This window comes from Streptomyces sp. NPDC047974 (genome assembly GCF_040653375.1).
GTDB lineage: Bacteria > Actinomycetota > Actinomycetes > Streptomycetales > Streptomycetaceae > Streptomyces.
This window is the reverse complement of sequence record NZ_JBEZNU010000004.1, coordinates 67452-125122: the sequence shown is the minus strand read 5'-3', so window position 1 is coordinate 125122 and position 57671 is coordinate 67452. Positions and strand designations below refer to the sequence as shown.

The window sequence follows — 57671 nt, the reverse complement described above, 5'->3', positions numbered from 1 at the left end:
GAGCCGACGAGGATCACACAGCCGGTCTTCGGGATGTCCTCCAGCGGGAAGGGCAGACCGCGGTCGAGCCCGAAGGCCCGCTGGTGGGCGGCGGCCGCCGAGGACATGCAGAAGCGGCCGTTGTAGTCGATCTGCGAGGTGGCGAGCACCAGCCGGGCGAACTTCCCCAGCGTGTACGCCTTCTCGTTGGTGAGTCCGCCGCCGCCGAAGACCCCCACGGCGTCGGGGCCGTGGTCGGCGCGGGTCCGGCGAAGCCCCTCGGCGACGGCGGAGAGTGCCTCCTCCCAGGAGGCCGGTTCGAGCGCCCCGGAGTCAGGGCGGCGGACCAGGGGCTCGGTGAGCCTGACCCGGGAGGAGAGTACGGAGGGGGCGGTGCGGCCCTTGCCGCACAGCGCGCCCCGGTTGACCGGGAAGTCGGTCCGCTCGACCACCTCGGCGGGCAGCTCCGCCGTGCCGGTCGGGCGGAGCTTCATGCCGCACTGCAGGGCGCAGTAGGGGCAGTGGGTGGGGACCGCGGTGGCGTCGGACATGCCGTCCAGGGTGCGTCGGGCGTGTTACGGGCGGCGGCGCCCCGTATTACGGGCGCGGTGCTCTCCGCTCAGGTCACGGGGTGGTGCGGGGTGAGGCGAGGGCCTCCGCCACCCCGGGCTCCCGGGGGCCGAGGAAGTGCGGGTCGGGGCGGACGGCGGCGTCGAGGGCGGCCTTCCCGGCGGCGAGGAGCTCGCGGGTGGTGCCGTAGTACCAGGTGGTGTCGTGCGGTTCGGCCACACCGACGCCGTACGAGGCCACCCCGGCCCGCTCGCAGAGGGCGACGGCCCGCTTGACGTGGAAGTCCTGGGTGACGAGGACGGCCCGGTCGACGCCGAAGACCTTCCGGGCCCGGACGCAGCTGTCCCAGGTGTCGAAGCCCGCGTAGTCGCTGACGACCTTCTCGTCCGGGACGCCCCGGGCCGTCAGGTAGGCGCGCATGGCGCTCGGTTCGTCGTATGCGGTCCGGCTGTTGTCGCCGGTGACGAGGAGGACCCGCACCTTGCCGGTGCGGTAGAGCTCGGCGGCCGTGTCGAGCCGGTGGGCGAGGTACGGCGTCGGGCGGCCGTTCCACAGTCCGGCGCCGAAGACCACGGCGACGTCCCGGGCGGGCACGTCGGCGGTGGTCCGCAGCTTGCCGGCGGCGGCGGTGTGCATCCAGGTCGCGGGGGCGAGGGCCAGGACGGCGGCGGCCATCACGGCCTGGACGGTGCGGCGGCGGGCCCGGACGGTGCGGGGGAACCGGACCTGCATCGGCTGTGCCTCCAGGGCGGGGAGAGGGCGGGAAGGGGACGGGGCGTCACCCGGTCCGACGCGCGGGAGCCTGCCGCGGTTCGGTCCCGCCGCCGTCTGTTCCGTACAGCACACTCGCCAGCCCCATCCCGAGCAGCATCCCGAGGAGCTGGGCGGCGGCGTAGGCGGGCACAGAGGCGGGGGCGATGCCGGTGAAGGAGTCGGTCAGGGAGCGGCCGACGGTGGCCGCCGGGTTGGCGAAGGAGCCGGAGGAGGTGAACCAGATGGCGGCGCCGATGTACCCGGCGACGGCGACCGGGGCCAGCTGGGGGCGGCCGATGTGCCGCAGGCCCTGGACGACGAGGACGAGCCCGGCGGTGGCGACGGCCTCGCCGAGCAGCAGGTGGAGCGCGGCGCGCGGCTCGGTGGACCAGGAGCCGGGCGCCCGGCCGAACATCGCCTCGGCGAGCAGGGCGCCGGCGACCGCGCCGGCGACCTGGGCGGTGACGTAGGCGAGGACCTCGCGGCCCTCCTGCTCGCGGCGGCGGCCCCACCACTCGGAGAGGGTGACGACGGGGTTGAAGTGGGCGCCGGAGAGCGGCCCGAGGAGCGCGATCAGCAGCCCGAGGCCGAGGGCGGAGGCGGTGGCGTTGGCGAGCAGCCGGACCCCGATGTCCTGGCTGAGGGAGTCGGCGCGGAGGCCGGAGCCGACGATCACGGCGACGAGGGCGGCGGTGCCGGTGAACTCGGCGGTGACGCGCCGGGGGAGCGACGCGGGGGACATTCTCATAATGGAAAAGATATTCCGTGATTCGGAATGAAAAAAGAGGGGAGGAGAGGGGCGGGGCTTCCGTACGATCCGGCGGTGATCAACGACGAGCTGCTGACCGCCGCCGTGCGGAACAACGCCGAGTGGTGCGGGAGCATGTGCCGGGCCCACGGCCTCACCACCGCCACCGGCCCCCGCGCCTGGACCAGCCCCCACCGCACCCCGCTGTACTACCCCGACGCCGTGTCCCTCGCCGCGGACGCGACCGCCGCCGACGTCGTCACGGGCATCGACCTGACCGGGCCCGGCGCCTCCGTCAAGGACTCCTACGCGCGCCTCGACCTCGCCCCCGAGGGCTTCCGGCCGCTCTTCGACGCCACCTGGATCGGCCGCCCGGCCGGCGCCCCGGCCGTCCCGGCCCCCTCCTGGACCCGCGCCGGCACCCCCGAGGCCCTCGCCGCCTGGGCGCACGCCTGGAGCGGCGGCGACGCCGACGAGGCCGCCCTCTTCCGCCCGGCCCTCCTCGGCGACCCGGCCGTCACCGTCCTCGCCGTCCCCGGAGCCGACGGCCGGATCGTCGGCGGGGCCGTCCTCTCCACCGGAGCCGGCGCCACCGGCGTCTCCAACCTCTTCACCGCCGACGGCACCGACCCGGTCGCCGTCTGGGCCGCCGCCCTCGCCGCCGCCGACCCCGCCGTGCCCGTCGTCGGCTACGAGTCCGGCGACGACCTGGCCCCGGCCCTCGCCGCCGGCTTCACGGAGCTCGGCCCCCTCCGCGTCTGGCTCGCCGCCTGACAGCGGCCCCCGCGCGCGCGTGAGCCCGGTGAAACACCCGTGTGCGGTCCTGGAAAAGAGCCGTGACCGGCGCGCAACGGGCAGGCAACGTGCCGGGGCCAGGATCGGTCCATGACGGAGCCGGACAGCACGTTCGCGGACGCCGCCTCCCTTCTGGGGCGGGTCGCGCAGCAGCTCGGACTCCAGCTCCGCCGGGTGCGTCCCTACGGCGCCCCGGCGGCGAAGCCCGAGCAGGAGGTACGCCGCCCATGCAGCCGTTCGCACAGCTCCCCGGCACCGCCCCCGGCCCCCGGCCCGGCGCCCGTTCCCGATCCGGCACCGACACCCGGCCGTCCGGCACCGGCACCGACCCCCGGCCGGCCACCGGCCCCCGGCCCGGCGCCGCCACCGTCACCCGGTCCGGCGCCGGTGCGCCGGTCGGAGCGGTCGGGCGCCCGGCTCCCGTGCTCGTCGCCGTAGGCCACGGCAGCCGGGACCCGCGCGCGCGGGCCGCGCTCGCGCGGCTCCTCGGGCGGGTCCGTGAGCTGCGTCCCGGGCTCGACGTGCGGCTCGCCCACATCGAGCTCGACGCGCCGCTCCTCGACGACACCCTCGCGGGCCTCGCCGCCGAGGGGCGCGAGGCGGTGCTCGTCCCGCTCCTCCTCGCCCCCGGGTACCACGTCACCCACGACCTGCCCGCCGCCCTCGCCGCCGTCCCCGGCCTCCGGGCCCGCGTCGCCGGACCCCTCGGCCCGCACCCGCTGCTCGTCGAGGCGCTCGCCGACCGGCTCGCCGAGGCCGGCTGGATGCCCGCCGACTCCGCCTCCCGCACCACCGGCGTCGTCCTCGCCTCCGCCGGCTCCCGCGACCCCCGCTCCGCCGCGACCCTCCGCCGGATCGCCGCCGACCTCGGCGAACGCCTCGGCGGGACGCCGGTCGTCGCCGCGTACGCCTCCGCCGCCGCCCCCACCGTCCCCGAGGCCGTCGCCGCGCTCACCGCCCGCGGCCGCCACCGGATCGCCGTCGCCTCCTGCTTCACCGCCCCCGGCCTCTTCGCCGCCCGCGCCGCCGCCCACGCCCCTTGGATCGCCGCCGATCCGCTCGGCGCCCACCCGGCCCTCGCCCGGCTGGTCCTGCATCGCTACGACGGTGCCGCCCGGGCCCGCACCGGGCGCCCCGCCGCCCCCGCCACTCCCTCGCGGGAACTCGCCGCCATCTGAACCCTTTTGTCGGTCCCGCCGGTTACCGTCGAGGCATGGCAGGCTACGACGGCACCAGCGAGACCCCCGGGTACGACCCGACCGCCACCGAGCGCTGGGCGGCCGAGCCCGACAAGCGCCCCGGCCGTACCGCCTTCCAGCGCGACCGCGCCCGCGTGCTGCACTCCGCCGCCCTGCGCAGGCTCGCCGGGAAGACCCAGGTCGTCACCCCCGGCACGCGCGGGTACGCGTGGGACGCCAGCCCCCGCACCCGGCTCACCCACTCCCTGGAGTGCGCCCAGGTCGGCCGCGAGCTCGGCGCCGCCCTCGGCTGCGACCCCGACCTCGTCGAAGCCGCCTGCCTCTCCCACGACATGGGCCACCCGCCCTTCGGGCACAACGGCGAACAGGCGCTCAACGACGTCGCCAAGGACTGCGGCGGCTTCGAGGGCAACGCCCAGTCGCTCCGCCTCCTCACCCGCATCGAGCCCAAGCGCTTCGTCCCCGGCCCCGACGGCGAGCCCGTCTCCGTCGGCCTCAACCTCACCCGCGCCGCCCTCGACGCCGCCACCAAGTACCCCTGGCCGCGCGGCGACCACCCCACCGACCCCGGCTCGTCCAAGTTCGGCGTGTACGAGGACGACCTGCCCGTCTTCGAGTGGATCCGGCGCGGCGCCCCCGACCAGCGCAAGTGCTTCGAGGCCGAGGTCATGGACTGGTCCGACGACGTCGCCTACTCCGTCCACGACTTCGAGGACGGCCTGCACGCCGGCCACATCGACCCCAACCTCCTCTACGCCGAGCCCGAGCGCGCCGACGTCTTCGCCGTCGCCCTCGGCCGCTACGTCCCCGACGACACCGACCCCGCCGAACTCGCCGAAGCCCTCGACCGGCTCCTCGACCAGAACTGGTGGCCGCACGGCTACGACGGCTCCGCCGCCGCCCAGGCCCGCCTCAAGGACGCCACCAGCCAGCTCATCGGCCGCTTCTGCCTCGCCGCCGAGGGCGCCACCCGGCAGGCGTACGGCACCGGCCGCCTCACCCGCTACGGCGCCGAACTCGTCGTCCCCCGCGCCACCCGCAACGAGTGCGCCGTCCTCAAGGCCGTCGCCGACCGGTACGTGATGCAGCGCGCCGAGCAGGAGGCGCTCCGCGCCGACCAGCGGATCGTCGTCGCCGAACTCGCCGAGGCGCTCGTCGCCCGCGCCCCCGACGGCCTCGAACCGCAGTTCCGCGCCCTCTTCGCCGCCGCGCCCGACGACCGTTCCCGCAAGCGGGTGATCGTCGACCAGATCGCCAACCTCACCGACGCCTCCGCCCGCGCCCTGCACGCCCGCCTCCGAACCCCGCGTCCGTAGGGGCCGTTCGCCCTCTTTCGCCTTCCGGCGCCGTGCGGGACCCTCGCATGCACGTCCCGGGGCGGTGCGACCGGGGCCGGGCCCGGGGGCGTAGCGTAGAGAATCGGTCGCAACGAGGAGGAATCAACGTGGTCGACGCAGATCAGACCTTTGTCATCGTCGGCGGGGGCCTGGCCGGCGCCAAGGCGGCGGAGACGCTCCGCGCCGAGGGCTTCAACGGCCGGGTGATCCTCATCGGCGACGAACGCGACCACCCCTACGAACGCCCCCCGCTCTCCAAGGGCTACCTCCTCGGCAAGAAGGACCGGGACTCCACCCTCGTCCACGAACCCGCCTGGTACGCCGCCCACGACGTCGAACTCCACCTCGGCCAGAGCGTCACCGCCGTCGACCGGGACGCCCACACCGTCCGCCTCGGCGACGGCACGGTCATCCGCTACGACAAGCTGCTCCTCGCCACCGGCTCCGAGCCCCGCCGCCTCGACATCCCCGGCACCGACCTCGCCGGCGTCCACCACCTGCGCCGGCTCTCCCACTCCGAGCGCCTCCGCGACGAGCTGAAGGCCCTCGGCCGGGACAACGGCCACCTCGTCATCGCCGGCGCCGGCTGGATCGGCCTGGAGGTCGCGGCCGCCGCCCGCACCTACGGCGCCGAGGTCACCGTCGTCGAGTACGAGCCGACCGCGCTCCACCGGGTCCTCGGCCCCGAGCTCGGCCAGCTCTTCGCCGACCTCCACGCCGAGCACGGCGTCCGCTTCCACTTCGGCGCCCGCATCACCGAGATCACCGGCCAGGACGGCATGGTCCTCGCCGTCCGCACCGACGACGGCGAGGAGCACCCCGCCCACGCCGTCCTCGTCGCCGTCGGCGCCGCCCCCCGGGCCGCCCTCGCCGAGAACGCCGGCCTCGCCCTCGTCGACCGCGCCGACGGCGGCGGCATCGCCGTCGACTCCTCCCTGCGCACCACCGACCCCGACATCCACGCCGCCGGCGACGTCGCCGCCTTCGAGCACCCCTTCCTCCACCACCGCATCCGCGTCGAGCACTGGGCCAACGCCCTCAACGGCGGCCCCGCCGCCGCCCGCGCCATGCTCGGCCAGGAGGTCTCCTACGACCGGATCCCGTACTTCTTCACCGACCAGTACGACCTCGGCATGGAGTACTCCGGCTGGGCGCCCCCGGGCTCGTACGACCAGGTCGTGGTCCGGGGCGACACCGGCAAGCGCGAGTTCATCGCCTTCTGGCTGAACGAGGGCCGGGTGATCGCCGGGATGAACGTGAACGTGTGGGACGTCACAGAGCCGATCCAGAAGCTCATCCGCTCCCGCGCCACCGTGGACCCGGACGCCCTCTGCGACCCGTCGGTACCCCTGGAGAGCCTCTCCTGACCCCGGCGGAGGCATCCCTGGGGGGCGACCCCCGGACCCCCGTACACTTTCCTGCGTGGCAGGCAGGATCAACGATGACGACGTGAAGGCGGTCCGGGACGCGGTCCCGATCGACTCCGTGGTGTCCGAGTACCTCCAGCTCCGCAACGCCGGCGGCGGGAACCTCAAGGGACTCTGCCCCTTCCACGACGAGAAGTCGCCCTCCTTCCAGGTCAGCCCCAGCAAGGGACTCTTCCACTGCTTCGGCTGCCAGGAGGGCGGCGACACCATCGCCTTCGTGATGAAGATCGACCACCTCTCCTTCTCGGAGACGGTCGAGCGCCTCGCCGCCAAGGCGGGCATCACCCTCCGCTACGAGGAGGGCGGCTACAACCCCGGCCACCAGCGCGGCGAGCGCATCCGCCTGATCGAGGCCCACAAGGTCGCCGCCGAGTTCTACGTCGCCCAACTCGCCTCGCCCGAGGCTGAGATCGGCCGGAAGTTCCTCGCCGAGCGCGGCTTCGACCAGGCCGCCGCCGAGCACTTCGGCGTCGGCTACTCCCCGGCCGGCTGGGACCACCTCACCCGCTTCCTGCGCGGCAAGGGCTTCTCCGACAAGGAACTGATCGTCTCCGGCCTCTCCCAGGAAGGCCGCAGGGGCCCCATCGACCGCTTTCGCGGCCGCCTGATGTGGCCCATCCGGGACGTCGGCGGCGAGATCGTCGGCTTCGGCGCCCGCCGTCTGCGCGAGGACGACAACGGCCCCAAGTACCTCAACACCCCCGAGACCCCGGTCTACAAGAAGTCCCAGGTGCTCTACGGCGTCGACCTCGCCAAGAAGGAGATCGCCAAGACCAGCCGGGCCGTCGTCGTCGAGGGCTACACCGACGTCATGGCCTGCCACCTGGCCGGCGTCACCACCGCCATCGCCACCTGCGGCACCGCCTTCGGCGGCGAGCACATCAAGATCCTCCGCCGGCTCCTCATGGACAACGGCTCGGCCCGCGTGATCTTCACCTTCGACGGCGACGCCGCCGGCCAGAAGGCCGCCCTGCGCGCCTTCGAGGACGACCAGAAGTTCGCCGCCGAGACGTACATCGCCATCGCCCCCGACGGCATGGACCCCTGCGAGCTGCGCCTCGCCAAGGGCGACGACGCCGTCGCCGACCTGGTCGAGCCCCGCACCCCGCTCTTCGAGTTCGCCCTCCGCCAGATCGTGAACCGCTACGACCTGGACACCCCGGCGGGGCAGGCTGCCGCCTTGGACGAAGCGGCTCCGATCGTCGCGAAGCTGAAGGACCTGTCGGTACGCCAGCGGGTCGCGGTCAAGCTCGCGGGCCTGCTCGGCATCATGGAGGACCAGTTCGTCGTACGGCGGATCAGTCAGATCGCCCAGTGGCAGCGCGGCAAGGGTGGCCCTTCGCAGCCCGCGGCGCGGCGGCAGCGTTCGTACGACGACGTGCAGGCCCCCACAGCGCCTGCCGGGCCCGCGCTCAACCTGCGCAGTGCCGCCCACCGTACCGAGCGGGAACTCCTCAAGCTCGCGCTGCAACGGCCCGAACTGGTCTCCCCCTTCTTCGACGCGTACGGGGTGGACGAGTTCACCGCACCGCCGTACGCCGCCGTACGGCAGTGCATCCAGGACGCGGGCGGTGCCGACGGTGCCCCCGCCGACTATGTGGACGCCGTCCTCGAAGCCGCACCCGACGACACGGTCCGCGCCCTCGTGCGCGAGCTCGTCGTGGAGGGGATCCTCGTGGCCAAGGGGGTGGACGAGGTCTACGCGTCCACCCAGCTGGTCATGGTCCGGCTCCGTGCGGTGGAGCGCCGCATCGAGCAGCTCAACGCCGCGTTGAAGCGACTGGGGCACACGAGCCCGGAGCAGGTGGCCGCCGCATCGCAGGAGCTCTTCGTCCTCCAGCAGTACAGAGCGGCGCTGCAAGCGCACGGCGCCGCCGCGCTCTGAGGCACGTTCGGTCACGGACCGGACTCAAAAAGTCACCGCACGCCCCTCGTGGCGGCGATGTGTCGTACCCCACACTGGGCCGGGTGACGGAGCCGTTCCGCCCCTCCTGGAGGTCGCCCGCCGTGCAGACCGAGATCCAGACCACCGAACCGGACGAACTGCCCCCGCTCCCCGAGGTCCCGGCCCAGCGGCGCCGCGCCACCGACCCCGGCGGCAACGGCCCCTCCGCCGACCTCTTCCGCCAGTACCTCCGCGAGATCGGCCGCATCCCCCTCCTCACCGCCGAGGAGGAGGTGGACCTGGCCCGCCGCGTCGAGGCCGGCCTCTTCGCCGAGGAGAAACTGGCCCGCACCCCCGACCTCGACTCGCAGCTCGCCTACGACCTCGACCGGCTCGTCGTCCTCGGCCGGATCGCCAAGCGGAAGCTGATCGAGGCGAACCTGCGGCTCGTCGTCTCCGTCGCCAAGCGGTACGTGGGCCGCGGCCTGACCATGCTCGACCTCGTCCAGGAGGGCAACCTCGGCCTCATCCGGGCCGTCGAGAAGTTCGACTACGCCCGCGGCTACAAGTTCTCCACCTACGCCACCTGGTGGATCCGCCAGGCGATGTCCCGGGCCCTCGCCGACCAGGCCCGGACCATCCGCGTCCCCGTCCACGTCGTCGAGCTCATCAACCGGGTCATCCGCGTCCAGCGCCACCTCCTCCAGGAACGCGGCACCGAGCCCACCGCCGAGGAGGTCGCCGCCCACCTCGACCTCACCCCGGGGCGGGTCGTCGAGGTCCTCCGCCTCGCCCAGGAACCCGTCTCCCTGCACACGCCCGTCGGCGAGGAGGAGGACGTCGACCTCGGCGACCTCATCGAGGACGGCGACGCCGCCTCGCCCGTCGAGTCCGCCGCCTTCCTGCTGCTCCGCCGCCACCTGGAGGACGTCCTGTCCACCCTCGGCGAGCGCGAGCGCAAGGTCGTCCAGCTCCGCTACGGCCTCGACGACGGCCGCCCCCGCACCCTGGAGGAGATCGGGCAGCTCTTCGGCGTCACCCGCGAACGGATCCGCCAGATCGAGTCCAAGACCCTCTCCAAGCTGCGGGACCACACCTACGCGGACCAGCTGCGCGGCTACCTGGACTGAGGACGCGCGAAGGGCCCGCGCCGCCTCCGGCACGAGCCCTCCACGGAGCGGACGGCCACCCGGTCAGTCGACCTCGGCGACCGCCTCCGCGAACTGTGCCGCGTACAGGCGGGCGTAGGCGCCGCCCGCCGCGAGCAGCTCCCCGTGGGTGCCCTGCTCCACGATCGAGCCGTTCTCCATCACCAGGATCACGTCCGCGTCCCGGATGGTGGAGAGCCGGTGCGCGATCACGAAGGAGGTACGGCCCTGGGCCAGCCGGGCCATCGCCTTCTGGATCAGCACCTCGGTACGGGTGTCCACCGAGCTCGTCGCCTCGTCGAGGACGAGGATCACCGGGTCCGACAGGAACGCCCGGGCGATGGTGATCAGCTGCTTCTCGCCCGCGCTGACACCCGCGCCCTCGTCGTCGACGACCGTGTCGTAGCCCTCCGGCAGGGTGCGGACGAAGCGGTCGGCGTGGGCCGCCCGCGCGGCCTCCTCGACCTCCGCCCGGGTCACCTCGCGGGTGGCGCCGTACGCGATGTTGTCGGCGATCGTCCCGCCGAAGAGCCAGGTGTCCTGGAGGACCATGCCGATCCCGGCCCGCAGCTCCTCCCGGGTCATCGCGGCGATGTCCGTGCCGTCCAGCGTGATCCGGCCGCCGGTCACCTCGTAGAACCGCATCAGGAGGTTGACCAGCGTGGTCTTGCCGGCGCCCGTGGGGCCGACGATCGCGACCGTCTGCCCGGGCTCCACGGTGAGCGACAGGTCCTCGATGAGCGGCTTGTCGGGCTCGTAGCGGAAGGAGACGTGCTCCAGGGCGACCTTGCCCTTGAAGTCGTGCTCCTCCTCGGCGGCGGGCGCGTCCGGCGCCTGCTCCTCGGCGTCGAGCAGCTCGAAGATCCGCTCCGCCGAGGCGACGCCCGACTGCACCAGGTTCGCCATCGACGCCACCTGCGTCAGCGGCATCGAGAACTGCCGCGAGTACTGGATGAAGGCCTGCACGTCACCGATGGAGAGCGTGCCGCTCGCCACCCGCAGACCGCCGACCACGGCCACCAGGACGTAGTTGATGTTCGAGACGAAGAACATCACCGGCTGCATCATGCCGCTGTTGAACTGCGCCTTGAACCCGGCCTCGTACAGCGCGTCGTTCTGCTCGCGGAAGTCCCGCGCGGCCTCGTCCTGCCGCCCGAAGACCTTCACCAGGGTGTGCCCGGTGTACATCTCCTCCACGTGCGCGTTGAGCGCGCCCGTCGACTTCCACTGCTGCACGAAGTGCGGCTGCGAGCGCTTGCCGATCCGCGCCGCGACCACCACCGACACCGGCACCGTGACCAGCGCGACCAGGGCGAGCAGCGGCGAGATCCAGAACATCATCGCCAGCACGCCGACGATCGTCAGGAGCGAGTTGATGAGCTGGCCCATCGACTGCTGCAGCGTCTGCCCGACGTTGTCGAGGTCGTTGGTCGCCCGCGACAGCACCTCGCCGCGCTTCGCCTTGTCGAAGTACGACAGCGGCAGCCGCGACAGCTTCGTCTGGACGTCCTCCCGCATCCGGTACACGGTCCGGTTGATCACCTTGATCGACATCCGGGTGGAGACCAGCATCAGCAGGCCCGCGACCACGTACACCGCCAGCGCCAGCAGCAGCACCTCGCCGACCGCGCCGAAGTCGATGCCCTGCCCGGGCGTGAAGTCGACCCCGGACAGCATGTCGGCCATGCCGCCGTCGCCGTCCGCGCGCAGCTTCTCCAGTGCCTGCGCCTTGGTCATGCCCTCGGGCAGCTGGCGACCGACCACGCCCGCGAAGATCAGGTCCGTCGCCCGGCCGAGGATCTTGGGGCCGACGACCGCGCCCGCCACCGACAGCACGCCGGCGACCAGCATCACCCAGAGCGCGGTCCGCTCCGGTGCCAGCTGCTTCAGCAGCCGCTTCGACGAACCCTTGAAGTCCATCGACCGCTCACCCGGGGCGCCCCCGGCCATCATGCGTCCGCCAGGACCGGCCATCAGGCTGCCTCCGCCTCGGTCAGCTGGGAGAGCACGATCTCCCGGTACGTCTCGTTCGCCGCCATCAGCTCGTGGTGCCGGCCGGTGCCGACGACCCGGCCCTCGTCGAGGACCACGATCCGGTCGGCGTCCCGGATGGTCGACACCCGCTGGGCGACGATCACCACGGTCGCGTCCGAGGTCTCGTCCGCGAGGGCCGCCCGCAGCCGGGCGTCCGTCTCGTAGTCGAGCGCGGAGAACGAGTCGTCGAAGAGGTAGATCTCCGGCCGCTGCACCAGCGTCCGCGCGATCGCGAGCCGCTGCCGCTGGCCGCCCGACACATTGGTGCCGCCCTGCGCCACCGGCGCGTCCAGACCGCGTTCGAGCGTCCGCACGAAGTCGGCGGCCTGCGCCACCTCCAGGGCGTGCCACAGCTCCTCGTCGGTCGCGTCGGGGTTGCCGTACCGCAGGTTCGACGCCACCGTCCCCGAGAACAGGTACGGCTTCTGCGGGACGAGCCCGACCGTCCGCGCCATCAGCTTCGGGTCCAGCGTCCGCACGTCCACCCCGTCGACCAGCACCTCGCCGCCGGTCACGTCGAAGAGCCGCGGCACCAGGCCGAGCAGGGTCGACTTGCCGGAGCCGGTCGAGCCGATGATCGCGGTGGTCTCGCCGGGGCGGGCCACCAGCTCCACGTCCTGGAGCACGGACTCCTCGGCGCCCGGGTAGCGGAAGTCCGCCGCCCTGACCTCCAGGTGGCCGCGCCGCTCCAGTGTCGTCACCGGCTCGGCCGGCGGCACCACGCTCGACGAGGTCGCCAGGACCTCCTCGATGCGCTCGGCGCAGACCTCCGCGCGCGGCACCATCATGAACATGAAGGTGGCCATCATGACCGCCATCACGATCTGCATCAGATAGGCGAGGAAGGCGGTCAGCGCGCCGATCTCCATCCCGCCGCTGTCGATGCGGTGCGCGCCGAACCAGACCACGGCGACGCTGGACACGTTCACGACCGTCATCACGGTCGGGAACATCAGCGCCATCAGCCGGCCCGTCGACATCGACACGTCGGTGAGCTCGCCGTTGGCGCCGCGGAAGCGCTCCTCCTCGTACCCGTCCTTCACGAAGGCGCGGATGACGCGGTTGCCGGTGATCTGCTCGCGCAGCACCCGGTTCACCGTGTCGAGCCGCTCCTGCATCGTCCGGAAGAGCGGCCGCATCCGCCGGACGATGAGCGAGACGGAGATCCCCAGTACGGGCACCACCGCGAGCAGCACGCCGGAGAGCGGCACGTCCTGGCCGAGGGCCATCACGATGCCGCCGACGCACATGATGGGCGCGGAGACCATCAGGGTGAAGGCCATCAGGACCAGCATCTGGACCTGCTGGACGTCGTTGGTCGTGCGGGTGATCAGCGAGGGCGCGCCGAACTGCCCGAGCTCGCGCGCGGAGAAGGACTGCACCCGGTCGTAGACGGCGCCGCGCACGTCACGGCCGAGTGCGGCGGCCGTCCGCGCGCCGTAGTACACGGCCCCGATGTTGCACAGCACCTGGACGACGGACACGCCGATCATCAGCGCGCCGAACCGCAGGATGTAGCCGGTGTCCCCGTGGACGACGCCCTCGTCGATGATGTCGGCGTTCAGGGTGGGCAGGTAGAGGCTCGCGCAGGTCGCCAGGAACTGGAGCAGGACGAGCAGGGCGATGGGTTTTCGATAGGGCCGCAGGTGGGTTCGGAGAAGTCTTATGAGCACGGTTCCCACTATCGCCCGCGGGCGCCCGGCGTTACGACTGGTTTAGGCCTGTCAGCCGCCGAAGGCCCCCGGGTGGATCTGTTCCCGCGTCGCCACGTACTGCTGGCGCACCGCCTGCCCGACCGCGAGCTCCTCGCCCGGCTCCAGGATCTGCGCGGCTGCGCCCTGCCAGGCCGGGGGAGTGGACGGCGAGAGGGTGCCCCGGGCGACGCCGAGCGCCCAGGCGGCCTGCTTGGCGGCGCCGAGCGCCGCGTAGTCGGCCGGCTGGGGGACGACGACCTGGGTGCCGAACAGCGCGGGCGCCAGGGCCTGGACGGCGGGCAGCGCGGCCGCGGCGCCGAGCAGGAAGATCCGCCGGACCTCGACGCCGCGGCCGCGCACCACGTCCAGGGCGTCGGCGAGCCCGCACAGCATGCCCTCGAAGGCGGCCCGCGCCAGGTGCTCGGGCTTCATCGCCTCGCGGCGCAGCCCGGTGAGGGTGCCGGCGGCGTGCGGCAGGTGCGGGACCCGCTCGCCCTCCAGGTAGGGCAGGAGCACCAGGCCGGAGGAGCCGGGGGTGGACTTCAGGGCGAGCGCGGAGAGCTCCTCCAGCGACTCGGCGCCCAGCATCTCGGCGGTGCCGCGCAGGGTGCGGACGGCGTTGCTGACGGAGACGACCGGCAGGTGCATGCCGGTGGCGTCGGCGTACGAGGTGACGGCGGTGCCCGGCCGCTCGAAGGCCTCGTGGTGGACGGCCATGACGGAGCCGGAGGCGCCGAGGGAGACGACGGCGTCGCCGGCGCCGAGCCCGAGCCCGAAGGCGGCGGCCATGGTCTCGCCGGTGCCGGCCGAGATGAGCAGCCCCTCGGGGGTGGTGCCGGCGGGTTCGGCGGGCCCGAGGACCTCCGGGAGCGCGACCTGGTGGCCGAGCGCGAGCTCGACGAGGTCGGGGCGGTAGGCGCCGGTGCGGGCGGACCAGTAGCCGGTGCCGGAGGCCGCGCCCCGGTCGGTGGTGCGGCGGGCCGGGCGGCCGAGGAGCTGCCAGACCAGCCAGTCGTGCGGCTGGAGGACGGCGGCGGTCCGGGCGGCGTGCTCGGGTTCGTTCCTGGCCAGCCAGCGGAGCTTGGCGATCGGGAGTCCGGACTGGGGGACGGCGCCGACGGCCTCGCCCCAGGCCTCGCGCCCGCCGAGCGCCTCGGCGAGGTCGGCGGCGGCGACCTGGGCCCGCTTGTCGTTGCCGACGAGCGCGGGGCGGACCAGGCCGCCCTGCGCGTCGAGCGGGACGACGCCGTGGGCCTGCGCGCAGACGCCGATGGCCTCCACGCCTTCGAGGAGCCCGCCGGTCGCGGCCTCCCCGAGCGAGAGGAGCCAGGTCTGCGGATCGACGTCGGTGGCCTTGGCGTCGACCGGGTGCGGGGCGTGCCCCTGCCGCAGTACGGCCCCGGTGTCCGTGTCACAGACCACGATGCGCGTGGCGTCCGAAGAGCTGTCGAGTCCGGCGACTATCCCCATGACACCCGATTCTGCATCACGCGGGCCGGTTACGGCTCAGGTGTTGCTCGTGCCCCAGTCGTCGTCCTCGCCGATCTGCCCGTTGGCGTAGGCGCGGCCGCGCAGGACGGACACCCGGTTCGTGACGGCGGGCGGCAGGTGGTCGCCCACCTTGTCGCCGACGACGTGCGCGGCCTTCCCCGCGTACTGGCGGCCGGTGTGGGCGGCGGTCTCCGCCGCGTTCCGCACGGCGGGGTTCCGCGCGAAGTCCTTGGCGGCCTTCTTCATCTGCTCGTACTTCTCGCGTCCCGCGCGCGTACCGATCACGTAACCGAGCGCGAGACCGGCGACGAACGTCAGCTTGTACCGCACGCTGCGATCCTTCCCTGGAGGGTCCTGGGGATGTCCCGGGGATACCGATTGGCGGAGCACCCCCCTGCTTGCGCTAATGTATGTCTCGCAGCGAGCGCCCGCCGCCCGGGAGACCCCGGGCAGGACCGTTCGGTGCAACCGCAGCAATCCCCTGTAGCTCAATTGGCAGAGCAGCCGGCTGTTAACCGGCAGGTTACTGGTTCGAGTCCAGTCGGGGGAGCGCGATCCCCTGTAGCTCAATTGGCAGAGCATTCGGCTGTTAACCGGAGGGTTACTGGTTCGAGTCCAGTCGGGGGAGCAGAGTGAAAGAGGACCCTCAGGGGTCCTCTTTCGCGTTTCCGGGAACCATCCGCCCCCGCGCGCGGTCTTCCTGGTCGAGCAGCACCGATCGTGCCGATCACCCGAAGCAGGAGATCGTATGAGCGGCTATGCTGCGGCAGGACGGCGCGCACACTTGTACGCGCATCGCCCGGGGGCGGTAGCTCAGCCGGTTAGAGCAGCGGACTCATAATCCGTCGGCCGTGGGTTCGAGTCCCACCCGCCCCACCGTAGAAAAAAACGTTCTGACCTGCGGAAACACTCCTGAAGGAGTGTTTCCGCGTACAGCGATCGCCTGGCATTGCCGCGGCGGAACGGGCGTCCCCGGCTGGTCTCGCAGGCGTCGCACCTGCTTGACCTGGGCTTTCGGATGGAACGTGGGTGTGAAGCCGCATCGATGATCGCACGGCGATCCCACGGTTCCCGCGTGTGACGCGCCGCACACCGAGTCGATTTTCGGGCCGTGTGCAGCTCGGCCGTCACGGGCGAGGTGTCCGAGGTACGGACGGGATCGGGCCCGTCGTCCCTGAACCTCCGGGGCGAGGTGTCGCGCGCCGCCCGTCACACGAGGCGTCGCACGGCCTCCACGATCGCGCTCCGGCACTCCGCCGGGTCCGACGCCAGGCCGGTCGTCGCCGGCATGCTCGCGGCATTCGTCGGGCTCCAGGCCGAGGCGATGGCCAAGACGAGGGTGAGAAGCGTGGCCGGGGGGAAGCCCGGTGTGCCCACCCGGTCCTTACGGACCGTTTCCAGCGAGGCGAGCTTGTCGTGGTGGGCCGGCTCGGCGAGGGCGGGCTCCCGTTCTGGGGCGGTGCCGCGTTCCAGCCGGTGCCAGGTCGCCAGGCGGAGCACCTCGGGGTGCTTCTGGAAGAAGTCGAAGAGTCGCCCGGCGTAGTCCGGCAGGTCCTCAGGTGTGAAGGGCACGGTGTCGAGCCCTCGCCCGAGGTGTGCGTCGAAGACGGCGTCGAAGAGCCCGTCCTTGTTGCAGAAGTACACGTAGATGAGGTTCTTGTTCGCCGAGGCAGCCTTGGCGATCCGGTCGACGCGTGCTCCAGCGATCCCGTACGCCGCGAACTCCTCGGTCGCCGCCCGGAGGATGCGCGCCTTCGTGGCCTCGGCTCGGGACATGGGAGCCATGCTAACAGCGCCTCATGGGGCTCGCCGGGGCGTGGAGACTCGTCGCCGTTGCCGTCGGCGGGTGAACACCGGATCCGCGAGGCGCCCGCCGCCATTTGCAGTCTGCAGCGAGTGAAGTGCCCTGTCGGGACAACGAGTTGACACTGGTGGCGAGGGCCGGGCCGAAGGCCGGCGCGGTGCGGGGATCCAGGACGAGGAGGGCCGGAAGGACGCGGCGAACTTGCCCGAGGGGGAGGGGCATCGCGAAGCCGCGCGAACGGGACGCGCGGCACGGCGGGGGACCTGGAGCCTGGCCGGGGTGGTGGTGGGTAGCGACACCACCCGCGGTTCGTGGGGGCGGGCCCGCATCGCCTCCGGTCACCAGGTCCGCGCGATCAGGGGCCGGTACGCGGCGCGTGTCCTCAGCTCTGTCCGAGGGCGTCGATCAGCGCCTCGGAGGCGAGCAGCATGACGGTGCTCCACAGGGCGACGCCTGCCATGAGCCAGCCGATCAGCCGCCACCGGGGCAGGCCCAGCGCCGTGCCCAGCAGGGCCGACCCCCAGGTGCCGAAGAGCGCCGGCCCGATGATGCCGAAGCCGATCACGCCGTATCGGTCCACCATGCGCCGGGCCCGCCGGCCGGTGGGGCCGTCGAGGCGGTTCCGGCGATTCCCGGGCGGAGACCCGGCGGTGGCGGGCCGCCGCCTTGAGCGTCGGACCAGCCAGCGGGCACGCAGCCATCCGGACGCGAAGACGGCGGACAGCAGGCATCCGGCCGCGCCGATGAGCACGGCGATGAGCGCGAGGGGCGGGGTGAGGGAGATCGAGAGGCCGAAGGGTACGGCCGGGGTGCCCAGGGTGAATCCGGCGAGTACCGCCCAGGCGAAGTTCAGCACGTATCACTCCTCGGTCGTCGGGACGGACGCCATGTCGGTGCGCGGCGACAGTAAACTAACTAACCAGTTATGCTATCGCGGTGACCACCTCTCCATACTCCTCAGCATCCTTACCGGGCAGCTTGGTTGAGCGGCTGGCGGCATCCAGGTACGTACTTCTCACGACGTTCCGCCGGGACGGGCGGGCAGTGCCCACTCCGGTGTGGGTGATGAGGGACGGGGACTGCCTGGCCGTGTGGAGCGCGGCCGACGCCGGCAAGGTCAAGCGGATCCGCAGCAGTGGCCGGGTGACCGTCGCCCCCTGCGACTGGCGGGGGACCCCGAAGGGGGAGCCGGTGCCGGGTGTCGCCGAGTTGCCCGCCGACCGGGACACCGCTCACTACCTCGACCTGATGAAGCGCAAGTACGGTCTCGTCGCGCGGGTCGGCTTGCTGGGCAGCCGGCTGAAGGGGCCCGGGCACCGCATGGCGGGCATCCGGGTCCGACTCGCGGAGTGACCCTCGCGGGGACCCTGCAGCGTCCGGCCCCGCGCCCGCCCGCACTCTTGTCGACGGGTTGCCGGATCTCGGGCGGCCTTGCTCCGAGTCGGGCGGGCCCACCTCGCGACATCCGGTGTCCGGGCTCTCGCCGGCGCGGCCCTCGAACGCGGCGACCACGTCCTGATCGTCGCCGTCGCCCTCGGCATCATCCCGATGGCCGCCCCGGACCCCTGCCAGGCCTTCCCTGAGAGCGCCCGCATCGTCCTCGGCTCCGGCATCGGCTGCCTGGTGGCCGTCCTGCTCGACCTGGCCCGGCACCCCGGCTCCCGGGCGCGACACGCCGTACGCAGTACCGAATTCCCGCACGCGCTTCCCGGCCGCCGCCGGCCGCCGGGTGGGGTCCCGCGACCGGGTGCGTACGGCTTTCGGCCCTTCCTCGCGCCGGGATGCGCCGGCGGCGCGCCCGGCGGCCGCGGTTCATGACCTCCGTCACACGGGTGTGTTCCGCCTGGTCACCGCCGTCAACGGCTCCCGCTTCCTTGATCATGTCACGAGCCAAGTCCGGATGATCAGTGATAGCTTTTTCGGACCCTTGTTTCATTTACATGTCAATAGCCTGTCGAACCTGGACCGTTGAGGAAGAGGATCGTGAAGCAGTCAGTGGAAAGCGCCCCCGGCCGGACCGAGTTGGTGCACAGGGAGTTCGCCCGCCAAGCGAACACGTTCGAGGACGCGCGTCTCAATGGTGCCTTCACGATGCACCTGCGCGGTCTCGTCGACTTCATCGCGCCCGACGCGGACGCGGTCTGTCTGGACTCCGCCTGCGGCACGGGCATCGTGGCCCGCGCCCTGGCTCCCCGGGTGCGCCACGTCACCGCCCTGGACACCACGCCCGAGATGATCGCGCAGGGCAAGACGCAGGCGGACGCGGAAGGCGTCGCCAACGTCGTGTTCCAGGAGGGCGACGCCGCCCGGCTGCCCTTCCCGGACGACTCCTTCTCCCTCGTCGTGACGCGGTTCTCGCTGCACCACGTCGCCTCCCCCGAGCGGGTCGCCGCCGAACTGGTGCGGGTGTGCCGGCCCGGCGGCCGGGTCGTGGTCGCCGACATGGTGGCGCGCCCCGAACTGCCCGGCGACGCCGACCGGCTGGAGCGGCTGCGCGACCCCTCGCACGGCACGCTCCTCACCGTGGAGCACATCACCGGCCTGCTGACCTCCGCCGGTGCCACCGCCGGGCCCGCCGACGTCTTCGACGTGGAACGGCCCCTCGCCCCGTGGCTGGAGCAGTCCCTGACCCCCGAGGACACCGCGCGCGCCATCGAGCGGGAGCTGGCCGAGGAGCTCGACGGCGGGCCCGCGACCGGCCTGCGCCCGCTGCGCAGGGACGGCGGGCTGTGGTTCACCCAGACGTGGGCGCACCTCTCCGCGCGGGCCGCCGCGTGACCTTACGTACGCTCGCCCCCGCTCCCGACGACTTCTTCGACGGCATCGCCGGCGCCGACGGCACCTGGCGCCCCGTCCGCCCCCTGTTCCTCTCCGCGGACCGCTTCCGCGAGCTGGGCGAGCTCACGCTGCGCGCGAGCCGCCTCGTCCTCGACGCCTGCCGCCGCCGCGCCGCCACCGCGGGCGAGCTGCGCCGCGCCCTCGGCGTACCGGCGGACCGATGGCCGCTGCTCGGCGACGACGAGCCGCTCGGCGACCACCTGCTGGCCGCCGTGCGCCCCGACATCCTCCTGCAGGACGGCACGCCCCGGTTCGTCGAGCTGAACATCGACAGCGCCCTGGGCGGCGCGTCCCACGCCGCGCTCCTCGGCGAGCGCTTCCTCGCGCTGTACGGGGACACGACGCCCGGGCTGCGGGTGCCGCCCTCGGCCGTGGACACCCGGTCCGAGGCGTTACGCACCACCCTCGGCCTGGCGGAGGGCGCCCGCGTGGTCGTGCCCGCCTTCTCCGCGGGGGCCGTCCCCGGTCTGGAGGACCTCGCCGCCTTCACGGCGTGGATGCGGCCGGTCTGCGAGAGCGCCGGACGGCAGGGGCTGGACGCGGTGACGCACCCCCTGGACCGGCTCGCCACCGACGGGCGCGGGCGGCTGCTGGCGGACGGGCGTCCGGTGGACGCCGTGCTCCGGATGTTCGTGAGCCACAGCCAGCCGCCGAGCGCCGGGATGGAGGCCCTGGTCAGGGCGGTGCGGGCGGGCACCGTCCGGATGTTCACCTCCGAGGCGGCCATGCTGCTCGCGCACAAGCTGACGCTGGCCTGGCTCTGGCAGGACGCCGACGGACTCCCCGCCCCCGACCGGGAGTTCATCCACCGGCACATCCCCTGGACCGGTGACGCGGGCGACCGGACCGCCCGGGCGCGCGAGCGCCGCGCGGAGCTCGTGCTCAAGCCGGCCGACGGCTACGGCGGCAGCGGGGTCGTCCTCGGCGCCGCCGTCGACGAAGAGGAGTGGCGGGCGGCGCTCGACCGGGCCGCGCGGGACGGCGGGCACATCCTCCAGGAGTACGTCACCGGGGACCGGGTGCCGGTCGGCTTCCGCCACGCCTCCTCCGGCGAGATCCGCACGGTCGAGGTCCCGTACGTCATCGGCCCGTTCGTCTTCGGGGGGCGGACGTCCTCCGTGCTCGCCCGGCACGGCGTGCCGGGCGGCGGCGCCGTGCTGAACGCCCGGCACGGGGCCTTCCTCAACACCGCACTGCTGACGGAGACGCATGACGACCTCCGCGACCTCTGACGGCGGCCGGAGCGGCGCGGCCTCAGGGGAGTTACGGCTCGGCCGCCGCTTCCGGATCTTCCAGGCGGCGGTCCTCTCCTCCGACCTCGCCGACGGCGTCTACCGCGTCGCCGTCCCGCTCCTCGCCCTGCAGCTGACCCACTCGGCCCTCGCGATCAGCGCGGTGGGCGTGGCGATGCGCATGCCGTGGCTGCTCGTCACCCTGCCGGCCGGCGTGGTGGTCGACCGCTACCACCCGCACCGGGTGCTGCGCGCCGCCTCCTGGCTGCGGATGCCGCTGGTGCTGCTGCTCGCCGCGGCCGCCTTCACCGGTCACCTCTCGGTGTGGGCGCTGGCGCTCGGCGCGTTCGCGGTCGGGGCCGCGGGCACCGTGGTGGACATCGCCGCGCAGTCGCTGGTGCCCCGCCTGGTGGACGGCGCCGCGCTGCCGCGCGCCAACGCGAGCCTGCAGTCCGTGCAGACGGTGATGGCGCAGTTCCTCGGGCCCGCCCTGGGCGGCGTCGTCGCCGCGCTCGGCGCGGGCGGCGGCATCGGCTCCGCGACGGTGCTGTACGTGGTGACCCTGCTGGTCCTCGGCGGTCTGCGGATGCCCGGCGACGGTCCGGCGGCCGAGGTCCGCGGCGGCTCGCCGAAGTCCGTGCTCGCCGACCTGCGGGAGGGCCTCGGCCACTTCCGGAGCCGCCGCGACCTGCTGCACCTGGCCGGGGTCACGGCCTGCGTGAACCTCGCCTACGCGGCCGCGATCACCATCCTGCCGCTGTGGGCCATCGACCCGGGCCGCCTCGGGCTGCCCTCCTGGGCGTACGGTGTGCTGCTCGCCGCGCCCGCGGTGGGCGGCGTGCTGGCCGGGCGCTTCGCGGCGAAGGCGCTGACGCGGTTCGGCGGCGGGAGCGTCCTGCGCGTCTGCGCGCCGCTGGTCGGCGCCTGCTACATGGCGCTCGCGATTCCGCACGTCGCCGCGGCCGCGGTGGCGCTCACCGTCTCCGGGGCCCTGCTGATGGCGATCAACGTCATGAGCGTGACCTACCGGCAGACCTCCATCCCTCCGCAGCTGTTCGGGCGGGTCAACGCCGCCTACCGGTGGATCATCTGGGGCGTCCTGCCCCTCGGCTCGCTGGTCGCGGGGCTGCTGGCCGACGCCTTCGGCGTGGCCTGGGTGTTCCTGTGCACCGGCGGACTGGCCCTGGCCACCGGGCTGCTGCGGGCCCCGCGGCTCACCGAGGACACGGCCGCCCGGACGCCGGCGGACTCGCCCAAGGCTCCTTCAGGATCGTAAGGAACGACGCATGCACATCCTCTTCGTGGACTCGAACGCGGCCTCCCTGGAGGCCTTGCGCTGCGCCAAGGAGGCCGGCCACCGGGTCGGCTACGTGCAGTCGCACACGCCGTACTACCGGCTCGGCGAGCGCGAGCGCGAACTGATCGGCCTGGCCGACTGGTTCAGGGACGGCGTGGTCACCACGGACGCCTCGGCGGTCGCGGAGGTCATCGCCGAGTGCCACGCGGAGCACCCGGTCGACTTCGTCTCCACCCACTTCGACCTGACGGTCGAGGCGGTGGCCCTGGCCTGCGAGAAGGTGGGGGTGCCGGGGCCCGCGTCCGGTCCCGCGCTCACGGCGCGCCGCAAGGACCTGTGCCGGCGGGCGCTGGCCGCCGCCGGGCTGCCCTCGGCCCGCTTCGCCACGGCGGACTCCACCGCCGGGGCGCTGGTCGCCGCCGGGGAGGTCGGGTACCCGGTCGTGATCAAGCCCCCGTCCGGCGCCGACAGCGCGCTGTCGTTCGTCGCGCACACCGAGGAGGAGGCGCGGGCCGCGGCCGACCAGGTGCTGCACCGGCTCGACTCCGTGCCGGAGCTGTGGCGCGAGCAGTACTCGCGGGGCGTCCTCGTCGAGGAGCTGCTGGTCGGCCCGCTGGTCTCGGTGGAGATCGGGGTGCGCGGCGAGGAGTTCTTCCCGTTCTCCGTCAGCGGGCGCACCCGCTCGGCCGACGACCAGGTCATCGAGCTGGGCGCGCACATTCCGGAGCCGCTGGGCGCGCGGGAGCGGGACGAGTGCGTCGCCTACGCGCGCCAGGTGTGCCGCGCGGTCGGCCTGGACCGGGGGATCTTCCATCTGGAGATGATCCGCACGGAGCGCGGACCGGTCCTGGTGGAGGCCAACGCCCGCATCATGGGCGGGGTGATGCCGGCCCTCTACCGGCACGCCACGGGCCGGAGCATCTACACGGCCTATCTGGAGCTGCTGAGCGGCGCGCCGGTCACGGTCCCGGAGGCGACGGGGGTGGCGATGAGCCGGCGGCTGCTCGCCCGCCGCGCGGGCGTGCTGCCCGACCGGCTCGACGTGGCGTGGCTGGAGGAGTACGGGGACGCGCTCGTCCGGTACGACACCTTCGCGCAGTTCGGGGTGGGCCCGGGCAGCGAGGTCGCGGCGGGCGCGTCGCTCGGCCGGGTGATGCTGCTCGGCCGCGACCACGCCGAGGTCTCGGCGGCCGTCAGGGAGATCACCGGGCGCTTCGAGCGCATGCTGGGGCTGCCGCTGATGCCGGGCGAGAACGACCCCGAGCGGTCCGACCACTGGAACATCACGTCCACCATGTGAGACGTCGATGTTGTGAGATTGTCCATACCTCCCTTGATCAACAAGCTGTTGAATTCTCGCCACCGGGCGACTGAAGTGGCATGCAACAGCTCCAACACCCTGGAATAGAAGGAGAGTTCAGCGTTGCACGGAACCTTCGCCAGCATCACGGCGCTTCCCCCCGTCTACAGCGAGGTCCTGGAGGACGAACGGCCCATACGCTCCTGGCTGCGGGCCGGCCCAGGCGACACCGTCTTCAGCATCGCCTCCGGCGGCGACAACGTCCTCAACCTGGCCCTCGACGGTCCGGCCAAGGTCTACGGCCTCGACATCAGCCCCGCCCAGACCGCCTACTGTCGCGCCAAGTCGGCCGCGCTCGGCGGACTTCCGCACGACGCCGCGATGCGACTCCTCGGCGTCCACGAGGCCCCCGCCGAGGAGCGCTCCGCGCTGCTCGACGAGGTGCTGACCGCCGCCGGGACCACCGTCGAGGATCCCGCCGCCCGTGAACTCGCCCTGGCCCAGGGCCTGCTGCAGATCGGCGCCTTCGAGCAGCTGGTCGGCGTGGTCCGGGCCGAGATCCACCAGGCGGTCCCCGACCGGGTGCTGCGCGCCCTGATGACCGAGCCCGACCACGCCGAGCGGCTCCGCATATGGAAGGACGAGGACATCGCGGCCAAGCTGCTGCCGGTGTTCCGGCTCTTCTTCGCCGAGGACTCGCTGAAGGACGTCTTCACCCCGGCGAGCTTCCACGACATCTTCGACTGCTCGCCCTTCCCCGAGTTCCTGCTCTCCGTCATCGAGCGGCGCCTCGTCGAGGACGACCCGACCGGCAACTACTACATGCACCGCTGGTGCTTCGGCGGCTACCTGCCGGGCGGCGCCCTGCCGCCGTACCTCCAGGCGGACGAGAACGACCGGCTGAAGGAGGCACTCCCGCGCGTCGAGTGGGCGACCGGGCACCTCCTGGAGTTCCTCGGCGGCCTCGCCGACGGCGAGGTCAGCGGCTTCAACCTGAGCAACGTCCTCGACTGGTGCGAGAACGACTACGTCGAGCAGACCTTCGACCAGCTCACCCGCGCCGCCGCCCCCGGCGCCCGCGTGTTCGTCCGCTCCTTCCTCAAGGAGCGCCCGTTCGCCGCGCACGCCGCGAAGCTCGGCTGGGTCCGCGACACCGAGGCCGAGGCCGCGGCCCAGGACGCCGACCGCGTCGGCTACTACCCGCACTACCAGCTCTGGGAGCTGAGGGCGTGAGCCTGCTCGGCCTGACGCCCGCCGTCACCGGCACCGCGCCCTTCGGCAGCTGCTACCAGCAGGCGGCCGCGAACCTCGCCTCCTGGAAGGGGCTCGACCACCCGGCGGAGACCCTCTGCACCACCTGGGGGTTCTCCTGGGGCGGCGGTCCCGTCCTGGACGGAAGCGGCCGCTGGAGCGCGGCGGCCGCCGCCGTCCACCGGATGGACCTCGCCGACCGCACCTTCGGCTCCTGGGACGCGGCCGAGGACGCCGCACGCGCGTCCCTCGACGCCGGCCACCCCGTGGCGGCCGCCGTGGACGCCTTCCACCTGCCGTCCCCCTACGAGGGCCGGGAGCACATCGCGCACTGCGTGCTCCTGCTGGCCCACGAAGGGGACCGGGTGTGGATCAGCGACCCCATGAACCGGCCCGAGCCCACCGCGTACTCCGCCGAGGCGTGGCGGCGCATGCGCTCCGCCGAGGCGGCCGGCTCCTACCGCACCCTGCTGCTCACCTCGGGACCCCGGCACCCGGCCACGCCCCTGGAGCTGGCCACGGCGGTGCGCGAGGACGCCCGCTCCCACCGGAGCGCCGACCGCGCGGCCTTCGAGGGCTACCTCTCCGCCCGCGAGGCGGAGGCGGCGGACCCGGCGGAGGTGCTCGACGTCAGCGGCGTGGCGGCCGAACGGCTCTACCTGGGGCAGCTGTTCAAGCGGCTGGCGGGCGGAGCGGGCTCCGGCGAGGAGGCGGCCGCCGTGGCGGAGGGCTTCACCTCGCTCTCCCGCCGCTGGTACCTGCTGCACACCCTGTCCCGCGAGAGCGGCGGCAGCGCCACGGGCCGCGCGCGGCTCCTGCGCATGCTGGCCGACCTCGGCGACAGAGAAGCACGCCTGACGGATGCGGTGGACGCGCTCGTGTCCGCCCTCACCGCGCAGGCCCGGTGAAGAGGAACTGATGAACGACACCGCACGGCAGTACGACGCCGTCATCCGCGAGGCGCTCGTCACCCATTCCGACCTGGGCGACACCGCCCTGGAGGTGGACCGCGACGCCGACCTGTACGCGATCGGCCTCACCTCGCTCCACTCGGTCCGCGTCCTGCTCTCCGTGGAGGACACGCTCGGCGTGGAGATCCCGGAACAGCACGTGGGCCGGGCCCTGTTCAGCTCGATCGGCCACTTCAACGACGTCCTCCTGGACATCACCGGCAGCACCCCGGGAGCCGTCCGGTGACGGCCTCCGACCGCGTGCTGTCGTACGCCGAGGCACGCGAGGCCGCGCTGCGGGCCCGTGTCGTCCTCGCCGAGCACGCACGCGCCACCGACCGCGAGGCCGCGTTCCCCGCCGAGCCGGTCGCCGCCCTCCGCGCGGAGCGGCTGCTGTCCGCCGCCGTCCCCAAGGAGTACGGCGGCCACGGCCTGGGGCCGGACGAACTCGCCGCGCTGGCCGCCGTCCTGGGCGGCGGCTGCGGCTCCACCGCCATGGTCTGGGCCATGCACCAGCTGCAGCTCGCCTGCCTGGCGGGCGCCGCCGGCACGTCGCCGGAGCTCGTCGCCTACCTCCGGGAGGCGTGCGCCGAGCAGCTGCTCGTGGCCTCCGTCACCTCCGAGGCCGGAGTCGGCGGCAGCCTGCGCGAGAGCCGCTGCGCGCTGGTGCCGGACGGCGCGGAACTGCTCCTGGAGAAGGAGGCCACCACCGTCTCCTACGGCGCGTACGCCGACGCCTTCCTCGTCACGGCCCGCGCCCGCCCGGACGCCGCGCCCACCGACCAGGTGCTCGTACTGGTCAGGGCGGGGCAGGCCCGGCTCACCCGGACCGGCGAGTGGGACACCCTGGGGATGCGCGGCACCTCCAGCCCGGCGCACTCCCTCTCCGCCCGCGTCCCCGCCGCCCAGGTGCTGCCCGTGCCGTTCGGCGAGATCGCGACCCGCTGCATGGTGCCGCTGTCGCACCTGCTGTGGGCCGGGGTGTGGACCGGCATCGCGGCCGACGCGGTGCGCCGCGCCGCGTCGTTCGCCCGCGCCCGCGCCCGGGCCCAGCTGCGCTCCGGCACCGTCGTGGACGACCCGCGCCTCGGGCAGGCCTACGCCTCGCTGCGCGTCCTGCAGGACTCCGTACGGCAGTTCGGCGCGGACTACACCCGGTTCACCGCCGAGCCGGACGCCGACACCACCGCGATCACGGTGCGGGCCAACGCCCTGAAGACCTCCGTGTCCACCGGCTGCCTGCGGGTGGTCGAACAGACCCTGGAGATCTGCGGCATGGCCGGCTACAGCGAGTCCGGCCCCTACTCGGTCGCCCGCCATCTGCGGGACCTCCACTCGGCCCGGCTGATGATCGCCAACTCCCGTCTGGACCAGTCCAATTCCCAACTCCTGCTCCTCGGAGGGAGCGTGATCGACGCATGACCGCGTACGAACGGACGCACCAAGGCTGGACCGCCCCCACCGGGCTGCCCGGCACCCTCGGCCTCACCCCGCGCTTCGAGGAGGTGATCGCCGGATTGCAGCAGGCCCTCAACACCGCGGGCGCGGTGCCCTCGCCGGGCCCCGTCTGGTATCCGCCGGTCGTCCCCCAGGCGCTCCTCGAACGCGCGGAGTACGCCGAGTCCTTCCCGCACCTCCTCGGCACCGTGCACGCCCTGGCCGAGGGAACCGACCGGGCCGAAGGCCCCTCCTCCTCCGGCGTGGCGCTCGCCCCCGCCGCCTGCTACAGCGTCTACCCGTCCTTCGCCGACCGGGAGCTGACCGCGCCGGCGCAGGTGGACGTCGCCGGCTACTGCTACCGGCACGAGGCGACCACCGAACTCGGGCGCTTCCGCACCTTCCGGATGCGCGAGTTCGTCAGGGTCGGAGACCCCGAGACCACGCTCGACTGGCGGGACGAGTGGATCGCCCGCGGCGAGGCGCTCTTCTCGCGGCTCGGCGTGAAGGTCTCCGTCCAGTCGGCGACCGACCCGTTCTTCGGCCCCGGCGGGCGGTTCATGCGCGCGAGCCAGCTGGAGCAGTCCCTGAAGTACGAGTTCGTCGCCAAGGTCTCCGACGCCGACGAGGGCACGGCCATCGCCTCGGCCAACTACCACAAGGACCACCTGGGCGCCCGCTTCGGCATCGGCTACGCGGGCCGGGGCACGGCGCACAGCGCGTGCACCGCCTTCGGCCTGGAGCGCGTCGCCCTCGCCCTCGTCCACGCCCACGGAGACGACCGGGCGAACTGGCCGTCCCTCACGGAGGAGGTCATATGACCGCGCACCACCTCGTGACCGGCGCGACCGGCTTCGTCGGCGGCGCCCTGGTCCTGGAACTCTTACGCCGGACCGACGCCGAGATCACCTGCGTCGTCCGGGAACGGCCCGGCCGCCCCGCGCGGCAGCGCCTCGACGCCGCGCTCACCGCGGCCGCGGAGGCGTACGGCGAGCAGGACCTGATCCCGCTCTTCGCCGACCGGTGCCGGGCGGTGGCCGGCGACGTCACCGAGGAGCGCTGCGGCGTGGACACCGCGGGACTGCCGGACGTCGACGAGGTCTGGCACGCCGCGGCCTCGCTGGACTTCGAGGAGCGCCGCAAGGACGAGATCCTGCGCGACAACCTCGACGGCACCCGGCACGTCGTGGCCCTCGCCGAGGCGCTGAAGGCGCCCCGCTTCAACTACGTGAGCACCGCGTACGTCGCGGGCGAGCGGACCGGCTGGATCCCGGCCCGGCCCGTGCCCGCCGGCACCACCAGCAACAACGCGTACGAGCACAGCAAGATCCAGGCGGAGGCGGTGGTGCTCGCCGGCGGCTTCGAGCGCACCCGGATCCTCCGGCCCAGCATCGTCATCGGACACAGCCGCACCCTGGCCGCGACCAGCTTCACCGGCATGTACGGCTTCGTGAACGGGCTGTCCGCCGCGCGCGCCGAAGTGCGCCGGCACCTCGGCGACATGCTGGTCTTCCGGCCGCTGCGGATCCGCGCCGCCGCCGACGCGCGCATCAACTTCATCCCCGTCGACCGGGTGGTCGCGGCGGCGGTCGGCGTGAGCCTCGCCGACGGCGACTCGGACGTCTACCACCTGGCCAACTCGCGCCAGCCCACGGTCGGCGAGTCGCTCTCCGTGCTGTGCGAGCTCCTCGCCATCCGCAAGCCCGTGTACGTGACGGACGCGGAGGAGTTCACGCTCATCGACGAACGCGTCGACGAGCGCCTGGAGTTCTACCGCTCGTACATCCACGGCTCGAAGGACTTCGACCTGGCGAACGTGAACAAGCTCGTCGGCGACGACGTCCTCGACCACCCCCTGCCCCCGGAGCGACTCGCGGACTTCATGGGCTGGTACCTGGACCGCCGCGGGCTGAGAGGAGACTGACCATGCACGTCAAGGGCATCGAGTCGTGGGACCTCGCCTACGACGGCAGGCAGGCACTGCACCGCACCGAGGACGGCAGCGAGCTCTACTACGAGCTGCGCGGCACCGAGGGACCGGTCGTCACCCTGGTGTCGACGATCTACGTGGTGAGCACCGCCTGGCGGAACTTCACCGGCGACCTCGCCGGCGACCACCGGCTGCTCTCCTACGACCTGCGCAACCAGGGCGCGTCCGAGGGCCGGCCCGCGGAGTTCGCCCAGCACACCGAGGACCTGAAGTCGCTCCTCGACGACCTCGGGATCGAGCGCACCTACCTCGTCGGCACCTCCATCTCCACGCTGATCTGCCGGGACTTCGCCAACGCCCACCCCGAGCGGGTGGCGGGCCTGGTCCTGGTCGGGCCGCCGTTCAGCCCCCGCGGCTCCTCGCGCCGCCGGCGCGTCGCCAAGTCCTGGCTGGCGGCGCTGGACGCGGGCGGCCCGCGCGCCCTGTTCGACCTGATCTATCCCCTGGTGTTCGGCGACAAGGCGATCGCCGAGGGCGGATCGGGCGCGTACCTCGCCCTGAGGGAACGATTCCTCGCCATCAACTCGGCGGCCCAGCTGCGCGCCAACCTGCGCGAGGCGCTCGGCGCCGGCGACCAGGTGGAGCGGCTCGCCTCCATCGAGGCGCCCACGCTGCTGCTCTCCGGCGACGACGACTTCTCCACCACCGAGTCGACGCTCGACGCCACCGCGGAGATCATGCGGAGCGCCGCGGTGGAGATCATCCGGGAGTGCGGCCACCTGCCGTACTTCGAGCAGCCCGAGGCGTTCCAGGACGCCGTCGCGCGCTTCGTCGCCTCGGTGGAGGACGGGACGTTCCCCGCGCCGTGGACCGCCCCCGCGACCGAAGGGAAGGGCCGATGAGCGCCCTGACGGACGAGGAGACCGTCCTCGAACGCCTCGTGGCCCTCCTGGAGCACGTCGCCGCCGACGTGCTGGAGGGTCCCGTCACCGACACCGGGCCGGGTTCGCTGCGCCGGCTCGGTCTGACCTCCGTGAAGCTGCTCGAGTTCCTCGTCGCGATCGAGGACGAGCTCGGCCATGTCTGGGACGACGACGTGGAGGAGTCGGTCATCGGCTCCCTCGACGCGATGGCCGCCCACATCAGCGCCGCCGGTGTCGCCCCGGCCCCCATGAATCGAGACTGACATGACCTCGACATCCTCCACGCGTACGCTCCCGAAGTTCCTCACGGACTACGCCCCGACCCGCTTCCGGCAGCGCCTCACGCCCTTCTCCCGGATGCCCATCACCGGGCGGATCGGCGAGGTGTGGCACCTCGCCGCACAGCGCAACCCGCGCAACCCGGTGATCGTCGACCGGGCCCCCGACGTGGACCCGGGCGGCCCCCGGGAGCGCAGCTACCGCCAGTGGGCGGCCCTCGTCGACGAGCTCGCCGTCAAACTGGTGGCGCTCGGCGTCAAGCCCTGGGACCGGGTGGCCGTCGTCAAGGAGAACCACCTGGACGTGGCGCTCCTCGCCTCCGCCGCCGCCCGCATCGGCGCCGTGCCCGCGCTGATCACCAACAACCACCCGCACGAGACGATCACCGTGATGCTGGGCCGCCTGGAGCGGCCGTACCTGATCACCGACGCGGTGACCGTCGAGCGCATGCGGCTCGACAAGGACACCCTCGCCGAGCTGACCGAGGCCACGGCGTGCCTCGGCGAGGTGCCCCAGGACCGGCCCGACCTCCGGGTGTTCGCCGAGCTCGGCGGCGGCCCGGTGCCCGCACCGGCGCTGCGCGCCCACCACGAGCCCATGGTCATCACCCACACCTCCGGCACCACCGGCATCCCCAAGCTGGTGATGCACTCGGCCGAGTCGCTGTACTCGCTCGCCCTGGTGGAGGCCGAGCGCTGGCCGTTCTTCCGGCTGCGGGAGGACGACACGGTCGCGTTCTGCGAGCCGTACTCCCACCAGCGGGTCATCACCGGACTGCTGCCGCTGGCGACGGTCGCGCCCAAGCTGGTCATGATGTCCGACCCGCTCTCGCCGCGGGTGCGCGAACTGCTCGTCGAGCACCGGCCGACGCTGGTCGAGACGCTGCCCAACGCCTTCCTCGCCTGGGAGGAGCTGGCGCGCGACCCCGAGCGGCCCTTCCGGAACGTCCGCGTCTACGTGAACTCCTTCGACGCCATCCACACCCGGACCGTGCGGACCTTCCTCGCGGCCACCGACCGCAAGCTGCCCGTGTGGGTGCAGTCGTGGAGCCAGACCGAGGCCGGCGCGGTGGCGATCCGTCCGTACCTGCGCGGTTCGGTGAAGCGGCGCGGCCACCGGCCGCCGCCCACCCAGGTGCTCGGCTGGCCGGTCCCGGGCTTCGGGAAGATCCGGGCCCTCGACCCGGCCACCGGACGGCCGGTGCGCCGCGGCGAGGTCGGCCTCGTCCAGTTCTCCGCGCCCGGCCGCTGTCTCGCGTACGTCGGCGAGCAGGAACGCCACGACAACAAGCGCGACGGCCAGTGGTGGAACCTCGGAGACCTGGCGCTGATCAACCGCTGGGGCGCGGTCCGGCTGATCGACCGCGAGATCGACCGGATCCCCGGCGGCAGCGCGCTGGAGATCGAGGACGTCCTCCTCGACCGGCTGCCGGAGACGACCGAGGTGATCGTGCTGGCCGTGGCAGGCTCGAAGCCGCAGCCCGTCTACAGCACGCAGGGCGACAAGCCGGTCACCGCGGCGGCGTGGGCCCGCGTCACGGCCGACCTGCCGGCGATGGCGGAGCCGATCCACATCCGCTGGGACGAGTTCCCGCGCACGGCGACCTGGAAGGTGCGCCGGGTGATGCTCCGGGAGCAGCTCTTCGAGGGCTCGTCGGCCATCGGTCTGGGCAACTGGACCTGACGGCCGGACCGTACGGGGCCGTCCCCGGCGCTCCTGCCGCCGGGGACGGCCCGCCCCGCCCGACCCACCGGAGGACCGCGTGCGCACCACCCTGCTGACCCGCGACGGCGAACGGCTCGACGCCGCCCATCTGCCCGGTCCGGCCGGTTCGGACCTCTGCGTCGTCATGGCGCACAGCTTCACCGGAAGCCGCCACGGGAAGGCCTTCCGCGGGCTGGCGGCGGAGCTCCGCCGCGCCGCGTCGGTGGTGACCTTCGACTTCCGGGGCCACGGCCGCTCGTCGGGCCTCTCCACGGGCGGCGCGGCGGAAGTCCACGATCTCGCGGCCGCGGTGGAGTTCGCCCGCGCGCGGGGCCATGCCAGGGTGGCGGCGGTCGGCTTCTCGATGGGCGCGGCGTGCGTCGTCCGCCTGGCCGCGGCGGAACCGGGCCTGCTGGAGGCCGCGGTGGCCGTCAGCGCGCCGGCCCGCTGGCAGTACCGGGGAACCACGCGGATGCGTCTGGTGCAGGGGCTGACCTCGACCGGCCCCGGCCGCGCCGCCCTGCGGCTCGCGACCGGCACCCGTCTCTCTCCCGTCCCGTGGGACCCGGCGACGGAGTCGCCCCTGGACGCGGTCCCGAAGGTCGCCCCCACCCCGCTCCTCCTGATCCACGGCGACCGCGACCCCTACTACCCCCTCGCGACGGCCCACGCCCTCAAGGCGGCGGCCGGCGATTCCGCACGCCTCTGGGCGGAGGCGTCCATGGGTCACGCGGAGGCGGGCACCTCCACCGCCCTGATGCGCCGGACGGCCGCGTGGCTCACCGAGGCGTGCCCGTGAGCCAGTGGGCCAGCCGGTCCGGGGGAGTGGTGCGCAGTTCGCGGTGGAGGGCGCGCAGGAGCTCGGGGCGGTGGAGCAGGGGCCGGGTCGCGGGGGCGGTGGTGGCGAGCGCGAGCACCAGGCCGGTCCAGGCCTCGGGCGATTCCGGGTCCTCGGCGAGGAGCCGGGTGTAGGCGGGGACGGCGGCCGGATCGCCGGAGAGCAGGGCCAGGTCCGCGGGGCAGGGCGGTTCGGGGGCCGGCGGCGGGGCGGGGTCCCGGGGCGGGGCGAGGAGCCGGCGGATCAGCCGGGTGCGCGGGTGCGACCAGGGCGTGTCCGGGTCGGGGGCGAGGGTGGCGGCGGCCACCGCGTGCGGGGCGAGCCCCGCCAGATGGGAGCTCGCCAGGGCGCGTACGTCGGCGGGGGCGGGGGCCAGGTGGCGGACCCGCCACTCGGTGCGGTGGTCGGTGGCGGCGAGCGCGGCCCACGCGTCGACGCCCGGCCGGACCCGCGCGTCGGCCTCCCAGGCGTCCAGCCGGGCGGCCATGCCCGCCACGAAGCGGCGGCCGTGGGCGGTGAGCGCGGGATCCGCGGCGAGGGTGCGCACCGCCTCCCGGGTCTGACGGCGGCTCAGCGCGAACTCGAACTCGGCGGCGGCCCGCCAGGACCGCTCCACCCGGTCCAGGTGGCGGGAGCGGAACTCGGTGATGCCGAGGAAGGCGTACGCGCCCTGCAGCAGCCCGCTCAGCGGGCGGGGGTCGTTGCGCCAGGGGGCGTGGTGCCGGGCCTGCCCGTCGTCCCGCTCCAGCGTCAGCAGATGGATCAGCGCGCCCAGTTTGTTGTGCTGGAACTCGTGGACGAGGGCCACCGCGAAGGCCACCGGGTCCGGCGGCAGCGACAGCAGCAGCCCCCCGAAGGCGTCGTCGGAGGAGATGCTGCGGACCGCCCCGCCCGGCGGCCCGGTGACCGCCGTCAGACTGCGCAGCCCCTCCGCGAGCGCCCCCGCAGCCTCCGGGTCGCACTCCTCCAGGACCCGGAGGGCCTGCCCGAACCCCTCCTCCCAACCGGCCGCCCGCTCCGGCGCGAGCCGCTCCGGCGGCAGCGTCCGGCTCAGGTCCCGGTAGGGGTCCAGGTCGTCGAGCCACACCTCCGCCGCCCGCCCGGCCACCGGGGCCCGCAGCCGGCGCAGCCCCAGCCACCCGGGCGCGTCGCCGCCCGGCCGGCCCCGGGGCGGACCCACGGCCTCGCGGTGCGGCTCCACGGTCAGCCGGCCGGCCTCCACCGCCACCTCCGCCGTCGCCCAGCGGGGGCGGTCCGGCAGCCGGGCGAGTCCCAGGGCGGGGAACATCACGGCGCCGTCGCGCAGCGGCACGGTGGTGCGCAGCGGCAGCCCGGCCCGTACCGAGGCGGCGGCGCAGAGCGAGAAGAGCTGACCGAGGTCGGTCCAGAGCGGCCCGTCGCCCCAGGCCGTGTGGTGCAGCCGGCGCAGCCCGTACGCCAGCCAGGCGCCGACCTGGGGATGCAGCAGCAGCTCCCGGAACTCCTCCGGCGCCCGCTCCTGGGCCGCCGTCAGCGCGTCCCAGGCGCTGTCCGGGGACGGCAGCGGTCCCAGCGCACCGGGCGTCCGGGCCGCGCCGTCGAGCAGCGCCCGCAGCAGCAGGAGCCGCCGGCTGTACTCGGTGGTGGACAGGAAGCGGACGGCGCCGGCGTCGCCCCGGCCCGCGGCGAGGGCGTCGAAGTGCTCGGTGGGGACGAGGTGGTGCGCGGCGCGGGCGGGCCCGTGGCCTCCGGCGTACTGCACCCTGGGCTCCTGGGCCGTCAGTCGCCCGAGGGCCCCTCGCCGCCTCCTCCGCCGAAGTTGATCCGGGGCCGCTCGATCTGACGCAGCAGCCGGTCGAGGGCGGGGGCGTGCAGGAGGGGGTCCTGGGTGCGGAGGGCCGACAGGGGGACCTCGCTCAGATCGACCAGTTCGGATCCCATGTGCTCCGTGGGCGTGTGCATCGGTTCCCCCTCACCACGCTGAACCCCGTCACCTTTCATGATGGCCCAGGGCCGGTGGTTCGGGAAGGGCGTGATCAGGGCGGTCAACCCCTCGAATCCGGCCAAAGCCAGCGTCCCGCCCACCGCGTCACCGCCTCCTCCTCGGGAGTGCCCGCCCCGATCAGCGCGACCGCGTCGACGAGGGCGGCCAGGCCGCCGGGGTGGCGGCGGCAGGACCGGACGATGGAGACGATGTCCGGCCGGGGCGCTCCGAACCGGGGGATGGAACCGGCCAGTTCGACGGGGAGCATGGACACGATGAGCTGGCGCTGCTGCTGGTCCGCCATGCCCGGCGCGGCGCTCAGCACCCCGATGAGCTCGGGCAGGGCCGCGTCCGGCACCTCCCGGTCGGCGCTCCGGGGCGCGGGGACGGTGAGCAGCCGCTCGTCGCCCGCCGCGGAGACGTACCGGACGGTGGTGGGCCGCTGGCCCGTCCCGGCGGCGGCCCCCGGCCCGGTGAACCGCGCCGCGACCGTCTCCGCGAGGGCGTCCGGGTCCGGCGGCCACGCCGCCCCGTCCGCCGCGTCCAGGGCGGCGAGGACCACCTCGGAGAACGCCCCGGTCTGCCGTACGGGGTCGTTCCCGGCGCGCTGGCCGGGACCGGCCGCCAGCAGCACGGACTGCGCCCGGCCCGGCAGCCGCTCGCCGCCCGGCGGCACCTCGGCCGGGAGCGCGCGGGCGAAGCCCAGGTCCTCCACGAAGGTCTGGCAGGAGTCCACCACCCAGATCTGGCGCGGGAAGCCGGGGAACAGATCGGTGGTGAAGGCGGTCAGCCAGGCGTCCAGGTCGAGGTTGCGCCGGTCGTCGCCGGTGGCGTCGGCGTAGAAGAGCCGCCGGTGGCCCTGCGGGTCGGTGACGCCGTGGCCGCCCCAGAACACCCACAGGAGATCGCCCTCCAGGGCGGGCAGCCGGCGGGTCAGCACCTCCTGCACCGCCTCCCGCCCCGCCGCCCCCTCGGCGACGTCGGTGACCGGGCCGCCCGCCCCCGGCAGCGCGGCGAGCAGCAGCGAGATCCGCTCCGCCGGCACCCCGCGCCGCCGCAGCCAGGCGGTGAACCGGCGGGCGTCCGCCGCCGGGCCCGGCAGGTCCCACGCCGGGCCCGCCGCGTACCGCTCCACCCCGACGACCAGGGCGTGCGTCCGCTCCGGCCGGGCCGGCGTCACGGCAGCTCCGCCGCGAGCAGCCGGTACAGCTCCGGATTGCCCCAGTAGGCGCTGTGCGCCAGCGGGAAGGGCTGCCGCCCGTCGACCTCCACGTCCCGCACCCGGCCGGGGAAGATCCCGGCGCCCAGGTAGCTCAGCAGGTCGCGGCGGTCGTACACGTTGATCCAGGGCGGCACGTGCGGGGGCAGCGGGGCGCCGTGCTCCAGGCTCGGCAGCGCCCCCAGTTCGTAGAGGAACGGCGCCTGGGAGCCGACCGTGACCAGGAGCGCCACCTCCGGCAGCGCCCGCAGCACCAGCAGGTCGAGGGAGGCGATGCCGCCGAGGCTGTGCGCCAGGACCACCACCGGCGGCTCCGCGGCGGCGACGGCCGTGGCGACGGCCTCCCGGATCGCCTCGCCGCGCGCCAGGTAGAGCAGGACGTCCCCGGCGGCCGGATGGGCGGCGTCGGTCAGCGCCGACCGGCGCTTCACCGCTTGCGCCGAGGCGAGCCCGAGGACGAGCCGCCCGGCGAGCCTCCCGACCCGCCGGGTCACCGGCCCCCGGTGGACGCCCGCGCCGTCGCCGGGGAGCAGGGCGGTGATCCGCTCCACGACGGCGTCCCGGGCGGCGCCGTCGAAGGCGGGCGGGGCGGCCGCGCGCTCGGCCGTCCGGCGGACCGCCTCGGCGGTGAATGCCCGTGCGAGAGCGTCCGCCTCGGCGGCGGCCACGGGGGAGCGCAGGAAGTCCCGGCAGTCCGGCGAGGTCAGTACGGCGGCCAGGGCGGCGGCGAACTCCCCGCCGATCCCCGCCGCGTCGAGCGGCCCGCGCAGGGCGTCGTCCCCGGCGAGCGCCACGGCCGCCGCCCTGAGCGCCTCGCCCGGAGGCGCGGCGCCGGGGGCCAGCTCGGTCCGCCCGCCGGGCTCCGAGGCGAGCAGCCGCAGTTCGAGCAGCGGGTCCAGATAGAGCAGGCCCCAGAACTCGACGTCCCCGGCGTCCCCCTCCGCCCCCGGCGCGGCGCGCCCGGAGCCGTACCCCGGGACCGACAGGCCGCCCGCGCGCAGGTCCGAGCCCGCGCTCCCGCCCCAGTAGCAGGGGGCCACGGCCACCTCGGGGCGGACCGCCGCGATCCCCTCCCTGACCCGCTCCAGCGAGGCGGTGTACCCCGGCTCTCGCACCCCCGTGCCGTGTACGAACAGCACCGTAGTCACGTGCGACCCCCCGTCCACGGCCGTCTAGGCCAAACGGCTTCCACGATAGGTCACTTGCCCGCCGGGCGGCTACACTCCGTAGGGGCCGTGCCCCAACGGGGAGGCGGGCCGGAAGGGGATCGCCGGTGAGCTCGGATTCCGTCACCACGCACGTCGTCGCGGCTCTCGCGGTGGTCGTCGCCGCCTCCCACGCGCTCGGCGCGCTCGCCCGAAGAATCGGTCAACCTCCCGTCGTGGGACAGCTGTTCGCCGGCATCGCCCTGGGGCCCAGTCTGCTCGGTCTGGTCCCCGGCGGCGTCCACGGGACGCTCTTCCCGACCGAGATCCAGCCGATCCTGAACGCCCTCGCCCAAGTGGCGCTCGTCTTCTTCCTGTTCGCTGTGGGTTACGAACTGGACCTCGGGATGCTCCGGGGGCAACGCTCGGTGACCACCGTCTCGGTGAGCGGCTTCGTCCTCCCGATGCTCCTCGGCGCCGCGATCGTGCTCCTCCTGCCCGGCCCCTTCGCCGCCGCCAACGGCGACCGGCCGACCGACCTCACCTTCCTCCTCTACATGGCGATCGCCCTCTCGGTCACGGCCGTCCCCGTCCTCGCCAGCATCATCAAGGACCAGGGCCTCGCCGGGACCAGGCCCGGCACCGTCGCGATGGCCTCCGCCGGCGTCATCGACGCGCTGAGCTGGCCCGTCCTCGCCGTCGTCCTCGTCGGCGGGGTGCACGGCTCGGCCCGCGAGTGGGCCGTCAAGGCCGTCCTCCTCGTCGTCTACGTGCTGCTGATGCTCTTCGCGGTACGCCCCCTGATGGCACGCTGGATCGGCCGCCCCGGCACCCCCGTCTCCCGCCAGGTCCCGGTCGCCGTCACCGTCGCCCTCGCCTCCGCCTGGGCCACCAACGCCCTCGGCCTGCACGTCATCTTCGGCGCCCTGCTCGCCGGCGTGATCATGCCCCGCAGGCCCGACGGAGCCCCGGACGGGCGGCTGCTGCGCCCCCTCCAGGACACCGGCGGGCTGCTGCTGCCGATGTTCTTCGCCGTCTCCGGCATGGCCGTCGTCCTCGACGGGCTGCGCGCCTCCGACCTGCTGCTCCTCGCGGTGATAATCGCCGCCGCCGTGGTCGGCAAGGTGGCCGCCGGCGCCTTCGCCGCCCGGGCCGGACGGCTGCCCTGGCGCGAGTCGCTCCTGATCGGGGTGCTGCTCAACACCCGGGGCCTCACCGAGCTGATCGTGCTCAACGTCGGCCTCCAGGCCGGGGTGATCGGCCCCCGGCTGTACGCCCTCCTGGTCGTCATGGCCCTGGTCACCACCGCCGCCGCCGGGCCGATGATCCGGCTCCTGCGCCACCCGGCCGACCCGCTTCCCGCCCCCAGGGAGGGCAACCGCACCGGCGGGGGCACCCCGGAGATCTGGTCCGGCCCCGAGACCCTCCCCGGCCCCGCGCCCGCGGGGCCCGTACCGGACCCGTCCGCCGGGGGCGAGCCCGCGCCCCGCGCCTGACCGGGCGCCGGAGACGCCGGAGGGCCGGCCGGACCCCGACGGGTCCGGCCGGCCCTCCGCACGCGCCCTAGAACGGCACCGGCGCGATGTCCACGTCCGCCCGGCGGCCGCTCGCGGACGCCACCGTCGCCGGGTGCTCCTCGCCGAGCCGCTCCCGGAAGCGCGCCAGCGTGTCGGTGTGCAGCGGCGTCGCGTCCGCGTCGCGGCCCAGCGCCCGCAGGTCGAGCACCACGTTGGTGGCGCAGGCCAGGGTGGTCGGGTGGCTCTCGCCGAAGCCGTCCCGCAGCAGCTCCAGGGTCCGCGCGTCGAGCGCCAGCGCCTCCTCGTGCCGGCCCTCGTCGGCGAGCAGACTGCCCATGCCGACCGCCGCCGTCATGGTGAGGACGTGCTCCTCGCCCAGCGAGTCGCGTAGCCCCGGCAGCGCCGCGTCCAGGTGCTCCCGGGCGGCCGCGAGCTCGTCCGCCTGCCGCAGCGTGAGGGCGAGGTTGACCCGGGCCGACAGGGTGTACGGGTGGTGGCCGCCGAGCTTCGCGGTGTACCGGTCGATGGTGGCCTCGGCGAGCTCCCGCGACCGCCGCAACTGGCCGTCCTGGCGCAGGTCCACCACCAGGTTGGCGGCGCAGGCGACCGCGTCCGGGTGGTCCGGGCCGTACCGGTCCACGAACTTCGACCACACCGACTCGGCAAGGGCCAGCGCCCCCTCGTGGTCGCCGGCCCGGCGGCGGCACACCGACAGGACGCGTGCGGCGCCGAGGGCGGAGGGCGCGTCCTCGCCGAAGGCGGCGCTCTGCCGGGCGTAGACGTTCTCCTGGTGGGCGGCGGCCTCCAGGTAGTCGCCGGTCTCCCGGATGTCGATGGACAGACCGGTGAGCGTGTTCAGGGTCGTGGCGTGGTTCTCGCCCATGTGGAGCGCCCGCAGCCGGGCGGTCTCCGTGTCGACCGTCCTGGCCTCCTCGTACAGGCCCATGAGCCGCAGCCCGATCCCGAGGTTGTGGGCGGCCCTGAGGGTGGCCGGGTCCTCCTCGCCGAAGGCCCGCAGCGAGCGCTCGTACACCGAGCGGTCGATCTCCAGGCCGCGCGCCATCTCGGCCCGCAGCCGCAGCCCGCTGGTGAGCTGGATCAGCGCGTCGAGGGTGCCCTCGTGGTCCTCGCCCATGGTCCGGATGTACGTGTCGGCCGTCTGCTCCATCATCGCGGCGGCCTCCTGGTACTCGCCGAGCGCGCGCAGCACGAAGGCCAGCCACTTCGCCATCTGGAGCGTCTGCTGGTCCTCGGCGCCGAACTTCTCGGTCCAGATCCGCAGCGCCTCGCGGGCCATCGCCGCCGCGCCCGCGTGGTCGCCCCAGGTGTGGAGGAACTCCACCATGCCGCGGATCAGCCGGCGCACCCACGGGTCCTCGCACTCCACCGCCCGCGAGCCCGTCACATGGGGGAGGAGCTGCTGGTAGCGCGGCCAGAGCGCCCGCGAGGTGGGGTTGTTCGGGTTGGCGTCGGCGAGCAGGAGGTGGGCGCCGTGCCGCATGTCGGCCTGCTGCTGCGGGGACATGCGGTTGACCAGCACGGCCTGGACCAGCCGGTGCAGCTGGATGGTGTTGTGGCGGTGCTCGATGCGGGCCAGGGCGTAGATGTTGATCTCGCGGATGGCCCGGTTGAGCCGGATCGGGTCGCGCAGCGCCTCGTTGAGCTCGGGGGCGATGGTGGTGGTCCGCGAGTTGTTGAAGAACGAGCGGGAGATCGGCTCGGGGGCGAAGAAGGAGCAGACCTGGAGGAACTGCAGCGCCGCCGGGTTGCGCTGTTCGAGCTGGCGCAGCGAGACGTCCCAGGCGGCGGCGACCGACATGGGGTAGTCGGGCGACGGCACCAGTTCGAGCATCAGCTCGGCGATCTTCTCCTTGATCAGCCGCAGGTACTCGGGGACCGCCATGCCGGTGACGGCCTGCCAGGCGGCGGCCTGCTCGATGGCGAGGGGGAGGTCGCCCAGCGCCTCGGCGAGCAGGTCGGCGTCGGTGTCGCTGAGGTCGCGGGCGCGCCGGCGGAGGAGGGCCTTGCTCTCCTCCCGGGTGAAGATGTCGACGGAGAGTGTCCTGGCCACCCGGTCCCACTCCTGGTTCCGTGAGGTGATGAGGATCTTGCCGGTGCCGCCGGTGGGGAAGTAGGGGCGGACCGCCTCGACGTTCTCGGCGTTGTCGAAGACCAGCAGCCACCGGTCGTACGGGGCGCCGCGGCGCAGCGCCTCGCGGACGGCGGGGACGGCCTGGTTGGCCTCGTTGCTCACGTTCAGGCCCATCCGCTGGGCGAGTTCGGTGAGCGCGGTCAGGATCATCGTCGGCTGCTCGGAGGGGATCCACCAGACGATGTCGTAGTCGTGCGCGTAGCGGTAGACGTACTCGATGGCGATCTGCGACTTGCCGACGCCGCCCATGCCGTGCAGCGCGTGCGGAAGGACCGCCGAGGTGTCGCCGGTGAGCAGCTGCTCGCGGACCTGGTCGAGGAGGTACTCGCGGCCGACGAAGTTCGGGTTGTGCGGGGGGACGTTGCCCCAGACGGCGGGGACGGCCTGGCGCTGCCTCGGTCCCGGCCGGTGCGCGACGGGATCGGTATCGGGCGCCTGGGCCGCCGGGACCAGGCGGCGGCTGTCGCCCTCCGGCACCGCGCCGGGACTCGGCGCCGGGATCGAGGTCCCCGGGGAGCCGTTGACGGTCGGGGTGTTCTCGGTCGGCTGCTGAGAGGCGGTGATGTCGGTCATGAGGCCGTCCATGTCGGGATCTACGGGATTGATGGGGACATCGTGGACCACGGAGGGAGGGTCCTCCATGACGGACACTCCCGGGGAACTGCCCTCCAGGGCCGCGCTGATCCGGTTCGCGCGCTGGAGGTAGGGGCCGGACAGGGCGCGCAGGATCGCCAGTTCGACGCGGAGGAAGGGAAGGCTCTCCGGTGTCGGCGGGGCGACCGGCGTCTGCTCCGGGGTGAGGAGGGCGCCGCGCAGCCCGCGCGCCGCCTCGGAGCGGTCGCCGAAGAAGTCGGCGACCGAGCGGGCCACGCGCGCCGTGTCCGCGCGCATGGCGCCGGCCAGGAGCGCCTCGCGCGCCCCGGCGACGAAGTCGAGCGGCGCCGCGACGGCGGGCCCGGTGTCGGTTTCGGCGGCGGGCTCCTCGACCAGTCCGCTGAGGAACAGCTCGGCCACGTGCACCGGTTGGGCCTCCGGCACGAGCCGCCGGCGGACGTCCCGGACGAGCAGCGGGTCGAGGACGGCGGCGGCCAGGTGGGTCGCGAGCCGGAAGGCGGTGGGGGTGGCGTGGCTGCGGAAGCGGCGCAGCCGCTCCTGCACGCTCGGCGGGGAGGAGGCGGGCGGTGGTTCCTCGGGCGGGGGCGCGGCCCGTTCGGCCGCGCCGAGCAGCAGGACGGCGGCGGGCGTCCAGCCGGACACCTCGCCGGCCACCAGGGAGGCCCACCGGCCCAGCCAGTCGGCGTCCAGTTCGAGGACGGGGACCGGGATCCGCCAGGTGGCGGGCGGCGGGGCGAAGGGGTCGCGCTCCTCGGGCGGGAAGCGCACGGCGAGTTCGTCGTTGCGGGCGGCGGGGCGCGGGCTGTGGAGCCGTACCCGCCAGGGGACGAGCGCGGAGCGGTGCCAGTCCCGCTGGGAGAGCAGATGGACCACCGCCGTCGGTCCGGCGGCCGCCCACCGCTCCAGGGCGGCCTGGCCGGCGCCGCCGCGCCACAGCGGGCCGAGGGCGTCGGTGAGGACGAGGACGATCCGGCGGCCGGTGCGGTCGACCAGTTCGGCGGGGTCGCCGCCGGCGCCGTCGGCGCCGCCGTCTGCGCCCCGGCGGCGCAGTACGGCCCGGGGGCCGTCCGGGGTCTCGCGCAGGCCGAGGCGGTGGACCCGGACGTCCCGGAAGGCGCCGAGCTGTTCGGTGACGGCGGTGAGTTCGGCGACCGTCTGCTCCCAGATGGCCATGGTGGCGTGGTCGTCGACGACGAGGACGAGGTCGAAGCGGCGTTCGCCGACGGGCCGGGTGTACGGAAGCCAGAGGCCGTCCTCGGCGGCCCGTTCGACGGTGGCCTCCTCGTCGAGCTCGACCTCGGTCGTGGAGGGCGCCAGCTGTCTCAGCGGCCGCAGCCGGCGGCCGATGTCCGGCGCGTCCCGCAGGTCGGGCAGGGTCTCGGCCCCGACGGGGACGGCGTGCCGGAGGTCCGCGACGCGGTCCGCGGTCCGGAGCGGCCGTCCGTCGGGCGGGGTGCCGGGCGGTCGGCCCGGCGGGGGAGGCGCGCCGGGGCGGCGGCCGGGGGACGGGTCCGGCTGCGGCCGGGCGGGCCGTTCCCCGTCGCGCTCGCGGGAATCACGGAAGTCACGCAGCTCGGGGGGCGGCGGGACCAGCTCGGGCGGGGTCTTGGGCCGGGGCTGCGGCGGCTCGGTGGACTCGGGGAGCGCCGCCGCGAGCTTCTGGTAGGCGTGCAGCCAGAGGATCTCCGCCACCTCGAAGGGTTCGGGCAGGGAGCGGGCGTCGTCGTCCATCAGGGTGCCCCCGACAGCCGGCGCCAGAGCGCGTCGAGCAGTTCGTTCCAGGCCGTGTCGTCGCCGCGGACGCCGGCCGTGCGCAGGTAGACGGCGTTGAGCAGCTGGTCGGCGGCGAGTCCGCCGTGGTCCCTGCTGCGCTCCACGAACTCCCGGACCAGCGGGTCGTGGCGGCCTTCCTGGTCCTGGAAGTGGGCGGTGATCATGGCGGCGAGCTGGTCCTCGCGGGGCGGTGAGACGTCGAGGCGGACGCAGCGGCGCAGGAAGGCGGGCGGGAACTGCCGCTCGCCGTTGCTGGTGATGACGATGAAGGGGAAGGCCCGGCAGCGGACCAGGCCGTCGACCACGGGGACGGTGCCCTCGGGGTCGTCGGTGTGGACGTGGGAGACCGGCTCCCGGCGGCGGGCGCGGACCAGTTCGGGGATGGTGTACGTGCCGTTGTCCAGGACGTGCAGGAGGTCGTTGGGCAGGTCGATGTCGCTCTTGTCCAGCTCGTCGATGAGCAGGACGCGCGGCAGTTCGTACGGGAGCAGGGCGGTGCCGAGCGGCCCGAGCCGTACGAAGTCGCCGATCCTGGCGCCGGGTTCGGGCGCCTGCTCGGGGTCCGTCCCGGAGTCCGTCCCGGGGTCCGGCGCGGGCGCGGGGAGGGGGGAGGCGCCGGGCCTGAGGTGGCCGAGGGAGGCCTGGGCGCGGCCGATGGCGTCGTACTCGTACAGGCCGGAGCGCAGGGTGCTGCGCGAGGTGATGCCCCAGTGCAGGACGCGCCCGAGGCCCAGTTCGCGGGCGACCAGGTAGGCGAGGGTGGACTTGCCGATGCCGGGGCGTCCGGTGACCAGGAGCGGCCGGCGCAGCAGCAGCGCGGTGTTGACCAGGTCGATGTCGTGGGCGTCCTGCCGCGGGGTGGCTCGGCCCGCGCGGCCGAGCCTGCGGTCGGTCTCGGCGCTGTTCGCCGGCACCGGGGGCAGCACGGGGCCGCCGTCGAAGCTCCGCCAGCCGGGTGGCTTCGGCAGCACGTCGCCGAGCCGGATGTCGGCCAGCGGCTGCCCTGTGCCCCGGTAGATCCACCAGCTGCGGCTGGTCACCGGGCCTGTGGTCCGGCCGTCCTCGGCCGGGTGGTGGACACCGCTCATGTCTCCCCCTCCTCGTGGTGTCCGCCGCGGACGCCGTCGAGGTCCGCCCCGGGTGAACCGGACCAGTCCACGAGGCGGTTGGGGTCGTCGAAGAGGACGGCGAGGTGCCGCCCCACGTGGACGTCCCGCTGCCCGGCGGCGGCGGTGGCCGCGTCCTTGCGCAACTCCTGGACGCGCTGCGGCAGTTCGATCGCTCTCCCTCTCAGGAGCCGTTTGGCCCGTTTGCGGAAGTCGGCGGAGATCGCCGGGCGACGGTCCCAGACGGCCATCGGCACGCCCTCGAAGAGGGCCTCGACCAGCGAGTCGCGGCTGCCGTCCCGGTCCCGCTCGGTGGGCAGCGGCGGGGTGTTGAGGGCGACGGAGACGTACCGCTCCTCGGCGCTGAGCTTGCTGTTCCAGCGCTCGCGGTCGTGGTCGCGCTCGCCGACGGTGTCCCAGTGGCAGGCGGTGTCGGTGCTGTCCAGCGCCCGCTGCCAGCGGTTGTGCCAGCGTCGGTGGACCTCCTTGGCCCGCATGCGCTCCAGGCTGCGCAGCACGACGGGGTAGGTGAGGCAGAGGGCGGTGGAGGCGTGCGGCCGGAATCCGACCTGGGTCCACTCCAGGGGTTCGTTCAGCAGGTCGACCGGGAGGACGAACTCCAGGACGGGCCGTCCCGGCTGCCGGGCCCAGTCGTGCTCGGCCCGCTGGAGCAGCCGCTCCACGGCGGCGGGCACCTCGGCGAGGGAGACGAGCCGGTCCTCGCCGCGCTCCGGCCGCCAGGGACCGGGGCGCATCTGCCGCCAGTGCGACAGCAGGTACCGGTCGGGGTCCATGGCGCTTCTGCACAACTGGACAACGACGCAGGCGGGGGCGGGTTGTGCCGGGGGCCGTCCGGCGAGCTCGGTCCGTACGTCCCCCAGCTCGGTGCGCCGTTCCAGCCGTTTGGCCCGGATGTCGTTCCACTCGCGCAGTTCGGCGGCCGTCCGCGCGTCGGCCGGGCCGCCGCCGTCGAGCCCGGCCGCCACGTGCTCGACCAGGACCATGGTGGGGAGCAGGCCGTCGGGGCGGGTGTTGGCGCGGGTGAGGTAGTCGAAGGCCTCGGTGAGGGTGGCGACGGGCCGGCCCGGCAGCGGGAGGCCGTCGGCGGCCGCGTAGAGCAGGCCGTGCGCGTCGAGGTGGCGGACGCGGGCGAGGAGGCCGGTGACCGCGAGGGTCTCGGCGTCGGGGAGGGCGGGGAGGACCTCCGCCGGCGGGGTGGCCGCGATCAGCTCGCGGACCCGCAGGGCGGGGGTGGAGCCGGGGTCGTACAGGGTGAGGGCGGCGGCCAGTTCGTGCAGTCCGCCCGGCTCGCGGCGGCAGTACCGGACGATCTCCAGGATCCCGGACCGGGGGCGGTTGTGACGGGGGATGTCGGCGGCCGCGGGTAAGCGGTCCGCCAGGGTGTCGATGAGGAGCCCGCGGCCCTCGGTGGTCTCCAGGCCCGGTACCGCGCTCAGCTGGTCGACGAGCTCACGCGTGAGATCCGACGCGTGGCCGCCGTGGCCCTCGTCGTACAAAAGCCCCCCCGTCACGGCTCCGGTGTTTCTCCGACTCCCGATCGCGCCTGGGCAGTTCGGGCGCCGTCGCCCTGTCGTCCAGGGTATGGCGAGGTCCGGAGACGTCGCCACCCTGTTCGACGGGTTCCTCCCCCGGAATCGTCCGGAGTAGTCGGCGGGCGACGCGGGGGCGACGCGGGGACTACTCGACGACGAGGTCCACGGTGATGTTGCCGCGGGTGGCCTTGGAGTAGGGGCAGAAGGCGTGGGTCTTCTCCAGGAGGGCGAGGCCGGCCTCGCCCTGGAGGTGGTCGGGGAACTCGGCGCGCATGACGACGGCGAGGCCGAAGCCGCCGTCGGCGGGGTCCTTGCCGATGGAGACCTCGGCGGTGACGGAGGCCTCGGAGATGTCGATCTTCTCCTGGCGGGCGACGACGCCCATGGCGCTGGCGAAGCAGGCGGCGTAGCCGGCGGCGAAGAGCTGCTCGGGGTTGGTGCCCTGACCGTTGCCGCCGAGGGCCTGCGGGTGGGCGAGGGGGAGGTCGATGTGGCCGTCGGAGCTGACGGCGCGGCCCTCGCGGCCGTTGGCGGTGGCGACGGCGGTGTAGATGGCGTCCATGACGTCTTCCGTTCCTGTTCCTCGGGAAGGGGTGGCCCTTCATTTGTAGCGCACGACTCAGTTGTGCACAACTCAATGGCGTGCGGTGGGTGCCTCGCGTACCCTGGGGGCATGGAGACGCTCGACACGGTCCCGGACGAGGACTTCCTCCGGCTCGACCACCAGATCTGCTTCTCGCTGCACGCGGCGACCCGCGCCTTCAACGGCGTCTACCGCGAGGCGCTCAAGGAGCTCGGGCTCACCTACCCCCAGTACCTCGTCATGCTCGTCCTCTGGGAGCACGGCGAACTGCCCGTGAAGGGCATCGGCGAGCGGCTGAGGCTCGACTCCGGCACCCTGTCGCCGCTGCTCAAGCGCCTGGAGGCGGCCGGATACGTCGAGCGCAGGCGCAGCCCGGAGGACGAGCGCTCCGTCACGGTCCGCGCCACCGCGGCCGGCGCCGAGCTCCGCGGGCGGGCCCTCGGCGTGCCCCGCCGGATCGCCGCCGCCACCGGCCTCGACCTCGCGGAGATCGCCGAGCTGCGCGACCGGCTCGGCGCCCTCGCCGCCCGCCTCGACGGCATCGACCCGGACGCGCTGCGCCCCTCCTGCGGCTGACCGCCCCCGGTCGTCCGGACGCCACGGAAATGTAAGGGCCGAATCTCGGAGGCGTTCCTATACTCGCCCCATGTCCGAGATCACCATCCGCCGCGCCACCGCGGCCGACTCCAAGCGGCTGACCCGGCTCGTCCGGGGCTCCGCCGCCTACCGGGGGCCGTACGCCGTCATGGTCGACGGCTACCGGGTCGGCGGGGCCTACATCGAGCACCACCCGGTCCACGTCGCCGTCGACGCGGACGGCCGGGTCCTCGGCTTCTACGCCCTCCTGCTCGACGAGGCCGAGCTCGACCTCGCCTTCGTCGCCGACTCCGCCCAGGGGCTCGGCATCGGCCGGCTGCTGATGGCCCACATGAACTGCGTGGCCCGCGTCGCCGGCCTCACCGCCGTCCGGGTCGTCGCCCACCCGCTCGCCGAGGAGTTCTACCTGCGCACCGGCGCCCGCCGCACCGGCACCGTCGCCGCCTCCGGACGCGTCCACTGGGACCGCCCCGAGCTCACCTACGACCTCACCGGCCCCGCGGACCCCGCAGACGCCTCCGCCACCGTCGCGGACGCCTCGTGACCGGCGTCGAGGCACCGCAGGAGGAGAAGCGGCGGATCTTCGCCGACCTCACCCCGCTGCGCACCTCCGCCGACTACCGCCGCCTCTGGTTCGGGAACACCGTCTCCTGGGTCGGCCAGGGCATGACCACCCTGGCGATCTCCCTCCAGGTGTACGACATCACCGGCTCGGCCTTCTCCGTCGGGCTCGTCGGCCTCTTCTCCCTCGTCCCGCTCGTCGTCTTCGGCCTCTACGGCGGCGCCATCGCCGACACCGTCGACCGGCGCACCCTCGGACTCGTCGGCGCCACCGGGGCCGCCGCCCTCTCCGCCGCGCTCGCCGCCGCCGCCTTCGCCGGCTTCCACCGCGTCTGGTTCCTCTACGCGATCGTCGCCCTCCAGGCCGTCTGCGGCGCCCTCAACGCGCCCGCCCGCAGCGCCATGATCCCCCGCCTGCTCCCGCCCGAGCAGCTGCGCGCCGCCAACGCGCTCAACTCCATGGTCATGACCTTCGGCACCCTCGTCGGGCCCAGCCTCGGCGGGGTCGTCGTCGGCTTCGCCGGCTACCAGACCGCCTACACCATCGACGCCCTCGCCTTCTTCGCGAGCCTGTACGCGATGTGGCGGCTGCCCTCCATGCCGCCGGAGCACACCGGGGCGAAGCGGGCGTCCGTCCTCGACGGGCTGCGGTTCCTCGGCACCCGCCCCAACCTGCGGGCGACCTTCGTGTCCGACCTCTTCGCGATGATCCTCGCCCAGCCGAAGGCGCTCTTCCCGGCCGTCGCCGTCCTCTGGTTCGGCGGCGACGCCAAGACCACCGGACTCCTCGTCGCCGCGCCCGCGTTCGGCGCGCTCCTCGGCGGGGTGATCTCCGGCTGGCAGGGCCGGATCCGCCGGCACGGGCAGGCCATCCTCGTCTCCGTCGCCGCCTGGGGCCTCGCGATCGCCGCCTTCGGCCTCAGCCGGAACCTCTGGATCGGGCTGCTCTGCCTCGCCGTCGCCGGATACGCCGACACCTCGTCGATGATCTTCCGCAACACGATGATGCAGGTCGCCGCCCCCGACGAGATGCGCGGCCGGCTCCAGGGCGTCTTCATCGTGGTCGTCGCCGGCGGGCCCCGGCTCGGCGACTTCGTGGCCGGCTCCGTCGCCGACCTCACCTCGCCCGTGGTCGCCATCACCGGCGGCGGCCTCGCCTGCGTCCTCGGCATCGGCGCGTTCTCCCTGTACGCACGCGGTTTCCGGCGGTACGACGCCCTCGACCCGAAGCCCTGAACGGGCCCGGCCCGCCTGGCGGTTGGCCGCCACGGCACATAGCCGCCAGCCGGGACGGGGGTCAACTCCCCCTCCTGGCGTCCAGACTCCTCGCGGATCCGGAACCTCCACCCCCGAACCCCGGTTCCGCGAGGAGTCGTTCGATGACCGCACCGCTGACCAGAGGAAGGGCCGGGCTGATCGCCGCGGGCGTCTCCCTCGTGCTGCTCTCGGCCGGGCAGACCGCCGCCGCGCCGGGCGCCACGGCCGCCGCCGTGCCCGACACCTTCACGTCCCCGGCCACCACCGTCACCGTCACCCTCGTCACCGGCGACCGGGTCACCCTCACCACCCTCGACGGCGGACGGCAGACCGTCACCGTCGACCGGGCGAAGGGCGCCACCGGGGCCGTCCGCACCCAGGTCACCGACGGCCGGGTCACCGTCGTCCCCGACGAGGCCCGCGCGCTCCTCGCCTCCGGCGTCCTGGACCCGCGCCTCTTCGACGTCACCGGCCTCGCCGAGCAGGGCGTCACCGGTGAACTCCCGCTGATCGTCACGTACGGCACGGGCACCCGCGCCGCCGGCGCCCCGCGCGGCACCGAGACCGTCCGCGCGCTGCCCAGCGTCGCCGGCGCCGCCGTCACCGCCACCGACCCGGCCGCCTTCTGGCAGTCCCTCACCTCCCGGCAGGCCCGCGCCGCCGCCCCCGCCAAGGTCTGGCTCGACGCCCGGGTCCGGGCGACGATGGCCGACTCCAACGCCCAGATCGGCACCCCGAAGGCCTGGGAGGCCGGACTCACCGGCAAGGGCGTCAAGGTCGCCGTCCTCGACACCGGCGTCGACGCCTCCCACCCCGACCTCGCCGGCCGGGTCGCCGAGTCGAAGTCCTTCATCGCCGGCCAGGAGGTCGCCGACCGCAACGGCCACGGCACCCACGTCGCCTCCACCGTCGGCGGCAGCGGCGCCGGCTCCGACGGCAAGGAGAAGGGCGTCGCCCCCGGCGCCACCCTCGCCGTCGGCAAGGTCCTCAGCGACGAGGGCTTCGGCACCGAGTCGGAGATCATCGCCGGCATGGAGTGGGCCGCCGAGGAGATCGACGCGAAGATCGTCTCGATGAGCCTCGGCTCCCGCGAGGGCAGCGACGGCACCGACCCCATGGCCCAGGCCGTGAACACCCTCTCCGCCGAGACCGGCGCCCTCTTCGTCATCGCCGCCGGCAACTCCGGCGCCCCCGGCACCATCGGCTCGCCCGGCGCCGCCGACTCCGCGCTCACCGTCGGCGCCGTCGACTCCGCGGACGAGGCCGCCTACTTCACCAGCCAGGGCCCCCGCCACCGCGACCAGGCCCTCAAGCCGGACCTCTCCGCGCCCGGCGTCGGCATCCTCGCCGCCCGCTCCCAGCTCACCGCGGGCACCGGCCTCTACACCTCGATGAACGGCACCTCCATGGCGACCCCGCACGTCGCCGGAGTCGCCGCGCTCCTCGCCGAGCAGCACCCCGACTGGACCGGCGCCCGCCTCAAGGACGCCCTCATGTCCAGCTCCAGGACCCTCGGCGCCTCCGCGTACGCCCTCGGCGCAGGCCGCGTCGACGTCGCCGCCGCGATCGCCGCGGACGTCACCGCCACCGGCTCCGCCGACCTCGGCTTCTTCTCCTGGCCCTACGAGGCGAACGAACCGGTCACCAGGACCGTCACCTACACCAACGCCTCCGACACCGCCGTCGAGCTGGACCTCGCCGTCGAGGGCATGCCGGCCGGCACCGCCACCCTCGCCGACACCACCCTCACCGTCCCCGCGCACGGCACCGCCTCCACCACCGTCACCGGCGACGGCACCGGCGCCCCGGTCGGCACCAGCTCCGGCCGCGTCACCGCCACCGCCGGCGGCGCCCCGGTCGCCCACACCGCCCTCGGCCTGGTCAAGGAGGAGGAGCGCTACACCCTCACGGTCCACGTCAAGGACCGCGACGGCGCCCCCGCCGCCGCCGGCCTCGGCCTGCGCAACCTCGCCACCGGCGACGACCCCTTCCCGGCCTCCGTCGGCGACTCCGGCACCGTCGAACTGCGCCTCAAGCCCGGCACGTACACCGTCGACACCTTCCTCGACGTGCGCGGAGCCAACGGCGCCGACTCCCTCGGCCTCGGCTTCATGGCCGCCCCCGAGGTCGTCCTCGACCGCGACCGCGAGATCACCCTCGACGGCCGCCGGCTGCGCGAGATACGCGCCGAGGTCGGCCGGCGCACCGAGAGCCGCCAGCTGGTGATGGAGTACGACCGCGAGGCGAACGGCGTCTCCTACACCGACATCGTGCAGGTGCCCCTCACCTACGACTCGCTCTTCGCCGCGCCCACCGAGCCCGTCACGAACGGCACCTTCGAGTACCGGACGGTCTGGCGGCTCGGCAAGCCCGTCCTGGAGGCGAGCGTCGACGGCGACCGCCTCGCCGACCTGCGCCCGCAGGCGGGCGCCGGCCTCCTCGAAGGCCGCCACCGCCTCGGCCTCGCCGACGCGGGCACCGGCACCCCCGCCGAGTACGCGGGCAAGGACGTCACCGGCAAGGCCGTCCTCGTCCGCCTCGCCCCCGGCGCCGACCCGGCCGGGATCGCGCAGGCCGCCCAGGACGCGGGCGCCGGGGCGCTGATCGTCACCGACGACGCCCCGGGCCGGCTGATGAGGTGGTTCGGCACCGCCGCGTACGAGGACCGCCCGCTCGCCGTCGCCACCGTGAACCGCGCCGACGCCGCCCGGATCGCCGCCGGCGCCGCCCGCGGCGGGTCGATCGACCTCAACGGCACCCGCTTCACCCCGTACGTCTACGACCTCTCCGAGGGCCACCCCGGCCGCATCGGCACCGACCTCGTCTTCCGCCCCGGCGACCGCGACCTGGCCGCCGTCCGCTCCACCTTCCACGCCCCCACCGGGCGGAAGGAGGACGGCGGCGAGTTCCGCTACTCGATCACCGACGCCTTCCCGGTCGGCGTCGGCTTCAAGGAGCGGATCGCCTTCCCCGCCGAGCGCACCGAGTACGTCTCCACCGGCACCGGCCAGCGCTGGCACGAGTCCGTCGACCTCGGCTCCTCCCTGGAGGAGCGCGGCGGTCTCTCCGTCCACCGCGGCGGCACCTCCCCGCGCCTCGACTGGTTCGGCCCGGTCTGGCACCCCTGGCTCGGCACCGGCCTCGGCTGGGGCCAGCAGCGCGCCGGCAACGACCTGCGCTTCAACACCCCCGGCTGGGGCGACTCCGGTTCCGACCACACCGGCTTCGGCGACGTGTGGGGCGACCCGACCGTGAGCCAGACCACCGAGGTGTTCGTGGACGGCGTCTCGAAGGGCCGCAGGACGGGCTCCGGCTACAACCTCTGGGACGCGCCCGCGCAGGAGGCCACGTACAAGGTCGTCACCGAGACCGCCCTCGACCCGGCGCGCTGGCGGCTCGCCGCCCGCGGCCACAGCGAGTGGACCGTCCGCTCCGCCGAGACCCCGGCCGACCGGTACACCTTCCTGCCGATGCTCAACCTCGGCCTCGACCTCGACACCGACCTGTACGGGAACGTCCGGGCCGGCTCCCGGATCCCGGTCGGCGTCTTCGCCGAGTACGTGAAGGGCGCCACCGGCACCGGCACGATCGACGGCGGCACCCTGGAGGTCTCCTACGACGACGGCGCCACCTGGCGCACGGTGTCCCTCCGCAAGGGCCACGGCGCCTCCTGGACGGGTGAGCTCCGCGTCCCGTCCGGCGCGGCGGCCGTCTCCCTGCGGGCCGGTGCCACCGACGACCGGGGCGGCTCCGTCACCCAGGAGCTGATCCACGCGGTCGGCGTGAAGTAGCCCGCCGCGCGGGGGAGGGCCGGACCCGACGGGGGTCCGGCCCTTCGCGTCATCCCCGGGGCAGCTGCTTCTTCAGGATCTTCCCCAGGTCGTTGCGGGGGAGCGCGTCGAGGAGGCGGACCACCCGGGGACGCTTGTGCGGGGCGAGCAGCCGGGCCACATGGCCGGCCAGCTCCTCCGCGCCCGGCGGGCGCGCCGGATCCGCCGGGACGATCCAGGCGACGATCCGCTCGCCCAGGTCCGGGTCGGGCTCGCCGGTGACGGCCGCCTCCCCGACCCCCGGGTGGTCGAGCAGGGCGTTCTCGATCTCGCCCGCCCCGATCTTGTAACCGCCGCTCTTGATCAGGTCGGTGGCTTTCCGGCCCACCAGCCGGATCGTCCCGTCGGCCTCCCGGACCGCCATGTCGCCGGTGCGGAACCAGCCGTCCCGGAACGCCTCCGCCGTCGCCTCCGGCCGGTTCAGATAGCCGGAGAAGAGGTTCGGTCCGCGCACCTGCACCTCGCCGACCGTCTCCCCGTCGGACGCGCCGAGCACCGAGCCGTCCTCCTCCACCAGCCGCACCTCCACGCCCGGCAGCGGCGTCCCCACCGTGCCGGGGCGCGGCGGGCCGCCGGGCCGGACGCTGGTGTTCATCAGCGTCTCGCTCATCCCGTACCGCTCCACCACCGCCCGGCCCGTCGCCGCCGTGATCCGCTCGTGGTCGTGCACCGGCAGCGCCGCGGAGCCCGACACCAGCAGGCGCGCCCCCGACAGCGCCGTCGCCAGCGCCGGGTCGCCGGGGAGGGCGTCGGCGAGCCGGTGGTACATGGTGGGGACGCCGAAGAGCATCGTGCCGCCGTCCGCCAGCTCCCGCGCGACGCCCTCGGCGGAGAAGGAGCCCAGGTGGCGGACCTCGCCGCCGCGCCGCAGCGGGCCCAGGATCCCGAGGACCAGGCCGTGCACGTGGAAGAGCGGCAGCGCGTGCACCAGGACGTCGTCCGCCGTCCAGGACCACACCTCGGCGAGCGCGTCGAGGGAGGCGGCGACCGCCCGGCGGGAGAGCAGCACGCCCTTCGGCGGGCCGGTGGTGCCGGAGGTGTAGACGATCAGCGCGGTCGCCTCCGGGTCCACGTCCTTCGCCGCCGGGGCGGGGGAGGGCCCGTCGAGCTCCACGGCGATCCGGGGGAGGCCGCCGAGCGCGGCCGGCAGCTCGTCCTCCGGGCCGGCGAGCACCGCGTCCGGCGCGCTGTCCCCGAGGATGTGCGCCAGCTCCCGCTCGCCGGAGCGCGGGTTGAGCGGCACGGCGGGGACGCCGGCGAGCAGCGCCGCCACGGTGGCCACCGCCGTCCGGGCGGTCGGCACGGCCCACACGGCGACCCGGCGGACGTCACCGAGCCGGGCCGCGAGCCCGCCGGCGGCCAGGGCCAGCTCCTCGTACGAGAGCGAGACCGGGCCGTGGCGCAGGGCGGGGCGGTCGGTCGGGGTCTCCAGGGCCGGGAAGAGGGCACTCACCGGTCGTACTCCTCGGGTCGGGGCGGAAAACGCGGCTGCCTGGGCCCTGGCTCCCGCCGCCGCCCGAAGGGCGGCGGGGCAGGCGGGAGTTCGACGACAGGGCCCAGGGGCATTCTGCCGCTCCGTCAGGGCTTCGCGGCCGTGACCTTCGTCGCCCCGGGCGCCGGCTCGCCGCCGCCCGGCCGGATCCCGCGCATCCGCCCGTACGCGTACACACAGCCCGCGAGCGCCAGGTCGGAGAGGAGCATGAAGCCGATCGAGTACGAGTCCTTGGCGCTGTAGATCGCGCCCATGACCAGCGGCGGGACGAAGCCGCCGAGGCCGCCCATGGCGCCGACGATGCCGGTCACGGAGCCCACCTGCGCCTGCGGGGTCACCTGCGAGACCAGCGCGAAGACCGAACCGCTCGCGGTGCCCAGACCGGCCGCCATGATCAGCAGGGCGATCGTGCCGCCCGGGTTCAGCTTCGGGTCGAAGGCCTGGACGATCGCGAGGAGGGCGACGGTGCCGAGCGCCCAGGAGGTGACGACCGCCGGGTGGACGCGGTCCGACAGCCAGCCGCCGAGCGGCCGGAAGACGACGGTGACCGCCGCGAACCCGGCCGCCTTGGTGCCCGCGTCGGTCGGGTCCAGCTCGTACCAGGTCTTCAGGTACGTCGGCAGGTAGACGCCGAAGGCCACGATGCCGCCGAAGCCGATCGCGTACAGCGCCGACAGCTCCCAGGTCACCCGCAGCCGGCCCGCCGCACCCAGCCGGGTCGCCAGTGAGGCGGTCGGCACCGGTCGGTCGGGGCGGTCGGTGATGAGGGCGGCGGCGAGCACCGCGTACACGGCGAGCGCGACCGCCACGACGACGAACGGCAGGTTCTCGCCGTGCTTCGCGATCCGGGGCGTGAAGTAGCCGGAGAGCGCCACGCCGCCCATGCCCATGCCGAAGACGCCGAGCGCCAGGCCCCGCTTCTCCGGCGGGAACCACGAGTTGACCAGCGGGATGCCGATCGCGAAGGTCGTGCCGCCGAGGCCGAGGAGGAAGCCGACGACGAGCATCAGACCGTAGGAGTCCTTCACCACGATCAGCAGCAGCACGGGGATGATCGTCAGCGCGGAGACGAGCGGGAACATCAGCTTCGCGCCGTACTTGTCCGTCAGCGCCCCGGCCGGGATCCGGCCCAGCGAGCCGACGAGCACCGGCACGGCGACGAGGAAGGACTGCTGGAACGAACTGAGGCCCAGCCGCTCGCCGTACCAGCTGCCGAGCGGTGCGATCAGGTTCCAGGCCCAGAAGGTGAGCGTGAAGCCGATGGTGGCCATCACCAGGTTGCGGTAGGCCGCGGCGGTCGGGGGCTTGGCGTCGGAGTTCACCCCCTCAGTCAAGATCCGGCCCCACGGCCCGGCGCGCCGGGCTGCTCCGTCCGGGGGAGCCCCCGGCCGTGGGCTCAGGGCCAGGTCACCGTCGCCGGTGGGGTGCCGTCGTCCTCGACGCGCAGCCAGGCGCCTCCGCCTCCGCCGGCGCCCGCGCCCGTGCCGGTGTCGCCGCCGGGCCCGCCGACGCCGACGTCCACCGTGATCCGTCCGACCCCGGGGCGCCGGTGGGCCGCCGCCAGCGCCCCGCGCAGCGCGGCCAGGAGCCGGTGCGCCTCCGGCTCCGCGACCAGGGTGTCCACCGCGCCGGTGAACCGCACCGACGGCTGGAAGCCGAGCAGCACCCCCGCCCCGCCGGTCTCGCGCAGCACCCGGCCGCGGAAGGTCGTCGGCGCCTCGGCCGGCGGCTGCTGGAGGGCGAAGATCGTCGTCCGCACCTCCTGGATCGTGGAGTCCAGCTCGTCGACCGCCCTTTCCAGGAGCTCGTCCTCCACGGAGGAGCCGCCGGCCCTGCGGCGGGTCGACTCCAGCATCATCTCGGTGGCGAACAGCCGCTGGACGACGAGGTCGTGGAGGTCCCGGGCGATCCGGTCGCGGTCCTCGAAGACGGCGAGCCGCTCCCGGTCGTGCCGGGCGTCCGCCAGGACCAGCGCGAGCGCCGCCTGCGAGGCGAACTGCGAGGCGAGCAGCCGGTCCACCGCCGAGTACGGCTCGGCGTCCCGGTGGCGGGGGAGGGCCAGCGTGCCGATCAGCCGCCCGCCGCTGCGCAGCGGCAGCATCATCGAGGGGCCGAAGCGGGAGCGGACCGGGGTGGTCATCCGGGGGTCGGTGGCGGAGTCCTCGACGAAGACCGGCTCCCCGCCGAGCAGCTGGACGAGGACGGCGGAGCCCGGCCGGATCGTGGTGCCGACCAGCTCGCCGGGGTCGCCGTCCGTGGAGGCCGTGACGATCTCCATGCCGCCCTCGGGGGTCGGCTGGAGGATCACGCCGGCGGCCGCCCCGGCGAGGATCCTCGCCTGCTCGGCGACGGTCATCAGGGCGTCCTCGGCGGACTCGCCGGTGAGCAGCGCCGTGGTGACGGCCGCCGCGCCCTCGATCCACCGCTCGCGCTGCCGGGCGGTCTCGTAGAGCCGGGCGTTGCCGATGGCGATGCCGGCCTGGGCGGCGAGGACCCGCAGCAGGGCCAGGTCCTCCTCGGTGAAGCCGCCCTCCTTCCCGGTGAGGTGGAGGTTGCCGAAGACCTGGGTGTGGACCCGGATCGGGACGCCGAGGCCCTCGGCGGCGCCGTCGGGGAGCGGGCCGACGCGGGCCCGCTGCTCCTCGGTCATCCCGGTGGTGAACAGGCCGGTGAGCCGGGGGCGCTCGGGGTCGACGACCCGGAGCGCCCCGTGGCGGGCGCCGACCAGTTCGGTGGCGGAGTCCACGATGTGCTGGAGGGTGGCGCGGAGTTCGAGGTCCGTGCCGACGCCGAGGACGGCTTCGAGCAGCAGGGGCAGGCGGGCCTGCTGCGGCTCCGGGCCCCCGGCCGCTTCCCCGGACACCTCCCCGGTCACGTCCTCGTCCATGATCGCCATGGTCTCATCCACGCACGAATCGGGTGATGTCGGGATTGTCACTCCGTCAGGTCGTCGGCGTACGCCTGGTCGCGGTCCCGGCTCCCGTCCCGGTCCCGGTCCGTCAGGCCGCGGTGGTCGCCCAGCGGGTCGAGGACCATCGGCTGGACCTTGCCCTCCAGCATCGCGCCGAGGCCGAGCACGGCGCAGACGTCGGGGCGTTCGGCGATGTGCACCGGCATCCCGGTGGCGTCCCGCAGCATCTGGTCCAGGCCCGGGAGGAGCGCGCTGCCGCCGACCATCATGATCCCGCGGTCCGCGAGGTCGGCCACCAGGTCGGGCGGGCAGTCCCGCAGCACCTTCCCGATGCCGTCGAGCACCGCCGTCAGCGGCGTGTGGATGGCCTCGCGGACCGCGGCCGTATCGACGGTGACCGAGCGGGCCAGACCGGTGGCGACGTCCCGGCCGTGGATCTCGGTGGAGGCCGGGCCGTGCGGGGTCAGGCCGTTGCCGCTCAGCGCGAGCTGGAGCGGGCGCACCGACTGGCTCGGCAGCATCAGCTCGTGGTGGTGGCGCAGGTGCTGGATGAT

47 protein-coding genes, 3 tRNA genes and 1 pseudogene (2 of these 51 cut by a window edge) are annotated in these 57671 nt (G+C 74.2%); 30 read left to right on the top strand and 21 right to left on the bottom strand.

What is annotated here, in order from left to right; translation table 11 throughout:
• The 3 genes from AB0E19_RS08330 to AB0E19_RS08320 form a co-directional block, all read right to left on the bottom strand.
• Positions 1–530, bottom strand: partial view of a molybdopterin oxidoreductase family protein gene (locus AB0E19_RS08330; RefSeq protein ID WP_362175236.1) — the start only. It extends 1558 nt beyond the left edge of the window; the window shows 530 of its 2088 coding nt (coding positions 1–530); its start codon is at positions 528–530; its stop codon lies off the left edge, out of view.
• 73 nt (positions 531–603) lie between these two features.
• Positions 604–1281, bottom strand: coding sequence for an ElyC/SanA/YdcF family protein (locus AB0E19_RS08325; protein ID WP_360606554.1), 678 nt, complete (start codon positions 1279–1281; stop codon positions 604–606).
• 46 nt (positions 1282–1327) lie between these two features.
• Entirely contained in the window at positions 1328–2050 is a 723-nt protein-coding gene (locus tag AB0E19_RS08320) for an aquaporin (protein WP_362175231.1), read from the bottom strand.
• Between the two features lie 75 nt (positions 2051–2125).
• Here AB0E19_RS08320 and AB0E19_RS08315 point away from each other — a divergent pair, with 75 nt between their 5' ends.
• The 6 genes and pseudogenes from AB0E19_RS08315 to AB0E19_RS08290 all read left to right on the top strand — a co-directional run.
• Positions 2126–2824 carry a hypothetical protein gene (locus AB0E19_RS08315; protein WP_362175228.1) on the top strand — a complete coding sequence of 233 codons (699 nt, stop codon included), beginning with the start codon at positions 2126–2128 and terminating at the stop codon, positions 2822–2824.
• 248 nt (positions 2825–3072) lie between these two features.
• Positions 3073–4023 (top strand): sirohydrochlorin chelatase, encoded by a 951-nt coding sequence (locus AB0E19_RS08310; protein WP_362175225.1) that lies wholly within the window; start codon positions 3073–3075, stop codon positions 4021–4023.
• A 35-nt stretch (positions 4024–4058) separates the two neighbouring features.
• Positions 4059–5360: a deoxyguanosinetriphosphate triphosphohydrolase gene (locus AB0E19_RS08305; protein ID WP_362175222.1), complete on the top strand. Its 1302-nt coding sequence runs from the start codon at positions 4059–4061 to the stop codon at positions 5358–5360.
• 128 nt (positions 5361–5488) lie between these two features.
• The gene (locus AB0E19_RS08300; RefSeq protein ID WP_362175219.1) at positions 5489–6748 is read left to right on the top strand and encodes an FAD-dependent oxidoreductase; all 1260 of its coding nucleotides are present in this window, start codon (positions 5489–5491) and stop codon (positions 6746–6748) included.
• A gap of 55 nt (positions 6749–6803) precedes the next feature.
• Positions 6804–8693: a DNA primase gene (gene dnaG / locus AB0E19_RS08295; protein ID WP_362175216.1), complete on the top strand. Its 1890-nt coding sequence runs from the start codon at positions 6804–6806 to the stop codon at positions 8691–8693.
• Between the two features lie 200 nt (positions 8694–8893).
• A pseudogene (locus AB0E19_RS08290) lies at positions 8894–9823 on the top strand (RNA polymerase sigma factor); the annotation flags it as partial.
• A gap of 63 nt (positions 9824–9886) precedes the next feature.
• Here the strand turns inward: AB0E19_RS08290 and AB0E19_RS08285 are convergent.
• From AB0E19_RS08285 to AB0E19_RS08270, 4 genes are read right to left on the bottom strand one after another with little or no spacing between them, the layout of a single operon-like run.
• A complete protein-coding gene (locus AB0E19_RS08285; protein ID WP_362175213.1) occupies positions 9887–11815 on the bottom strand; it encodes an ABC transporter ATP-binding protein in 1929 nt (642 codons plus the stop codon).
• The gene (locus AB0E19_RS08280) at positions 11815–13548 is read right to left on the bottom strand and encodes an ABC transporter ATP-binding protein (protein WP_362175210.1); all 1734 of its coding nucleotides are present in this window, start codon (positions 13546–13548) and stop codon (positions 11815–11817) included. The genes AB0E19_RS08285 and AB0E19_RS08280 overlap by 1 nt, the downstream gene beginning before the upstream one ends.
• Before the next feature lie 51 nt (positions 13549–13599).
• On the bottom strand, positions 13600–15039 hold the full coding sequence (locus AB0E19_RS08275) for an FGGY family carbohydrate kinase (RefSeq protein ID WP_362175207.1): 1440 nt from the start codon (positions 15037–15039) through the stop codon (positions 13600–13602).
• A gap of 36 nt (positions 15040–15075) precedes the next feature.
• Positions 15076–15390 (bottom strand): YtxH domain-containing protein, encoded by a 315-nt coding sequence (locus AB0E19_RS08270; protein ID WP_362175204.1) that lies wholly within the window; start codon positions 15388–15390, stop codon positions 15076–15078.
• Positions 15391–15537: 147 nt separating this feature from the next.
• Between AB0E19_RS08270 and AB0E19_RS08265 the strand changes: the two genes are divergently transcribed.
• The 3 genes from AB0E19_RS08265 (at position 15538) to AB0E19_RS08255 (ending at position 15936) form a co-directional block, all read left to right on the top strand.
• Positions 15538–15610: transfer RNA gene (locus AB0E19_RS08265), tRNA-Asn, on the top strand.
• A gap of 5 nt (positions 15611–15615) precedes the next feature.
• Positions 15616–15688: transfer RNA gene (locus AB0E19_RS08260), tRNA-Asn, on the top strand.
• Between the two features lie 174 nt (positions 15689–15862).
• A tRNA-Ile gene (locus tag AB0E19_RS08255) sits at positions 15863–15936 on the top strand.
• 333 nt (positions 15937–16269) lie between these two features.
• Here the strand turns inward: AB0E19_RS08255 and AB0E19_RS08250 are convergent.
• Positions 16270–16836 carry a TetR family transcriptional regulator gene (locus tag AB0E19_RS08250; RefSeq protein ID WP_362175201.1) on the bottom strand — a complete coding sequence of 189 codons (567 nt, stop codon included), beginning with the start codon at positions 16834–16836 and terminating at the stop codon, positions 16270–16272.
• Between the two features lie 410 nt (positions 16837–17246).
• Complete coding sequence (locus AB0E19_RS08245) at positions 17247–17720, bottom strand: hypothetical protein (RefSeq protein ID WP_362175198.1); 474 nt, start codon at positions 17718–17720, stop codon at positions 17247–17249.
• A gap of 80 nt (positions 17721–17800) precedes the next feature.
• Here AB0E19_RS08245 and AB0E19_RS08240 point away from each other — a divergent pair, with 80 nt between their 5' ends.
• The 16 genes from AB0E19_RS08240 (at position 17801) to AB0E19_RS08165 (ending at position 32804) form a co-directional block, all read left to right on the top strand.
• A complete protein-coding gene (locus tag AB0E19_RS08240; RefSeq protein ID WP_362175195.1) occupies positions 17801–18217 on the top strand; it encodes a PPOX class F420-dependent oxidoreductase in 417 nt (138 codons plus the stop codon).
• Between the two features lie 78 nt (positions 18218–18295).
• A complete protein-coding gene (locus tag AB0E19_RS08235; protein ID WP_362175192.1) occupies positions 18296–18682 on the top strand; it encodes a hypothetical protein in 387 nt (128 codons plus the stop codon).
• Between the two features lie 165 nt (positions 18683–18847).
• Positions 18848–19642: a methyltransferase domain-containing protein gene (locus tag AB0E19_RS08230; protein WP_362175189.1), complete on the top strand. Its 795-nt coding sequence runs from the start codon at positions 18848–18850 to the stop codon at positions 19640–19642.
• A complete protein-coding gene (locus AB0E19_RS08225; protein WP_362175186.1) occupies positions 19639–20934 on the top strand; it encodes a hypothetical protein in 1296 nt (431 codons plus the stop codon). The genes AB0E19_RS08230 and AB0E19_RS08225 overlap by 4 nt, the downstream gene beginning before the upstream one ends.
• Entirely contained in the window at positions 20912–22210 is a 1299-nt protein-coding gene (locus tag AB0E19_RS08220; protein ID WP_362175183.1) for an MFS transporter, read from the top strand. Before AB0E19_RS08225 ends, AB0E19_RS08220 begins: the two co-directional genes overlap by 23 nt.
• A 10-nt stretch (positions 22211–22220) precedes the next feature.
• Positions 22221–23531 carry an ATP-grasp domain-containing protein gene (locus AB0E19_RS08215; protein WP_362175180.1) on the top strand — a complete coding sequence of 437 codons (1311 nt, stop codon included), beginning with the start codon at positions 22221–22223 and terminating at the stop codon, positions 23529–23531.
• A gap of 123 nt (positions 23532–23654) precedes the next feature.
• On the top strand, positions 23655–24764 hold the full coding sequence (locus tag AB0E19_RS08210; RefSeq protein ID WP_362175177.1) for a DUF3419 family protein: 1110 nt from the start codon (positions 23655–23657) through the stop codon (positions 24762–24764).
• Positions 24761–25690, top strand: a complete 930-nt coding sequence (locus tag AB0E19_RS08205; protein ID WP_362175174.1) for a BtrH N-terminal domain-containing protein — start codon at positions 24761–24763, stop codon at positions 25688–25690. Before AB0E19_RS08210 ends, AB0E19_RS08205 begins: the two co-directional genes overlap by 4 nt.
• 10 nt (positions 25691–25700) lie before the next feature.
• Positions 25701–25979, top strand: a complete 279-nt coding sequence (locus AB0E19_RS08200) for a phosphopantetheine-binding protein (protein ID WP_362175171.1) — start codon at positions 25701–25703, stop codon at positions 25977–25979.
• Complete coding sequence (locus AB0E19_RS08195; protein ID WP_362175168.1) at positions 25976–27154, top strand: acyl-CoA dehydrogenase family protein; 1179 nt, start codon at positions 25976–25978, stop codon at positions 27152–27154. Before AB0E19_RS08200 ends, AB0E19_RS08195 begins: the two co-directional genes overlap by 4 nt.
• Entirely contained in the window at positions 27151–27990 is an 840-nt protein-coding gene (locus AB0E19_RS08190) for an aminoacyl--tRNA ligase-related protein (RefSeq protein WP_362175165.1), read from the top strand. The genes AB0E19_RS08195 and AB0E19_RS08190 overlap by 4 nt, the downstream gene beginning before the upstream one ends.
• Complete coding sequence (locus tag AB0E19_RS08185; RefSeq protein ID WP_362175162.1) at positions 27987–29093, top strand: SDR family oxidoreductase; 1107 nt, start codon at positions 27987–27989, stop codon at positions 29091–29093. The genes AB0E19_RS08190 and AB0E19_RS08185 overlap by 4 nt, the downstream gene beginning before the upstream one ends.
• Before the next feature lie 2 nt (positions 29094–29095).
• A complete protein-coding gene (locus AB0E19_RS08180) occupies positions 29096–30001 on the top strand; it encodes an alpha/beta fold hydrolase (RefSeq protein ID WP_362175159.1) in 906 nt (301 codons plus the stop codon).
• Positions 29998–30285, top strand: a complete 288-nt coding sequence (locus AB0E19_RS08175) for a phosphopantetheine-binding protein (protein ID WP_362175156.1) — start codon at positions 29998–30000, stop codon at positions 30283–30285. Before AB0E19_RS08180 ends, AB0E19_RS08175 begins: the two co-directional genes overlap by 4 nt.
• Before the next feature lies 1 nt (position 30286).
• Positions 30287–31984, top strand: coding sequence for a class I adenylate-forming enzyme family protein (locus AB0E19_RS08170; RefSeq protein WP_362175153.1), 1698 nt, complete (start codon positions 30287–30289; stop codon positions 31982–31984).
• A gap of 79 nt (positions 31985–32063) precedes the next feature.
• A complete protein-coding gene (locus AB0E19_RS08165) occupies positions 32064–32804 on the top strand; it encodes an alpha/beta hydrolase (RefSeq protein WP_362175150.1) in 741 nt (246 codons plus the stop codon).
• Here the strand turns inward: AB0E19_RS08165 and AB0E19_RS08160 are convergent.
• The 4 genes from AB0E19_RS08160 to AB0E19_RS08145 form a co-directional block, all read right to left on the bottom strand.
• Positions 32785–34584 (bottom strand): HEXXH motif domain-containing protein, encoded by a 1800-nt coding sequence (locus AB0E19_RS08160; protein ID WP_362175147.1) that lies wholly within the window; start codon positions 34582–34584, stop codon positions 32785–32787. The two genes, AB0E19_RS08165 and AB0E19_RS08160, sit on opposite strands and share 20 nt — an antisense overlap.
• 17 nt (positions 34585–34601) lie before the next feature.
• On the bottom strand, positions 34602–34784 hold the full coding sequence (locus tag AB0E19_RS08155) for a hypothetical protein (RefSeq protein WP_362175144.1): 183 nt from the start codon (positions 34782–34784) through the stop codon (positions 34602–34604).
• Between the two features lie 83 nt (positions 34785–34867).
• Positions 34868–35986 carry a caspase family protein gene (locus AB0E19_RS08150; RefSeq protein ID WP_362175141.1) on the bottom strand — a complete coding sequence of 373 codons (1119 nt, stop codon included), beginning with the start codon at positions 35984–35986 and terminating at the stop codon, positions 34868–34870.
• The gene (locus AB0E19_RS08145; RefSeq protein ID WP_362175138.1) at positions 35983–37173 is read right to left on the bottom strand and encodes a hypothetical protein; all 1191 of its coding nucleotides are present in this window, start codon (positions 37171–37173) and stop codon (positions 35983–35985) included. Before AB0E19_RS08145 ends, AB0E19_RS08150 begins: the two co-directional genes overlap by 4 nt.
• Positions 37174–37298: 125 nt before the next feature.
• Between AB0E19_RS08145 and AB0E19_RS08140 the strand changes: the two genes are divergently transcribed.
• Positions 37299–38666 (top strand): cation:proton antiporter, encoded by a 1368-nt coding sequence (locus AB0E19_RS08140; protein ID WP_362175135.1) that lies wholly within the window; start codon positions 37299–37301, stop codon positions 38664–38666.
• A gap of 67 nt (positions 38667–38733) precedes the next feature.
• Here AB0E19_RS08140 and fxsT read toward each other — a convergent pair whose 3' ends face one another.
• The 4 genes from fxsT to AB0E19_RS08120 all read right to left on the bottom strand — a co-directional run bounded on the left by fxsT (position 38734) and on the right by AB0E19_RS08120 (position 46448).
• Positions 38734–43185 (bottom strand): FxSxx-COOH system tetratricopeptide repeat protein, encoded by a 4452-nt coding sequence (gene fxsT / locus AB0E19_RS08135; RefSeq protein ID WP_362175132.1) that lies wholly within the window; start codon positions 43183–43185, stop codon positions 38734–38736.
• The gene (locus AB0E19_RS08130; protein ID WP_362175129.1) at positions 43185–44315 is read right to left on the bottom strand and encodes a MoxR family ATPase; all 1131 of its coding nucleotides are present in this window, start codon (positions 44313–44315) and stop codon (positions 43185–43187) included. The genes fxsT and AB0E19_RS08130 overlap by 1 nt, the downstream gene beginning before the upstream one ends.
• Entirely contained in the window at positions 44312–45865 is a 1554-nt protein-coding gene (locus AB0E19_RS08125) for a hypothetical protein (protein WP_362175126.1), read from the bottom strand. Before AB0E19_RS08125 ends, AB0E19_RS08130 begins: the two co-directional genes overlap by 4 nt.
• A 166-nt stretch (positions 45866–46031) precedes the next feature.
• Entirely contained in the window at positions 46032–46448 is a 417-nt protein-coding gene (locus tag AB0E19_RS08120; protein WP_362175122.1) for an organic hydroperoxide resistance protein, read from the bottom strand.
• A gap of 111 nt (positions 46449–46559) precedes the next feature.
• Here AB0E19_RS08120 and AB0E19_RS08115 point away from each other — a divergent pair, with 111 nt between their 5' ends.
• From AB0E19_RS08115 to AB0E19_RS08100, 4 genes are all read left to right on the top strand, one after another.
• Positions 46560–47045 (top strand): MarR family transcriptional regulator, encoded by a 486-nt coding sequence (locus AB0E19_RS08115; protein WP_362175119.1) that lies wholly within the window; start codon positions 46560–46562, stop codon positions 47043–47045.
• 70 nt (positions 47046–47115) lie between these two features.
• Entirely contained in the window at positions 47116–47610 is a 495-nt protein-coding gene (locus tag AB0E19_RS08110; RefSeq protein WP_362175116.1) for a GNAT family N-acetyltransferase, read from the top strand.
• Positions 47607–48863 carry an MFS transporter gene (locus AB0E19_RS08105; protein ID WP_362175113.1) on the top strand — a complete coding sequence of 419 codons (1257 nt, stop codon included), beginning with the start codon at positions 47607–47609 and terminating at the stop codon, positions 48861–48863. The genes AB0E19_RS08110 and AB0E19_RS08105 overlap by 4 nt, the downstream gene beginning before the upstream one ends.
• 143 nt (positions 48864–49006) lie before the next feature.
• Complete coding sequence (locus AB0E19_RS08100) at positions 49007–52675, top strand: S8 family serine peptidase (protein WP_362175110.1); 3669 nt, start codon at positions 49007–49009, stop codon at positions 52673–52675.
• 49 nt (positions 52676–52724) lie between these two features.
• Here the strand turns inward: AB0E19_RS08100 and AB0E19_RS08095 are convergent, their stop codons facing one another.
• The 4 genes from AB0E19_RS08095 to AB0E19_RS08080 all read right to left on the bottom strand — a co-directional run.
• Positions 52725–54167: an acyl-CoA synthetase gene (locus tag AB0E19_RS08095; RefSeq protein ID WP_362175107.1), complete on the bottom strand. Its 1443-nt coding sequence runs from the start codon at positions 54165–54167 to the stop codon at positions 52725–52727.
• Between the two features lie 125 nt (positions 54168–54292).
• Positions 54293–55477: an MFS transporter gene (locus AB0E19_RS08090; protein WP_362175747.1), complete on the bottom strand. Its 1185-nt coding sequence runs from the start codon at positions 55475–55477 to the stop codon at positions 54293–54295.
• 125 nt (positions 55478–55602) lie between these two features.
• A complete protein-coding gene (locus AB0E19_RS08085; RefSeq protein ID WP_362175744.1) occupies positions 55603–57102 on the bottom strand; it encodes a GAF domain-containing protein in 1500 nt (499 codons plus the stop codon).
• 38 nt (positions 57103–57140) lie between these two features.
• Positions 57141–57671: the final stretch of a rod shape-determining protein gene (locus AB0E19_RS08080; protein ID WP_362175104.1), read on the bottom strand. The gene runs 582 nt beyond the window's last position; only the last 531 of its 1113 coding nucleotides appear in the window; its start codon lies beyond the right edge, outside the window; the stop codon is at positions 57141–57143.

Coding starts and splice junctions, on each gene's coding strand:
- AB0E19_RS08090 (WP_362175747.1), bottom strand. CDS start 55,477: ATGGCCACCATCGGCTTCACGCTCACCTTCTGGGCCTGGAACCTGATC.
- AB0E19_RS08200 (WP_362175171.1), top strand. CDS start 25,701: ATGAACGACACCGCACGGCAGTACGACGCCGTCATCCGCGAGGCGCTC.
- AB0E19_RS08215 (WP_362175180.1), top strand. CDS start 22,221: ATGCACATCCTCTTCGTGGACTCGAACGCGGCCTCCCTGGAGGCCTTG.
- AB0E19_RS08220 (WP_362175183.1), top strand. CDS start 20,912: ATGACGACCTCCGCGACCTCTGACGGCGGCCGGAGCGGCGCGGCCTCA.
- AB0E19_RS08310 (WP_362175225.1), top strand. CDS start 3,073: ATGCAGCCGTTCGCACAGCTCCCCGGCACCGCCCCCGGCCCCCGGCCC.
- AB0E19_RS08130 (WP_362175129.1), bottom strand. CDS start 44,315: ATGAGCGGTGTCCACCACCCGGCCGAGGACGGCCGGACCACAGGCCCG.
- AB0E19_RS08085 (WP_362175744.1), bottom strand. CDS start 57,102: ATGGCGATCATGGACGAGGACGTGACCGGGGAGGTGTCCGGGGAAGCG.
- AB0E19_RS08100 (WP_362175110.1), top strand. CDS start 49,007: ATGACCGCACCGCTGACCAGAGGAAGGGCCGGGCTGATCGCCGCGGGC.
- AB0E19_RS08190 (WP_362175165.1), top strand. CDS start 27,151: ATGACCGCGTACGAACGGACGCACCAAGGCTGGACCGCCCCCACCGGG.
- AB0E19_RS08120 (WP_362175122.1), bottom strand. CDS start 46,448: ATGGACGCCATCTACACCGCCGTCGCCACCGCCAACGGCCGCGAGGGC.
- AB0E19_RS08320 (WP_362175231.1), bottom strand. CDS start 2,050: ATGAGAATGTCCCCCGCGTCGCTCCCCCGGCGCGTCACCGCCGAGTTC.
- AB0E19_RS08110 (WP_362175116.1), top strand. CDS start 47,116: ATGTCCGAGATCACCATCCGCCGCGCCACCGCGGCCGACTCCAAGCGG.
- AB0E19_RS08250 (WP_362175201.1), bottom strand. CDS start 16,836: ATGTCCCGAGCCGAGGCCACGAAGGCGCGCATCCTCCGGGCGGCGACC.
- AB0E19_RS08180 (WP_362175159.1), top strand. CDS start 29,096: ATGCACGTCAAGGGCATCGAGTCGTGGGACCTCGCCTACGACGGCAGG.
- AB0E19_RS08275 (WP_362175207.1), bottom strand. CDS start 15,039: ATGGGGATAGTCGCCGGACTCGACAGCTCTTCGGACGCCACGCGCATC.
- AB0E19_RS08155 (WP_362175144.1), bottom strand. CDS start 34,784: ATGCACACGCCCACGGAGCACATGGGATCCGAACTGGTCGATCTGAGC.
- AB0E19_RS08285 (WP_362175213.1), bottom strand. CDS start 11,815: ATGGCCGGTCCTGGCGGACGCATGATGGCCGGGGGCGCCCCGGGTGAG.
- AB0E19_RS08305 (WP_362175222.1), top strand. CDS start 4,059: ATGGCAGGCTACGACGGCACCAGCGAGACCCCCGGGTACGACCCGACC.
- AB0E19_RS08175 (WP_362175156.1), top strand. CDS start 29,998: ATGAGCGCCCTGACGGACGAGGAGACCGTCCTCGAACGCCTCGTGGCC.
- AB0E19_RS08325 (WP_360606554.1), bottom strand. CDS start 1,281: ATGCAGGTCCGGTTCCCCCGCACCGTCCGGGCCCGCCGCCGCACCGTC.
- AB0E19_RS08115 (WP_362175119.1), top strand. CDS start 46,560: ATGGAGACGCTCGACACGGTCCCGGACGAGGACTTCCTCCGGCTCGAC.
- AB0E19_RS08185 (WP_362175162.1), top strand. CDS start 27,987: ATGACCGCGCACCACCTCGTGACCGGCGCGACCGGCTTCGTCGGCGGC.
- AB0E19_RS08170 (WP_362175153.1), top strand. CDS start 30,287: ATGACCTCGACATCCTCCACGCGTACGCTCCCGAAGTTCCTCACGGAC.
- fxsT (WP_362175132.1), bottom strand. CDS start 43,185: ATGGACGACGACGCCCGCTCCCTGCCCGAACCCTTCGAGGTGGCGGAG.